Source organism: Hyalangium gracile, assembly GCF_020103725.1.
GTDB lineage: Bacteria > Myxococcota > Myxococcia > Myxococcales > Myxococcaceae > Hyalangium > Hyalangium gracile.
On sequence record NZ_JAHXBG010000007.1, the window covers coordinates 112,527 to 169,866 of the forward strand.

42 protein-coding genes and 1 pseudogene (2 of these 43 only partly in view) are annotated in these 57,340 nt (G+C 69.9%); 18 read left to right on the plus strand and 25 right to left on the minus strand.

What is annotated here, in order from left to right; genetic code table 11:
• A protein-coding gene (gene mltG / locus KY572_RS15760) for an endolytic transglycosylase MltG (protein WP_224243439.1) crosses the window boundary here: on the plus strand, positions 1-94 show its final stretch. 923 nt of this gene lie to the left of the window's left edge; only the last 94 of its 1,017 coding nucleotides appear in the window; the start codon falls outside the window, past its left edge; the stop codon is at positions 92-94.
• A 5-nt stretch (positions 95-99) separates the two neighbouring features.
• Here mltG and KY572_RS15765 read toward each other — a convergent pair whose 3' ends face one another.
• Positions 100-1,524 (minus strand): phytoene desaturase family protein, encoded by a 1,425-nt coding sequence (locus KY572_RS15765; RefSeq protein WP_224243440.1) that lies wholly within the window; start codon positions 1,522-1,524, stop codon positions 100-102.
• Positions 1,525-1,823: 299 nt separating this feature from the next.
• On the opposite strand from KY572_RS15765, the pseudogene ligD reads away from it, so the two are divergent.
• From ligD to KY572_RS15785, 3 genes and pseudogenes are all read left to right on the plus strand, one after another.
• Positions 1,824-2,749 (plus strand): annotated as a pseudogene (gene ligD / locus KY572_RS48115) (non-homologous end-joining DNA ligase).
• Positions 2,746-3,837, plus strand: coding sequence for an ATP-dependent DNA ligase (locus tag KY572_RS15780; protein ID WP_224243443.1), 1,092 nt, complete (start codon positions 2,746-2,748; stop codon positions 3,835-3,837). Before ligD ends, KY572_RS15780 begins: the two are co-directional and overlap by 4 nt.
• Complete coding sequence (locus KY572_RS15785; protein WP_317987853.1) at positions 3,834-5,255, plus strand: Fic family protein; 1,422 nt, start codon at positions 3,834-3,836, stop codon at positions 5,253-5,255. The genes KY572_RS15780 and KY572_RS15785 overlap by 4 nt, the downstream gene beginning before the upstream one ends.
• A gap of 35 nt (positions 5,256-5,290) precedes the next feature.
• Here the strand turns inward: KY572_RS15785 and KY572_RS15790 are convergent, their stop codons facing one another.
• The 3 genes from KY572_RS15790 to KY572_RS15800 form a co-directional block, all read right to left on the minus strand.
• On the minus strand, positions 5,291-6,274 hold the full coding sequence (locus KY572_RS15790; protein ID WP_224243444.1) for a hypothetical protein: 984 nt from the start codon (positions 6,272-6,274) through the stop codon (positions 5,291-5,293).
• A gap of 5 nt (positions 6,275-6,279) precedes the next feature.
• Complete coding sequence (locus KY572_RS15795) at positions 6,280-6,909, minus strand: hypothetical protein (RefSeq protein WP_224243445.1); 630 nt, start codon at positions 6,907-6,909, stop codon at positions 6,280-6,282.
• 66 nt (positions 6,910-6,975) lie between these two features.
• Positions 6,976-7,596, minus strand: coding sequence for a hypothetical protein (locus tag KY572_RS15800; protein ID WP_224243446.1), 621 nt, complete (start codon positions 7,594-7,596; stop codon positions 6,976-6,978).
• A gap of 224 nt (positions 7,597-7,820) precedes the next feature.
• Here KY572_RS15800 and KY572_RS15805 point away from each other — a divergent pair, with 224 nt between their 5' ends.
• Positions 7,821-11,111 carry a bifunctional serine/threonine-protein kinase/formylglycine-generating enzyme family protein gene (locus KY572_RS15805; protein ID WP_224243835.1) on the plus strand — a complete coding sequence of 1,097 codons (3,291 nt, stop codon included), beginning with the start codon at positions 7,821-7,823 and terminating at the stop codon, positions 11,109-11,111.
• Here the strand turns inward: KY572_RS15805 and KY572_RS15810 are convergent.
• The 3 genes from KY572_RS15810 to KY572_RS15820 all read right to left on the minus strand — a co-directional run bounded on the left by KY572_RS15810 (position 11,108) and on the right by KY572_RS15820 (position 14,001).
• Positions 11,108-11,917, minus strand: a complete 810-nt coding sequence (locus KY572_RS15810; RefSeq protein ID WP_224243447.1) for a DUF4347 domain-containing protein — start codon at positions 11,915-11,917, stop codon at positions 11,108-11,110. The two genes, KY572_RS15805 and KY572_RS15810, sit on opposite strands and share 4 nt — an antisense overlap.
• A 12-nt stretch (positions 11,918-11,929) precedes the next feature.
• Positions 11,930-12,328 (minus strand): hypothetical protein, encoded by a 399-nt coding sequence (locus tag KY572_RS15815; protein ID WP_224243448.1) that lies wholly within the window; start codon positions 12,326-12,328, stop codon positions 11,930-11,932.
• Between the two features lie 104 nt (positions 12,329-12,432).
• Positions 12,433-14,001, minus strand: a complete 1,569-nt coding sequence (locus KY572_RS15820; protein ID WP_224243449.1) for a sigma-54-dependent Fis family transcriptional regulator — start codon at positions 13,999-14,001, stop codon at positions 12,433-12,435.
• A gap of 254 nt (positions 14,002-14,255) precedes the next feature.
• Between KY572_RS15820 and KY572_RS15825 the strand changes: the two genes are divergently transcribed.
• Complete coding sequence (locus KY572_RS15825; RefSeq protein ID WP_224243450.1) at positions 14,256-15,713, plus strand: hypothetical protein; 1,458 nt, start codon at positions 14,256-14,258, stop codon at positions 15,711-15,713.
• A gap of 64 nt (positions 15,714-15,777) precedes the next feature.
• On the opposite strand, the gene KY572_RS15830 is transcribed toward KY572_RS15825, so the two are convergent.
• Both KY572_RS15830 and KY572_RS15835 read right to left on the minus strand, forming a co-directional pair.
• The gene (locus KY572_RS15830; RefSeq protein ID WP_224243451.1) at positions 15,778-17,277 is read right to left on the minus strand and encodes a PAN domain-containing protein; all 1,500 of its coding nucleotides are present in this window, start codon (positions 17,275-17,277) and stop codon (positions 15,778-15,780) included.
• Between the two features lie 187 nt (positions 17,278-17,464).
• Positions 17,465-18,097 carry a DUF2378 family protein gene (locus tag KY572_RS15835; protein ID WP_224243452.1) on the minus strand — a complete coding sequence of 211 codons (633 nt, stop codon included), beginning with the start codon at positions 18,095-18,097 and terminating at the stop codon, positions 17,465-17,467.
• 149 nt (positions 18,098-18,246) lie between these two features.
• Between KY572_RS15835 and KY572_RS47205 the strand changes: the two genes are divergently transcribed.
• The 5 genes from KY572_RS47205 (at position 18,247) to KY572_RS15855 (ending at position 23,628) form a co-directional block, all read left to right on the plus strand.
• On the plus strand, positions 18,247-18,381 hold the full coding sequence (locus tag KY572_RS47205) for a hypothetical protein (RefSeq protein WP_263451716.1): 135 nt from the start codon (positions 18,247-18,249) through the stop codon (positions 18,379-18,381).
• A 42-nt stretch (positions 18,382-18,423) separates the two neighbouring features.
• On the plus strand, positions 18,424-19,059 hold the full coding sequence (locus tag KY572_RS15840) for a GNAT family N-acetyltransferase (protein WP_224243453.1): 636 nt from the start codon (positions 18,424-18,426) through the stop codon (positions 19,057-19,059).
• 180 nt (positions 19,060-19,239) lie between these two features.
• Positions 19,240-19,962: a carboxylesterase family protein gene (locus tag KY572_RS15845; protein WP_224243454.1), complete on the plus strand. Its 723-nt coding sequence runs from the start codon at positions 19,240-19,242 to the stop codon at positions 19,960-19,962.
• Between the two features lie 100 nt (positions 19,963-20,062).
• A complete protein-coding gene (locus tag KY572_RS15850; RefSeq protein WP_224243455.1) occupies positions 20,063-22,180 on the plus strand; it encodes a hypothetical protein in 2,118 nt (705 codons plus the stop codon).
• A complete protein-coding gene (locus KY572_RS15855) occupies positions 22,168-23,628 on the plus strand; it encodes a M48 family metallopeptidase (RefSeq protein ID WP_224243456.1) in 1,461 nt (486 codons plus the stop codon). The genes KY572_RS15850 and KY572_RS15855 overlap by 13 nt, the downstream gene beginning before the upstream one ends.
• A gap of 27 nt (positions 23,629-23,655) precedes the next feature.
• On the opposite strand, the gene KY572_RS15860 is transcribed toward KY572_RS15855, so the two are convergent.
• The 8 genes from KY572_RS15860 to KY572_RS15895 all read right to left on the minus strand — a co-directional run bounded on the left by KY572_RS15860 (position 23,656) and on the right by KY572_RS15895 (position 31,778).
• A complete protein-coding gene (locus KY572_RS15860) occupies positions 23,656-23,913 on the minus strand; it encodes a hypothetical protein (RefSeq protein WP_224243457.1) in 258 nt (85 codons plus the stop codon).
• Positions 23,914-23,921: 8 nt separating this feature from the next.
• The gene (locus KY572_RS15865; protein WP_224243458.1) at positions 23,922-24,911 is read right to left on the minus strand and encodes an FAD binding domain-containing protein; all 990 of its coding nucleotides are present in this window, start codon (positions 24,909-24,911) and stop codon (positions 23,922-23,924) included.
• A 17-nt stretch (positions 24,912-24,928) separates the two neighbouring features.
• Entirely contained in the window at positions 24,929-27,409 is a 2,481-nt protein-coding gene (locus KY572_RS15870; RefSeq protein ID WP_224243459.1) for a xanthine dehydrogenase family protein molybdopterin-binding subunit, read from the minus strand.
• Positions 27,409-28,053 (minus strand): (2Fe-2S)-binding protein, encoded by a 645-nt coding sequence (locus tag KY572_RS15875; RefSeq protein ID WP_224243460.1) that lies wholly within the window; start codon positions 28,051-28,053, stop codon positions 27,409-27,411. The genes KY572_RS15870 and KY572_RS15875 overlap by 1 nt, the downstream gene beginning before the upstream one ends.
• Before the next feature lie 489 nt (positions 28,054-28,542).
• On the minus strand, positions 28,543-29,214 hold the full coding sequence (locus KY572_RS15880; protein WP_224243461.1) for a hypothetical protein: 672 nt from the start codon (positions 29,212-29,214) through the stop codon (positions 28,543-28,545).
• Between the two features lie 270 nt (positions 29,215-29,484).
• Entirely contained in the window at positions 29,485-29,835 is a 351-nt protein-coding gene (locus tag KY572_RS15885; protein WP_224243462.1) for a DUF2019 domain-containing protein, read from the minus strand.
• Positions 29,835-31,139, minus strand: coding sequence for a SitA5 family polymorphic toxin (sitA5, locus tag KY572_RS15890; protein ID WP_224243463.1), 1,305 nt, complete (start codon positions 31,137-31,139; stop codon positions 29,835-29,837). Before sitA5 ends, KY572_RS15885 begins: the two co-directional genes overlap by 1 nt.
• 288 nt (positions 31,140-31,427) lie before the next feature.
• Positions 31,428-31,778, minus strand: a complete 351-nt coding sequence (locus KY572_RS15895) for a DUF2019 domain-containing protein (RefSeq protein ID WP_224243464.1) — start codon at positions 31,776-31,778, stop codon at positions 31,428-31,430.
• 168 nt (positions 31,779-31,946) lie between these two features.
• On the opposite strand from KY572_RS15895, the gene KY572_RS15900 reads away from it, so the two are divergent.
• Complete coding sequence (locus KY572_RS15900) at positions 31,947-33,446, plus strand: serine/threonine-protein kinase (RefSeq protein WP_224243465.1); 1,500 nt, start codon at positions 31,947-31,949, stop codon at positions 33,444-33,446.
• A 75-nt stretch (positions 33,447-33,521) separates the two neighbouring features.
• On the opposite strand, the gene KY572_RS15905 is transcribed toward KY572_RS15900, so the two are convergent.
• Both KY572_RS15905 and KY572_RS15910 read right to left on the minus strand, forming a co-directional pair.
• On the minus strand, positions 33,522-33,731 hold the full coding sequence (locus tag KY572_RS15905; protein ID WP_224243466.1) for a helix-hairpin-helix domain-containing protein: 210 nt from the start codon (positions 33,729-33,731) through the stop codon (positions 33,522-33,524).
• A gap of 182 nt (positions 33,732-33,913) precedes the next feature.
• Positions 33,914-37,351, minus strand: coding sequence for a hypothetical protein (locus KY572_RS15910; protein ID WP_224243467.1), 3,438 nt, complete (start codon positions 37,349-37,351; stop codon positions 33,914-33,916).
• A 174-nt stretch (positions 37,352-37,525) separates the two neighbouring features.
• Between KY572_RS15910 and KY572_RS15915 the strand changes: the two genes are divergently transcribed.
• From KY572_RS15915 to KY572_RS15925, 3 genes are read left to right on the plus strand one after another with little or no spacing between them, the layout of a single operon-like run.
• Complete coding sequence (locus KY572_RS15915; RefSeq protein WP_224243468.1) at positions 37,526-41,212, plus strand: AsmA family protein; 3,687 nt, start codon at positions 37,526-37,528, stop codon at positions 41,210-41,212.
• Positions 41,209-41,748, plus strand: a complete 540-nt coding sequence (locus KY572_RS15920; RefSeq protein ID WP_224243469.1) for a DUF1318 domain-containing protein — start codon at positions 41,209-41,211, stop codon at positions 41,746-41,748. Before KY572_RS15915 ends, KY572_RS15920 begins: the two co-directional genes overlap by 4 nt.
• Positions 41,742-45,335, plus strand: a complete 3,594-nt coding sequence (locus tag KY572_RS15925; RefSeq protein WP_224243470.1) for a hypothetical protein — start codon at positions 41,742-41,744, stop codon at positions 45,333-45,335. Before KY572_RS15920 ends, KY572_RS15925 begins: the two co-directional genes overlap by 7 nt.
• Here the strand turns inward: KY572_RS15925 and KY572_RS15930 are convergent.
• Complete coding sequence (locus KY572_RS15930) at positions 45,316-46,281, minus strand: Vgb family protein (protein WP_224243471.1); 966 nt, start codon at positions 46,279-46,281, stop codon at positions 45,316-45,318. The genes KY572_RS15925 and KY572_RS15930 overlap by 20 nt on opposite strands.
• A 126-nt stretch (positions 46,282-46,407) precedes the next feature.
• On the opposite strand from KY572_RS15930, the gene KY572_RS15935 reads away from it, so the two are divergent.
• On the plus strand, positions 46,408-47,364 hold the full coding sequence (locus tag KY572_RS15935; protein WP_224243472.1) for a LysR family transcriptional regulator: 957 nt from the start codon (positions 46,408-46,410) through the stop codon (positions 47,362-47,364).
• Positions 47,365-47,474: 110 nt separating this feature from the next.
• Here KY572_RS15935 and KY572_RS15940 read toward each other — a convergent pair whose 3' ends face one another.
• Positions 47,475-47,687, minus strand: coding sequence for a hypothetical protein (locus tag KY572_RS15940; RefSeq protein WP_224243473.1), 213 nt, complete (start codon positions 47,685-47,687; stop codon positions 47,475-47,477).
• Between the two features lie 49 nt (positions 47,688-47,736).
• Between KY572_RS15940 and KY572_RS15945 the strand changes: the two genes are divergently transcribed.
• Positions 47,737-48,375 carry a peptidoglycan-binding domain-containing protein gene (locus KY572_RS15945; RefSeq protein WP_224243474.1) on the plus strand — a complete coding sequence of 213 codons (639 nt, stop codon included), beginning with the start codon at positions 47,737-47,739 and terminating at the stop codon, positions 48,373-48,375.
• Positions 48,376-48,892: 517 nt separating this feature from the next.
• Here the strand turns inward: KY572_RS15945 and KY572_RS15950 are convergent.
• From KY572_RS15950 to KY572_RS15960, 3 genes are all read right to left on the minus strand, one after another.
• Positions 48,893-52,027, minus strand: coding sequence for a kelch repeat-containing protein (locus KY572_RS15950; protein ID WP_224243475.1), 3,135 nt, complete (start codon positions 52,025-52,027; stop codon positions 48,893-48,895).
• 100 nt (positions 52,028-52,127) lie between these two features.
• A complete protein-coding gene (locus KY572_RS15955; protein WP_224243476.1) occupies positions 52,128-53,051 on the minus strand; it encodes a sigma-70 family RNA polymerase sigma factor in 924 nt (307 codons plus the stop codon).
• A 76-nt stretch (positions 53,052-53,127) separates the two neighbouring features.
• The gene (locus KY572_RS15960; protein WP_224243477.1) at positions 53,128-56,166 is read right to left on the minus strand and encodes a serine/threonine-protein kinase; all 3,039 of its coding nucleotides are present in this window, start codon (positions 56,164-56,166) and stop codon (positions 53,128-53,130) included.
• A gap of 65 nt (positions 56,167-56,231) precedes the next feature.
• On the opposite strand from KY572_RS15960, the gene KY572_RS15965 reads away from it, so the two are divergent.
• Entirely contained in the window at positions 56,232-56,858 is a 627-nt protein-coding gene (locus tag KY572_RS15965) for a DUF3592 domain-containing protein (protein ID WP_224243478.1), read from the plus strand.
• Between the two features lie 7 nt (positions 56,859-56,865).
• Here KY572_RS15965 and KY572_RS15970 read toward each other — a convergent pair whose 3' ends face one another.
• Positions 56,866-57,340, minus strand: partial view of a metallophosphoesterase gene (locus tag KY572_RS15970; protein WP_224243479.1) — the end only. Its footprint extends 1,211 nt past the window's final position; only the last 475 of its 1,686 coding nucleotides appear in the window; its start codon lies beyond the right edge, outside the window; it ends in the stop codon at positions 56,866-56,868.

Consider the following 57,340-nt stretch of genomic DNA (forward strand, 5'->3'; position numbering starts at 1 on the left):
CTGGTACTACCTGCACGACGCGAACAGGAAGCTGCACCCCTCGCGCAACGCCGAGGAGCACGAGGCGCTGCGCGTGAAGTACAACGTCTACTGAGGCGCTCACCTCAGCTCGTGGCGCAGCGCCATGCGCGCGGCGTTGTGGCCGCACATGCCGTGGACTCCTCCTCCCGGCGGGGTGGAGGAGGAGCACAGGTAGAGCCCCTTCACGGGCGTCCTGTAGGGGTTGAGCCCCAGCACCGGCCGGGCGAGGATCTGCGAGAACATGTTCGCCCCGCCGGTGATGTCTCCGCCGATGAGGTTCGCGTTGTGGCGCTCCAGCTCGGACGGCGTCATCACGCCGCGGGCGAGGATGGTGTCCTTGAACCCCGGCGCGAAGCGCTCGAGCTGGCTCTCGATGCGATCGGTGACGTCCAGATCTCCACCGTGAGGCACGTGGCAGTAGGCCCAGGCGGTGTGCTTGCCGGCGGGGGCGCGGCTCGGCTCGAACGGGTACTGCACGAGCAGCACGTACGGCTTGTCGGAGTAGCGGCCCTCCCACGGCGCCCGCTCGGCGCTGGCGATCTCGTCGAAGCTGCCGCCCAGGTGGATGGTGCCGGCATCCCGGCAGCCCGGCGCCTTCCAGGGGATGGGCTCCGAGAGGGCCCAGTCCACCTTGTGCACGCCGGGGCCATAGCGGAACGCCTGTAGCGTCTTCTTGTAGCCCTCCGGCAGCTTGTGGCCCGCGAGCCTCAGCAGCTGCCGGGCCGTGACGTCACAGAGGATGACCCGGGCGGGCGGCAGCTCGTCGATGTTCTCCACGCGCGCCCCGGTCTCGATGCGGCCGCCCAGTGAGCGCAGGATCGACGCCAGCGCGTCCGCCAGCTTCTGCGAGCCCCCTCGCGCCACGGGCCAGCCTCCCGCGTGGCCGCTGGTGCCCAGCACGAGCCCGAACGCGCTGGTGCCCGCCCACTCCAGCGGGACGATGGAGTGCGCCGCCACGCCCGCGAACAGCCCCTTGGCGTGCTCCCCCGAGAACCAGCTCTCCGCGAGGCTCCGGGCGGAGCGCAGGGCCTGCAGCCCGAAGTGGGCCAGCGCGATGGGGTGCCTGGGGACGGGAGGCAGCGGCCCGAGCAGCGCGGGCGCGAGCTTCTTCCAGTCGCGCACCAGCGGGCCGAAGAGCTTCTTCCAGGCCGCGCCATCACGGCCCAGCGTCGCCGCGGTCTCCTCGAGCGATGGATAGACCACGCCCGCCTGGCCGTCATCGAGCGGGTGGGCAAAGGACGCCTTCGGGTGGACGAGCTCCAGCCCGTGCTCCGCCAGCGGCAGGGCGCTCAGGAAGGGCGAGGCGATGGCCAGCGCCTGCACGGTGGAGCAGATGTCGTGGATGAAGCCCGGCAGCGTCAGCTCCGCCGACCGGCACGAGCCCCCCAGCGTGGCGTTCGCCTCGCGTACCAGCACCGAGCGCCCCGCCTGGGCCAGCGTGATGGCCGCCGCCAGGCCGTTGGGACCCGCTCCAATCACGATCGCGTCGTAGGACTCGCCCAAGGTAGGAGGAATCTATACCTCCGTGGGTACGCGTGACGGGTGTTCGAACGGGACGCGGCCCAGGCGCCCAGTCGCACGCTCCGCATGAGCGGTTCGTAGCTCGAGGCCCGAGACGCCCGAGGAGCCATCTTGCCCTACCTGAGAGGTGAGAGGCATGAACTCTCTCTGACGGGTTGAGCCGCGCTCTCATCCAAGGGCTGGAGATGCACTTTCTCCGCGCGCGTTCGTCCGCCCGCCTGCTGGCCGGAGCCTCGTTCGCGGCTGTGCCGCGCGGGTGAGCACGTTCCTACCTTCAGGGCATGAACGCGGAGGCCTTGTCCATCCTCGATGAGGGCGCGAGCGGCGAGCGCCATGTGACGATCGGCGATCGGGAGATCCGGCTGACCCATCTGGAGAAGCCGTTCTGGCCCGAGCTCGGCATCACCAAGGGAGATCTGCTTCGCTACTACGTCCAGGTGGCGCCGGTGCTCCTAGCGCACCTGAGCGACCGGGCCATGGTGATGAAGCGCTACCCGAATGGCGCCTCCGGCCCGTTTTTCTTCATGAAGCGCGCGCCCGAGCCGCGCCCCGCCTGGCTGCGTACCTGCTCCATCTCCCACGCCTCGGGCAACGTCATCGACTTCCCGGTGGTGGATGATCTCGCGGCGCTGCTGTGGACGGTGGCATCGACCTGAATCCCTGGTACGCGCGCTGCGACGACGTGCAGCGGCCGGACTATCTGCACTTCGATCTGGACCCGTGCAAGGCCAGCTGGGAGCAGGTGGTGGAGACCGGGCTCGTGCTGCGGGAGGTGCTCGAGGGCCTGAAGATGCCCACGCTGGTGAAGACCTCGGGCTCCAAGGGGCTGCACGTCTACGTGCCCATCCGCCGGGGACCGACGCAGAAGCAGGTATGGACCATCGCCAAGGCGCTGGCGCAGGAGCTGGCCGGGCAGTACCCGGAGCTCATCACCGCCGAGTACCGCATCGCCAAGCGTCCGCGAGGGCGCGTGCTCGTGGACTACAACCAGAACGCCTGGGGGCGCACGCTGGCGTCCATCTACTCGGTGCGCCCCACGGCCTACGCCAGCGTGTCCACCCCCGTCACCTGGGAGGAGCTCGAGTCGGGGGCGCGCATCGAGGACTTCACCCTGAAGAACGTGCCCGCGCGCATCAAGCGTCGGGGCGACCTCTGGAAGCCGCTGCTGGCGGCCAAGGGGAGGGTGGAGCTGGAGAGGTTCCTATGAGACCGCCTCGCACCGCCGCGCCCGCGTCCTGGAGCCCGCTGGACCTGTCGCTCACGCCGCCCTATCCGCCCATGGAGGCGGAGCTCGTGCGGGAGATTCCGGCCGGAGACACCTGGCAGTACGAGCCCAAGTGGGACGGCTTCCGGTGCGTCGTCTACCGCGATGGGGACCATGTGGAGCTGCAGTCCAAGGCCGGGCAGCCGCTGGGCCGCTACTTCCCCGAGCTCGTGGAGGCGGTGCGGGAGCTGTCGCCCAGGCGCTTCGTCATCGACGGGGAGATCGTCATCCCGGAGGACGGAGGGCTGTCGTTCGATGCGCTGTTGATGCGCATCCACCCGGCGGCCAGCCGCGTGGCGAAGCTGGCGGCACAGAGCCCCTCGCGCCTCTATGTCTTCGACATGCTGGTGGACACCCGAGGGCAGCGCCTCACCGAGAAGCCGCTGGTGGACCGGAGGCAGAAGCTGGAGTCCTTCGCCTCGCGCTACCTGGATGCGAAGGGGCAGATCCGTCTGTCTCCCGCGACGTACTCGGAGAAGGTGGCGCGGGCGTGGCTGGGCTCGCCCGGGATGGATGGGGTGATCGCCAAGCGCCTGGCCGCGAAGTACGCGTCGGGCGAGCGCACGGGGATGGTGAAGGTGAAGCCTCAGCGCACGGCCGACTGCGTGGTGGGCGGCTTCCGGTGGGCGGAGAACCGCAAGAGCGGGGTGGGCTCGCTGCTGCTCGGGCTCTACGACAAGGATGGGCTGCTGCACCACGTGGGCTTCTGCTCGAGCTTCTCCGCGAAGGACAAGAAGGAGCTGGTCGAGCCGCTCGAGTCGCTCCGGGGAGGGCCGGGCTTCACGGGCAAGACGCCGGGCGGCCCCAGCCGCTGGAGCAAGCGGGATGGAGCCTGGGAGCCGCTGCAGACGCGGCTCGTGGTGGAGGTGGGGTACGACCACTTCAGCCAGGGGCGGTTCCGGCACGGCACCCAGTTCCTGCGGTGGCGACCCGACAAGGCCCCCGAGCAGTGCCGCATGGAGCAGGTGACGCGGCGGCGCTCGCGGGCCGAGGTTCCGCTCGTGGAGTACGGCGACGCCACGGCCCCGTGAAGCGGCTACAGTGGGCGCGGGAGGTGTCGAGCGTGCACAAGTACCAGTGGAGCGCGAGCCTCGATGCGCGACTCCAGCAGGCGACCGAGCGGATGCGCCAGCTGCGGCAGGCCACGCTGCCGCCCGCGGCCGTGCAGAGCCTGCGGCACTGGTTTCGCGTCCACCACACGTACCATTCGAACGCCATCGAGGGAAACCGACTCACTCTCCCGGAGACCCGGGCTGTGCTGGAGGATGGCATCACCATCCAGGGGAGGTCGCTCAAGGACCACCTGGAGGCGGTCAACCTCGCCCAGGCGCTCGACTTCGTCGAGTCACTCGCGCGGGCCGAGACTCCGCTGGGGGAGCGGGATGTGCGTGAGATTCACACGATCGTCCTGCGTGGCATCGAGCCCGAGAATGCGGGCGTCTATCGACGCATCAACGTACGCATCAGCGGCACCGAGCACGTGCCGCCAGAGGCCCTCCATGTCCCCGAGCGCATGCGGGAGTTCGGGCAGTGGCTCCAGAGTGAGAAGCCCGAACATCCCATCATCGTCTCGGCCATCGCGCATGCGTGGTTCGAGACCATCCATCCCTTCGTGGATGGCAATGGCCGGACGGGGCGGCTGCTCGCCAATCTCCTGCTCCTGCGCCAGGGGTATCCGGCCATCGTGCTGCGAGTGCAGGAGCGGGCGCGGTACTACGCGGCGCTCGATGCGTCCCATTCGGGCGAGCTCACGCCCATGCTGGAGCTGACGCTGGACGGCGTGGAGCAGAGCCTCGCGGAGTACGAGCGGGCCTCCCGAGAGGCCCTGGAGGTGCAGGAGCCTGCCATCGAGTACCTGGCCGGACGGCTCAGCACGGCGAAGGAGAAGGAGGCTTCGCCCCAGCTCCTCGCGTGGAAATACTCCATCGAGGCATTGCAGGAGGCGCTTCGCTACACAGCGGAGCGCATCGGCCAGCAGCTCTCCCAGCGCCAGGGCGAAGTGGAGCTCACGGTGACTGGGATGTCTGGCCTCTCCTTCGATGACGCCCTGTGGCGGAGGGCGAGCCAGGAAATCGTCCCGCTGATCACCCTCCGGGGACGGACTTCGCGTTCCAGCGTCGTTGGATGGCTCGAGTCTCTCCCGGGTCTGGAGCCGTGGTGGAAGGCCAGGCTGCCCTACGTGAGGTTCAACGTGGAGGCTGAGCTGGAGGATGCGCCGGAGCGCTTCTTCGCAGCCATGCCGGACGAGCACCTCTTCACGGCGCTCTACGCCGACAGTGTCCGCCGAGAAAAACTCGAGGAACAGACCTACTGGGCGAAGTTCGGGAGAAACCCCTTGTCCTCCAAGCCGCTCCGGCTTCCCAAGGGCGTCAAGGTGCGGGAGAAGGTGTCCGCTCAGCAGATTGCCGTCGATATCTGGACACACCTCATCGAGAACTACCTGGCCTGAGCGGGATTGCATGGAGCCGCTGCACGAGCGTGGCGCTACTCCGCCTTCTCGATCCCGAAGCTGTGCGAGAACGCCAACCCCAGGAATGGCTTGAAAGGTTCGTCGCCGGAGCCCTTCCAGTTCACGCTGGCGGCCAGGACACTGTCCTTCGTCACCGGGACGCCAATCCGAGGGCCAAACTCGACCGATGACGAGTCTTCGTCACACTCGGACAGGCAGGCCGTCCACTTGCCCGCCACGCTCACGTCCAGCACGACCTTCTTGCGGAAGGGAAGCGTCGGCTTCCAGGTCAGGGCCAGCGCCGGCCCGGCGGAGGTGCGCCGCCGGCCCTCGGAGACCTCGGCGTTCTCCAGATTCCCGTTCAAGACGATTGATGCGGTGGAGAACGGCACCTCGACCGCGAGGTTCGCCGCGGTCTTGGCCAGGGCATGGCTGTTGAATCCGTAGCCGGTGGACAGTCCCAGGCTGAAGGAAGGAAGGAAGTCCATCGCGTCGCTGACCTCCTTGTCGAGGGCGTCCCAGGCGAGGGAACTGCAGTGCTCCATATAGGCCTCGATGGCCTCCCCCTCTCCCTGAGGGCGGCACTTCCCGAGCTCGGCTTTGTATGTGGCATCCAGCCGATCAACGAATGTCTGGCTCCACCCGCGGGGGTCTCGGAAGCTGTAGTTCGCCTTGATGCCCGCGGTCAGTTCTTTGGCCTCCGTCGAGTACGCCCCCACGAGCTGAAGGCCGCTCAGGAACTGGCTCTTCATCGCGGTATCCACCAGCAGCCCCGGGGATGCGGTGAGCGAGAAGGCCGCGCCCTCTTCCTTGGCCTCGGTGGCGACCTTGAATACCTCGCCCAGGGTTGGCCGGGAGAACAGCTGCGTGGGTGCCGCGACCGTCCAGGGATCCGCGCCAGGCTCACTGCCGCGCTCCGCCGCCGTGTCCGTCTCCTTCGCGAGAAAGTCCTCGGCGGACGGCGCTTGCGCCGAGGCTGCCGACGACAGCAGGAGGACCATCCATGCCAGTCGAGTCATGGGTATCACGCTCCCTCACCGGCGTTGCCAACCATCGCGGGCGGCAACTCGTAGTGCTTGATGAACTTGTCGTCGCTCGGGCTCGTCGGGCTGGCGTCCATTCCGCTCTCGAGCTGTCGGCTGACGATGGCCCCGCTGCTGTCGCGCCACCGTCCCCACAGCTGGTACTTCCAGCCACCGCCCTGGAACTTGTAGGCGACGTGCAGCTTCACCTTCTGGCCGGGCTGGTACAGCGAGGCGGGCACCCGGAAGTGCGCCTTCCCCCCGCGGAAGACGCCCTGACCGCCCGGCACGGTCGTGTTGCCGATCACCAGCCAGAGCGCCACGGGGAGCTGCTGGGGAATCCAGACGAGGGCGAGCTCCAGGAAGTGCTCCTGCTCCGTCACCGCGACGTTCGCGTTGGCGAACGCCGTCGCCGCCCTCGTGAAGGGGTCGAGCGCGTCCAGGCGCTCGAAGAGCGGCCAGTCCCTGGCGTCCACGAGCAGCGCGTGCGTCACCAGCCGCTCGAACTCCGCGTGCTCCTCGGGCAAGGGGAAGGCCGTGCCCGCATCGGCCAGCCCGGCCAGCCCGGAGGGGAGCGCCCCTCGGGCGTTTCGGGCCCCCGAGCTCTTCGTGGAAGATTTCTTCGCTGTCATGGCATGCATCCTTTCGGTGAAGGGCTCCTGGAGTGGCTGCTGGAGCTGCTCGTGTGGCGCTCGGTGCTAGGAGGGGCGGGGCTCGATGGCCTTGTTCGCCGCGTTCTTGAGCGCTCGCGCCGTGTCGGCCAGCACCTGCGCGGGGTTCGTGGCCTTGGAGTCGCCCAGCTCTCCGGCCGCGGACTCGAGGGCCTGCTTCAGCTCCGTCGCCGTCAGCTTGCGCGCCTCGGACTCGGCGTCCTTCAGCCGCTTGCGGAGATCCATCAGCCCGCTCAGCATGTCGTGCCAGAACTTCGAGCCCGCGGTGGTGGAGAACCCCATCAGCACGCAGCCGAGGAGGTGGAGCAGCTGGGCGTCTCGCGTCGCCGGATCGAACAGTCGGTCCCAGCTCCGCTCGTCGGTCATGTAGAACTTGAAGAAGTTGGACGATTCGGGCTTCGAGCTCAGCAGCGCGAGCAGGTCCGCGTGCGTGAGCAGCGCGAGGATGACGGCGCTCACCCAGTTGAAGGAGCCGATCGTCAGGCCGTCCACCACCGTCCTGGGGTGGGTGGGCGGCAGCGGCGCTTCCGGCGCCTGGCTGGCGGGCTTCGCGATGAACCGCAGCGGCACGCGGAGCAGCTCCAGCACCCGCTCATGGATCATCGCGAAGACGGCAAGAACAGAGACCACGAAGATGAGAGAGTCCACGACAGCCTCCAGAACGATGGGCGCTGGAGGCTTGAGCAAGCGGTGTGCCGGAGCACCCCATGGCGCGAGGTCCCTGTTCCCGCCAGGAGAGTCGCGAGGTTTTCCGGGCTCGCACGCATTGGGCTGTCAAACCGATTGGACAACCGCCCTCCGGCGTGTCCAAAGGAGCTGACAAGCCCTCGATCTGGAGCTGAGGCTTGGAGTTAGATCCAGGGGTGCTCAAAATGCTGGCACCGGACCCGCTGCCCTCCAAGGATGAGCCCCTGGCCGCGGGCTCGCTGGTGGATGGCTTTCGCGTGGTGCAGCTCCTGGGTGAGGGCGCCTCCGGGAGGGTGTACCTGGCCCAGGATCTGGCGCTGGGCCGCCGGGTGGCGCTCAAGTTCCTGCGGCCCGAGCTGCTCGGCCCGGAGAGCGCGGCGCAGCTCCTGGAGGAGGCCCGCACCACCGCCCGGTTCAGCCACCCTCACATCGTCACCGTGCACGCGGCCGGTACGTTCCGCGAGCAGCCCTACCTGGCGCTGGAGTACCTGGAGGGGCAGACGCTGCGCGAGCGGATGGCGCGCGAGCGCCTCCCCCCGGCGGAGGTCCTCCGCGTAGGGCGGGCCATCGCGGATGCGCTCGCGGAGGCGCACCGCCACGGCATCATCCATGCGGACCTCAAGCCGGAGAATGTCCTCCTGCCTCGGGATGGGCGGCTGCGCGTCGTGGACTTCGGCCTGGCGCGGCACGCGGGCGCGTCCGCTGGCGCCGCTTCTGGCACCCCGGCGTACATGTCTCCCGAGCGCTGGCAGGGAGCGCTGCCCTCTCCCGCGATGGACATCTGGGCGCTGGGGGTGATGCTCCACGAGCTGCTCGAGGGCCGACGTCCCGTGGACGATGCCAGCCTGGCCTCGTTTGCCTTCGCGCCTCGCCCGCTGCCGGGCCCGTCCCCCGAGCGCGCGGGAGCAGCCCTCATCAAGTCCTGCCTGGAGCTGGCTCCGGCGGCACGCCCCTCCGCGGAGGCGCTGACGGCAGCCCTCTCCGCGCTGCTCGACCCCTCAGGAGGAGCCAAGGAGGACGACACCGCCCGGACTCCGTTCCGTGGGCTGCGGGCATTCACCGAGGCCGAGGCCGCGCTCTTCTCCGGGCGTGAGGCGGAGGTGGACGCGCTGGTGGAGCGCCTGCGGCATGATGGGCCCGTGGCGCTCGTCGGCCCTTCGGGCATCGGCAAGAGCTCGCTGCTGCAGGCGGGGCTGTTCTCGCGCCTGCGACAGATGGCGCCCTGGACGGTGGTGTCCCTCCGGCCCGGCGCGCACCCACTCCAGCGGTTGGTGGAAGCGCTGGCGCTGGAGCCGAGCGCGGCGGAGCGGCTGGCGCGGACGCCCGGAGCCATCGTCGAGCTACTGCAGGCGCTGGCGCCCGCTCCCGCGCTGCTGGCCGTGGACGCCTTCGAGGAGGCCTTCACGCTGGCGACCTCGGAGGAGACGCTGGCGCTGGCACGGTGCCTGGCGGCGGTGGCCACGGCGGGCATCGGATGGCGGGTGATGGTGGTGCTCCGGGACGACTACCTGGGGCACTTTGCTCGCCTGTCGGTCCTGAGCGCGTTCCTGGGCAATGCCTTCGTGGTGGGGCCGCTGTCTCCGTCCGCCCTGGGCGAGGCCATCGCGGGCCCGCTGCGTCGGGCCGGCTACGCCACCGATGACGCGGGGCTGGTGGGGCGCATCGTCTCGGACGTGCAGGCCCAGCCGGCGGGGCTGCCGCTGCTGCAGGCCACCTGCGCGGCGCTCTGGGAGCGGCGTGACAAGGAGCGGCGGCTGCTGCGCGCGTCGGTGTACGAGGAGCTGGGGGGCGTGGCGGGAGCGCTGGCGGCGCAGGGCCGGCAGCTGCTGGGCCAGCTGCCCGCGCAGGAGGTTCGCACCGTGCGAGCGCTGCTGCTCCAGATGCTCACCCCAGAGGGCACCCGGCGCCCTCGGACGCGCGAGGAGCTGCTGGAAGAGCTGGGGCAGGGGGCCGGGCGGGTGCTGGATGCACTGCTCTCGCACCGGCTGGTCGTGGCCTCGCGCGATCTCCGCACGGATGGGGCCGTGGTCGAGCTGGCGCACGAGGCCCTGGCCACCGCGTGGCCGGAGCTGGCGCGCTGGCGCCAGGAGTCTCGCGAGGAGCACCTGCTCGTCACCGAGATCGATCAAGCCGCCGAGCTCTGGGATCGACGCGGACGGAGGGACGAGGAGACGTGGGGAGGCGACGCGCTGTCGCAGGCGCTGCGCCGGGTGGAGCACTGGAAGGTGCCGCTGGCCAGCCGCTCTCGAGCATTCCTGGAGGCGGCGCGGCGGCGCGAGCAGGGGCTGGCTCGCAGGCGGAGGGTAGGGCTCACGGGCGCGGTGTCGTTGCTGGTCGTCACGGCCGTGGTGGTCACGGCGGCGGTGCTCGCGTTCCGGCAGAAGCAGCAGGAGACGGCACGGCAGCAGGTGGAGATGCGGCTGATGGCCGTGGACCTGGGAGACTTCGACCTGGTCCTGGAGCTGTACGACTTCGACCCGGGAACCCAGGCGTGGACGCGCGTTCCCGCGACGGGCCCCCTGGAGTGGTCACTGGCGCCTCAAGAGGCGGCAGGGGCGGGCGCCGCGTACGACGGCTCCGTCTTGAAACGCGGCGAAGGGCGCGTGGACGAGCAAGGCGCATGGCGCGAGCGCGTGGAGGCACCCTCGCGGGCGGCGTGGCTGAGCGTGAAGCGCGGCGCCTGTCCGCCCTCGCGGGTCCGGCTGCAGCGGCTGCCAGGATATGCGCAGCGCAAACAGCACGGGGAGCTGAGGCTGCCCATCCCCACGTGCGCCGCCTCACGGGCCGGGTTGATCGAGGTTCCCGCTGGAACCTACTGGCGGCCCTTGGAGCGTCGCGGCAGAGATGCACGGGTGGAAGTGGCCGCGTTCGCCATGGACAGGACGGAGGTCACCAACGGCCAGTTCCGCCTCTTCCAGGAGCGGGTGCTCCCGCTCTCGGGAGGACAGCGAGAGACTGCCCCGGCCCATGAGCGCTACAAGCTGGCGCACGCGCTGGAGAGCCCCGCGACAGGGATCGACGCGTTCACCGCCGAGGACTTCTGCCGCTTCCTGGGCAAGGAACTGCCGACGATCGATGAATGGAAGAAGGCGGCCAGAGGGGGCGAGTTCCTGGACGCGGACGGTGCGGTGGCCAATCCGAACCCGCTGCGGGTGACGGTCTGGGGCGACGATCGCCCGGAGCCACCCGCCAACCTGGGGGGAAAGGACCCGTTTCCGACCACTGCGCCCGTGGGCTCCTTCCCCGAGGATCGCAGCCCCTACGGCATCCTGGACATGGCGGGGAACGTGGCGGAGTGGACCGCGACCACGGCCACGGAAGGGGACTTTCCGGGCCTGCGCATGGTGGCGGGCGGCAGGTGGGACGCACCGGTGGAGACAGAGCAGCACCAGATGTCCTGGACGAACCACCTGCCCGCTCGCCGGTTCGAGTTCGGGGTGGGAGCGCGCTGCGTGGAGCGCTCCCGTCCTCATTAGAGCGAGCCCAGCTGCTGCTTGAGCTGCTCGAGGCTGGGCGCCGGCTCATGGCCCAGCCAGCGGAACACGTGGTGGCGGTCCGGTGCCGAGCTCACGGCGATGACACGCCGTGCACCCCGGACGGTCACCGTGAGGCCGTCGGTGCTCCAGCGGTCATCGACGATGGCGGCCGGCACGGCGGAGCATGTGTGGGGCACGTAGCCCTTCGGCAGGTTCTGGAGAAAGCGCGGGTGCGTCAGGGCGGGCATCGGGATGCCCTGACAGATGCGCTTCACGCCGATGGTGGTCGTGTGCATCTCCTCGGAGGAGGTGAGGTACTTCGAGGCCACCGCGTCGCTGAAGCCCTCGGGGCCAAAGTCGCACCAGTCGATCGTCGCCGTGGTCCCCCACACCTTCCGCTTCTGCCCGGGCTTCCGGGAGAGCGCCGCCGAGAGGCCCTGGAGGACCTTCATCCCTTCCTCGCCGATCGCCGTCTCACAGCCGAGCAGCCGTACGTCCGCCGTGTCCGCGAGGAACTCGCCCAGGTTGATGAGGTGGCTCCACGTCGACTCGTCCGGAGTGACGATCTCCTGCCCCTTGTCTCCGAGCGTGAGCGTCCCGGGGCTTCCGTGTCCGAAGAGATCCAACCGCTGCAGTCGCGCGCCTGCTCGATCCACCACGTCCTTCACGATCGAGTCGAGCCACTCGGGGTCCTGGCAGCGTGTGAACCGCCGGCGCTTCGGATCGCCCGGGCCGTTCACCTGAAACACCGCGGGCTCGAGCTCCGGATCCAGCTCTCTGGGATAGGAGAAGACTGTCAGCTGCATGGCCGTGCCCTCCTACTTGTCCATCTCTTGCAGGGCCGCCACCGAGCGCAGGAGATCCGAGACGGAGCGGAGGATGTCATTGCGAGCATCCGTCCGGGCCTGCTGCATCTTGTCCGCGCCGAACGGCCACTTGCCGGGCCCCTCCGAATAGTTCGCGTAGAGGGTGACCCTGGGCTCCATGTACTCCTTCGAGAGGAGGAGGAAGCCATACTGGTTCTTCTGCGCGTGCACGGCCGTGGAGGGGACACCGGGCCAGACGTGCTGGGTATTGGTGAGGTCGACCTCCAACCCGGTGACCGGGGTGGTGGGCGCAATCCCTCCCGCCAGATCGAAGATGAACCTCCTTGGATCGGGGTCGATGACCCGGACCTTGTAGGCGTGGTACCCGGGGATGGCCCCCAGAAGGGGCATCCACCAGTGTTTCAGCGCCTCGGGGGTGCTTTGAGGCAAGGCAGTAGACTCACCATAGTATGGTGTACCGGGCATCGTGCTCTCCTTGGGACTACGGGTGGACATCAACCGCCAGCGGACTGGGGATCTCGCGACAGGCCGAATGCCTTCATCAGGTTGTAGACGTGCTGCCGGGTGAGATCGAGCCGCTGCGCCACATCCGCCACGCACCAGTCGGTGGCATCCAGCTCTCGGCGCAGCAGATCTCTCTGGAACAGGCGCGTGGCCTCGTGGAAGGAGAGGGGGCCCGTGGCATGGGGCCCTGCCTCCTCGAACACGTGGCGCGGCTCCACGAACGAGGCCGCCTCCGCGCTCGCGTGGATGAGCGCGGCCTCCAGCTTGTGGCGGAGCTGCCTCACGTTGCCGGGCCAGTCCGCCGCCTCGCATGCGGCGAGGCAGGCGGGTGAGGCGCGCAGGCGCGGCAGTCCGTTCTCGTCCGACAGGCGCTCCAGCAGCGCCTCGACCAGGGGGCCCACGTCCTCGCGGCGCTCGGCGAGCGGCGGGATGCGCACCGTCAGGACGTTGATGCGGAAGAAGAGGTCCTCCCGGAAGCGGCGCTCGCGCATCTGCTGCTCGAGGTTCGCGTTCGTCGCGGTGATGAGCCGGATGTTCGCCTTGGAAGGCTTCGGGCTGGCCAGGGGGAAGTACTGCCGCGACTGCAGCAGTTGCAGCAGCTTGGCCTGGGCGGCCAGGGGAATCTCGGCGATCTCATCCAGGAAGAGCGTGCCGCCCTCGGCGGCCTCCACCTTGCCCACCGTGCGCCGTGCCCCGGGGAAGGCGCCCGGCTTGGCGCCGAACAGCTCGCTCTCGAAGAGGCCCTCTGGAATGGCCGCGCAGTTGAGCTCCACGAAGGGGCCCGCCCGGCGCTTGCTGTTGGCGTGCAGCGCCTGCGCCAGCTGCGTCTTCCCCGTCCCCGACGGGCCGCTGATCATCACCGTCACATCCAGCGGGGCCGCCACCGCGAGCTGGGCAAAGACATTCGCCAGCGCCGTGCTCCGTCCGATGATGCCCTCGAGCTGGAAGCGCTGGCGGAAGGGACGGGTCGGATCCTCCGCGTCCAGCTCCTGGCGGACCAGGGCCCGCTCGGCGGCGGTCCCCAGGTAGCGCGCCACCGACTCCGTGAAGGCCACCAGCTCCTGCGAGAAGGGCCCCGCGCCGCGCCTGCCTTCCAGATAGAGCACGCCCGGCAGCCGGCCCGAGAGCGGAACGCAGAGCACGGCCTCCAGCCGCTGTCCCTTGACGCTGGGAGAGCTGGAGAAGCGCGCATCCAGGAGCGCGTGCGGCGTGTGGATCGTCTTTCCCGCCGCGATCGCGGAAGTCACGATTCCTCGGGACGTGAGCGCCCGGATCTCCTCGCGATCCGCGTCCGAGCAGCCGTGGAAGAGCGCCCACTCCCTGCGCCCCGCGGACGCTTCTCCATACAGCTCCAGGCCGGCGCGCTGCGCGTCCGCCAGCTCGACCAGGCCCGCCAGCACGTCCTGCAGCGGTTGGAGCGGGTCCGGGGCATCCAGGACACGGAGCACCGCGAGGTAGAGGTCTCGCTCGCGGGCGACACGTGCCTCGGGAGTGGCCATGTCGTTCAACATAGCACCCGTCGGGAGCACGGCAACGCTGATGAGCCAGAGGTAGCGCATTCGCTCACGTCGCATTTGCACGGCGTGAGCCAACGCTTGCGACAGAGGCAAGCCTGGAAGGGAGCCCGGGGTCCGCGTCAATTCGATTGGACACCCGGCGAGGCGCGTGTCCACCGGCGTGGACATGCGCCCGTCCCGCTCGGGCCAGCCATCGAGGCACAGGGACTCGAGGCACAGGGATTGCTCGGCACGGGGGGAACACTCGATCTGAGTTCCTCATTCACAGACGAGTGCCCTTCAGCCCGGAGGAATCCATGTCACGTCCCAGCAAAGTCGCCCCTCTTCGTCGCGCCGTTGCTCCAGCCGCTCATCCCGCGGCGGAAGAGAGCCCTTCCATCTTCTCCCCTGCCAGCGGTGCACACCACCTGGCCGCGCTCACCGAGGATGCCCGCGAGGCCGCGCTGGAGGGCAACCCAGGACCGGCCGAGCCCTCCGACTACCGTGGGCTGCTCGGACGTCTGGTCGCGGCGCGTGACTCGCTGCCTCCCATGTACCGCGAGTCCTTCTACGAGCCCTTCGTGAGCATGCTGGAGACGATGGGGCCGGTGGGGTTCGAGCAGGTGCTGCGACAGGATCCGCACCGGCAGGGGGGCGCGGCGCTCCTCTTCGACGTGGCTCACGCCATCCTGCAGAACGCGGAGGGGTACGAGCGCGTCGCGACGGATGCCTTCCAGGAGGTGGTCAGCGATCTCTACGATGGGTTCCTCAGCGCCGGGGATCGCCGCGGCGTGGAGCCTCCGGACCTCGGCGTCCTGCCTCCCCTGGTGAAGTGGGGCAATCCTGACTTTGGTCCCTACACCTGGCCCGTGGATGTCACCTCGGGGGTGTTCGGGCTGAAGGCGGCGGTGGTCAGTCTTCCGCCGGCGAACGCGCATCGGGGACTGCTGGCCTGGTCCGCGCTCCCTCACGAGACGGCGGGGCACGACATCCTCCACGCGGATACCGGGCTGGCGCCCGAGCTCTCCGCCGCGGTGTATGAGCGGCTGAAGCGCGACAACCTCGGGTCGCTCGCCGACTACTGGGCCGAGCGCATCGACGAGACCGCCTCGGACGTGCTCGGCATCCTCAACATGGGGCCCACCGCCGGCATCGGCCTGGTCGGCTACTTCCGCGGGCTGAACGCGGCCTGGGGCGGGGGGGCTCGGCTGCGCAGTGAGGGCCCAGCGGGCGATTCCCATCCCGCGGACGTGCTGCGGGGCTATCTCGCGATGGCAACGGTCGAGCAGCTCCAGTTCTCGAGGAAGGTCGAATGGGCCCGGTTCATCGAGCGGGAGGTGGACGCGGATCGGACCGACATCGTGCTGGCCGGCTCTCGCGTGGGGGCCGAGGCCGCGAAGGTGTCCGCGGCGGCCGTCGCGGAGGTCATCGTCCACCACCGCGCCGCCGCGCTGGAGGGCCATGCGCTGGGGCAGATCCAGAACTGGCGCGATGCGGACGAGGAGCGGGTCATCGAGCTCGGTCAGCGGTTGCTGTCCGGCTCCGTGGAGCTGCCCGGTGCGATGGTCGAGGGCACCTATGCCGCGCACCTCGTCGCTGCCGCGGTGATGGCCTGCCTGACTCCGAGAGCGGTGGTCCGCCAGGTTCACGCGCGCATGCTCCGCCAGCTCAAGCAGATGCATGACGCCAACCCCGCGTGGGGCCCCCTGTTCGTCAGGTACCGCGGGAACATCGTCCCGCACCGCGCCTACCGTTCCTCGCGCGGCTCGGTGTGAGCCGGGCTGGCTAGGACTCGGGAGTGCGCAGGCCCCGGCCGTATCTTCTGGGCCGAGAGCAGCTTCAGTAGTACTCCTGCCACTTCACTCCGGAGACGAGGCCCTTGCCGAAGCTGGGCCCGGGGACGGCGCTCTTCAGCCAGCAGGTGGCCCGGTTCGCGTTGTTCGGCGGGACGTAGGTCCAGGCGCGGCAGCGGTTGTCGCGGGCGCACTCGGCCTGGCAGTACTCGGGCGTCGGGTGGTCATACTGGAAGCTGAGGTAGTCGGAGCCCCCGCGGTTGGTGTCCATCTCCAGGCCGCGGCGCGCTCCCGAGGAGATGCCGGGGCGGTTGTTGACGGGCATGGGCGTCTGGTTCTTGAGCCAGCACACGTTCGGCGTGCTCGTGGTGTTGACGGCGAAGGCGCGGCACTGCCAGTCCTGCGCGCAGTACGCCATGCACTCGGAGGTGTTGTTCACGTTGAAGCTCTTGTAGTCCCCGCCGGGCCGATCGACGCTCGCCTCGGCCGTGGAGTAGGGGCGCTTGGGGCTGAGCCCCGAGACGACGCCGGGAAGCGGCTGGAAGTCGCCCACCGTGTCCTTGAGGAAGCAGTGGCCGTTGCCGTCCCAGAACCCCGGCTTCACCAGCGTGTAGGCCCGGCAGCGGACGTCGTTGATGCACTCCTGACGGCAGCGAGAGGCCGTGGCGTCCGCCTGCGCCAGGATGAGGGTGCGGTAGTTGTTGCCCGGGCGGTCCAGGTCCTCCTCGAACTCACCGCTCCAGGCGTGCATGAGCCCTTCGATCTGCAGCTTGGCCCACGTGGCGTCGGCATCCACGTCGAACCACCCGCCGCGGAAGAGATCCCACGCGTAGCCGCTCTGGATGCCCCAGATGGCGCCATTGGCGCCCACGGAGCCGTAGGTGGCGGGGCCGCCGGAGTCTCCCGGGCAGGTGACGTTGCTGGTGGTGCCCGTGAAGGAGTAGTAGCGCTTGCTCCACGTGCCCGCCTCCGTCGAGCGGTCCGTGCAGCCATAGCCGAAGCGGGTGGAGTACGTGCTCGCCGTCGGGAGCAGTCCGCTGATGGCCGCGGGGCGCGCCACCGTCGAGGGTACCGGCGTGGCCAGCCGCATCAGCGCCATGTCCGCGCTGTAGCCGCTCGGGGCCTTGGCGTCGAAGCGATGGGAGAAGCTGTGGATGCTGTCGATGGGGATGACCGGAATCCCGGCGATCTGGAAGTAGTCGAAGCGGCCGTCCATGTACGAGCGGACGGCGGTGTCCTGGTAGTCGTACTCGTTGAGGCAGTGGGCGGCGGTGAGGATGTAGCGGGGCGCGATGAGCGTCGCCGTGCAGCCGTTATAGGTCCCATCCGGGTTGGGACGGACGAACAAGCCGATCTCCGGCCGAAGGGACGTCACCGTCCCCCCTACCAGCGGCGCGCCGAGCGTGGAGGGCGCCTCGGGGGGCGGCTCCAGGGCGGGCTCGCTCTCGAGCTCCGTGCCACCGCAGCCCACGGCGAGCATCGCGGTGAGGGTGGTGGCCAGCAGGGAGAAGGCACGGCGGTACGGCGAGGTCAGCGAGCGTTTCATGTCGCCTCGGTGGGCAGGAGGTGGGTGGACACACCTCGGGCCTGCCCGCGACGGCGGCTCCTGGTGGGAGCGGAGCAGTCGCGGGGTGTCCCGCTTCAGGCCATGGGGTGTGAGGACTGGCCGTGCTGCTCGCCAGTCACCCTGAAGACGGGACCCGCCGGATTTCTTTTGAGGGGGATTTTCGGCGCTATTCCCAGGACACGTCGTACTCGCTGTCGAGCGTCCCCAGGGAGCGGGAGCGCACCTGGGGGTTGCGCGCGTGCGAGGCCTGCAGCACCGCCAGGAGGACGCCCTCGGTGTGGGCCAGCGGCATGAAGTCGTGCTTGAAGGTGACCACGGCGCTCTTCTCGCCCTTGGCGACCACCGTCCGCTCACCGAAGCTCGACGCGGCGCGGTAGGCCGAGGGGATGTTGGCCAGCATCTTCTGCGGCTCGCCGCCCGACAGCAGCATCAGCGTCTTGCCCGCCATGGAGTCCAGGAAGTCCCGCACGGTGGCCGCCCCCAGGTGGCGGGCCGTCGCATCCGGGCTGCCGAACTGGGGCGAGAGGACCTGGGAGGCGGCCACCAGCACCCGCACGAAGTCCGCGGTGGGGTAGCTGGAGAAGCTGACGAAGCTGCGCTCGAACCGCTTGTCGCCCAGCAGCTGGAAGCACTCCTTGAGGGCCGCGTCGCCCCCATGGTGCCTCACCACCGCCAGCACGCCGTTGATGAACAACCCGCGCACCGTGTCCGAGGGAGTGGGCAGCGTGAGGTACCGCGCATAGGCGGACGGCCGCTCCGCGGCACCTGAGGACGTTCCGGGGGGCTTCGACGAACTCATGAAGGGCAGGGCTCCTTTGAGACAGAGTATATGCGCCCGCTTCCCCGGAGGAGCCCCGGTTGCCTGCTCGGCTTCCTCGGAGGGGGCTCCAGAGCCTCCGGCCCGCTTCGGAGGAGGGCCCTGGAGCAGGGGCCGCGTGGAATGTGGGCATGATGCCTCTGCCGCCGCTCCTTGTCTTGTTCGTTGGCGCTGCCCCGGCGGAGCTCCCACCGGTGCTGAAGGCGGACGCCTCGCTGCTGGAGGGCCTGAAGCTGGACGTGGCGAAGCCCCCCGCGAAGCGCTGAGCGGCCGCGTCAGCGCCGCGCCTTTCCGGTAGAACTCCCTGCATGAGCCTGCCCTCCACGCCCCTCTCGACCACCCCCTACCTCATCCGCACCGCGCGGCTCGTCGTGCGCTGCATGCAGCCGGAGGACGCTGCGCGCCGGAAGGAGGCGGTGGACTCCAGCGGCGCACACCTGGATGAGCTGTTTCCGCTCAAGGAAGGGCCCCTGTCGCTGGAGGTCCATGCCGCGCACCTCCGCAGGTTCCGGGGAAGCTTCGATCTGGACCAGGATCGCGGCTACGGAGCCTTCGAGCCGGACACGGGACGGATGCTGGGGGAGACCGGGCTGCTCAAGCGGGCCGGTATCGGCGCGCTCGAGCTCTCCTACTGGTTCCGCGGTGGCGCGGTCGGCAAGGGGCTGGCCACGGAGATGGCCTCGGCGATGGTAAAGACCGCCTTCGAGTTCGACAAGGTGAAGCGCCTGGATGTGTACTGCCTGCCGGAGAACGAGCGGAGCGCGGCGATGGCGCGCCGGCTGGGGTTCACGTTCGAGGGCAGGCTGCGCGACCGGCAGCTGGCGCCGCACCACGAGCGGGCGGATCTGCTCTGCTTCACCCTGCTGGACTCCGAGTATCCGCGCACCCCGGCGAGCCAGCTTCCCTTCGAGGCCTTCGACTTCCTGGGACGGCGGCTCGGCTGAGCGCCCGCGGCTCCCAGTTTCGCGCGGAGGACCTTCGGCCGCCACACTCGCGTGCGAGCTCGTCCTGAGCCTCATCCTGGGCGCGGCGCAGGCCGCTTGCGGCGGCACGGAGGCTGACCTACGCGAAGCCTCCCGACGCGCGGTAGTCTCCTCCTCCCGTCGGGGAGAGGACTCAGACGCATGGTAGCGGTGGTGTTGGTGGCATGGGCGCTGGCGGTGGCTCCGGAGGCAGGAGCACCCGCCGGCACCTTCGTACCGAAGACGATCGAGCTGCACGGCAGGACGTGGCGCTATTCGGTGTATCTGCCTCCCGGCCATCAGCCAGGGCAGGAACTGCCGGTCATCCTCGCGCTGCACGGCGCGGGCGCGCGTGGCACGGACGGGCTGAGGCCCCAGATTCAGGGGGTGGTCACCGCCGCCCAGGCCTTCCCTGAGCGCTACCGCGCCGTGCTCGTGCTGCCGCACTGTCCGCCGGACCAGAGCTGGAGCGGAGACGTCGCGGACGTCGCCCTGGCCGCGCTCGAGCGCACGCTCCAGGAGTATGGAGGGGACCGGCGCCGGCTCTACCTGGTGGGCCAGTCCCTGGGAGCGCGAGGAGCGGTCGACATCGCGACGCTCCATCCCCACCAGTTCGCGGCCGTGGTGGCCGTGGCCGGGAGGCACCTGGCGCCCGAGCAGGCGGCTCGGAGGCTGAAGAGCATGCCCCTCTGGGCGTGGCACGGAGACGCCGACGCGGAGGTCCCCGTGGCGCGGAGCCGGGCCCTGGTGGAGGCCCTCAGGGCCGCCGGGAGCCAGGGGGTGCGCTACACGGAGCTGCCCGGCCGCGGGCACTACATCTTCGACACCGCGTTTCGCGATGAGGAGCTGAGCCGCTGGCTCTTCGCGCAGCGGCGGGAGGGGTGAGGCAGCCCCGTGGCCCCTGGCCTGGAAGGGGCCCCCCCTTGGCAGAGTGTGCTCCGCGCGACGAAGATCACCCGCTCGTGACACCTCTGATGGAGAAGGAATGATCCAGGACCCGGCGGGCCTCCTCCGACGCATCCCCGAGCTGAAGCCTCTCTGCGAGGACCCCGGGGTACGTGTCGCGGTGGAGCGGGGAGATCCGTTCCGGCTCTACCGGGCCCTGCGCTGGGCGCGGTGGCTGGGGCGCCTGCGCTCCCACCGGGAGCTGATCGACTCGCTGCTGGCCCAGCGGCGCCTCTTCGTGCGGCCCATCAAGAGCAACCCATGGCTGGGGACGGTGAATGGCTTCGGCGCCACGCTGCTCGGCAGCGCGGAGCCGGACAGCCATGACGGCACGCACATCGCCACCCACTACGTCGTCGCGCTCTTCGCCATCCCGCTGCTGCCCCTGGGCGCCTACGTGGTGCGCCCCGCCGAGGGCGGCAACATGATGAGCCGCGGGTGGTCCCTGTTCGCGCGCGTGCCGCTGGGCCTGCTGCCCTGGCTGTATAGCCGGACCCTGGCGCTCGGGGTGATGGCCCTGGTGGTGCTGGGCGCGGCAAGGTCCTTCCATGCCTCGCGCAACCAGGACGTGCGCCTCATCAACGGCTTTCCGAAGCCCCTGAACGTGGAGCTGGCGGGTCGCACCCAGCGCGTGCCTGCCCGTGGGATGATCATCCTCCCGGCCGTCCCCGTGGGGCGCCAGCAGGGGCGCGCGGTGACCGACGACGGCATCGAGGTGGACGCGCTGGAACTCGAGGTGAGCTCGGGCCTGGAGGTGTTCGCCTGGAACATCGCCGGGGCTGCCCCGGTCTACCGGGAGACCGTCGCCTATGGCCCCCGGTCGAGCGCGCCGGAGCCACCAGACAAGCCCGAGATCGACTGCGGCCGCAAGGTCATCAGCCTGCGCAGCGTGGACTACGCCTTCCGGGAGCCTCCCGCCTCGATGCAGCTCTCGAAGGCCGACGGCCGCATCACCCGGACCCGTATCGACGTCGCTCCTCAGGAGGAGGGCTCCAATCCTCTGTGCCTGGTCGTGCTCCTCGAGGAGAACCGGACCGCCGAGGCGGCGGCGTTCCTCGAGGTGTCCGCCCGCATGTCGGGCTGGGAGCCAGAAGCGACGGCCCGCGCGCTCCGCATCGTGCTGATGACGGATCCGGGCGCGGCGCTCCGGATGGGACGCGCGGCCATCCAGTCCCGCCCGGAGGAGGTGGAGCTGCACCGGCTCTACCAATGGGTGGCCGAGCGGACGGGGCAGCAGGAGGCGCTGGTGGAAGAGTATCGGGCGCGTGCCGAGGCACAGCCGGACTCCGCCACCGCTCAGTACCTCCATGCTCGGCTGATGCCCTGGCGTGAGGGAGCCCGCGCGATGGAGCAGCTCGCCCAGCGATTTCCGACGGATCGGTATGTCCTCAGGTCCGTCACCTACAATCGCTGGCTCGCCGGCGACTGGAGAGGGACGTTGGAGGCCTGGGAGCGGCTGCGGAGTCTGGACGCCTCGGATGCCTCCGGGCTGGTCGAGGCGGAGGCCACGGCGCTCGTGGCGCTGGGGCGCCGGGGCGAGGCGCTCGCGCTGCTCAAGAAGCTCTTCGAGGAGGCAGGCCCGATGAATCGGTCGAGGACCGCCGAGCTCTACGCCCGCGTTGCCCGCACCGAGAAGGGCGTGGCGCCGGATGAGCTCATCGCGGCGCTGGAGGGTGGCGGCTCGGAGGAAGGCTCGAAGCAGTGGTTGCTTCGCTCCCGGGCGGAGCTGCCGACCCAGGGGGCGCCGGATTGGCCTGGCCTGCGCCTCATGTCCGCGGTGGGCCGGGATCCCCAGGCGGTCGTGGAACTGGCCGCGCGGTTGGAGTCTCCCGACCTCCAGCAGCTGAGCGATGCGGGCTGGGCGCTGGCTTATGGGGAGGCGGTGCGCACCGGCGCGACGGCCTCGGAGAAGGTGCTGGCTCAGGCGTATGTGGTGGACGATGCCAGCCTGGAGCTCTTCCGCCGCTTCGTGCGGGGAGAGGCGGTCTCGCTCCAGGATGCGGAGCTGGAGCCGGAGCTGCGGGCCGCGGCCTGCTTCGTGCGCTCACGCAACAAGGCGCTCCCCGCCGAAGAGCGGCGGCGGCTCTTGGAGCAGGCCCGCAAGGAGGATTGGTTCCACGGTTCCGTCAGCGAGGCCATTGCGTCATGGGCACCGTGAGTCAGCGAAGCCCCGCTCGTCGCGCGCTCCTGGCCCTCATCCTGTGGGCGGGCTTCTGGGTGCTGGGGGCGGGGGTGATCGCCGCGCTGGCCTGGGTGCCGGTCGCCGAGAGCCTCTACGCCGGTGGAATCGGCTGGGCCGGCGTCTTCTCCGCCGCCGGCGCGCTCACCGTGCTGTGGGCGCTGCGGCCGCGCTGGTCCTTCCGCAGGCGGAAGGAGGACATCGAGACGCTGTCGCAGGAGCGCTTCCCCGCGCTGGCCGCCCTGGTGGAGGACGTGGCCCGCCAGGTGGGCACGCGCGTGCCTCGCAAGGTGTACCTGGCGGACCAGGCCACCGCTTTCATCACCATCCAGCGGCGCTGGTGGGGGCTGCGGCGAGAGGCCATCGTCGGAGTGGGCTTCCCGCTGTTCGCTCTCCTCTCGCGCGAGGAGCTGGCGTCGGTGCTCGCGCACGAGTTCGGCCACCACGTGGGGGGAGACCTGGCGCTGGGCCCCTGGGTGTACCGCACCCGCTCCGCCATCGCCTCGGCCGTGGAGAGCCTGGAGGACTCGGCCTTCTTCCTGGACGTGCCCTTCCGCCTCTATGGCCAGCTGTTCCTCCGGGTGTCGGGGGCGGTGTCTCGCCAGCAGGAGCTGGCCGCGGATGCGCTGGCGGCTAGGACTTGCGGCCCCGAGGCGACCGCTCGGGCCCTGCACAAGGTGCACCTGCTGGCGCCCCTGTGGGGCGCCTACCTGGGGCACGACGTCATCCCCATCATCGAGAAGGGCGTGCGCATCCCGATTCTGGAGGGGTTCCGCTCCTTCCTCGCGGAGAAGACCCTGCGCTCGGAGATCTCCCAGGACGTCGAGGAGGAGCTCCGCCGTCCGCCCTCGCCCTGGGACTCGCACCCGCCGTTCGAGGAGCGGCTGCACTCGCTGGGGCATGAGGGCCCGCGCGAGGGTGCGCCCCTGCCGTTGACGGAGCTGAAGGCGGGAGGCTGCCTCGAGCTGCTCGGCGGCGAGGCGAGCGCGGAGGAAGTGTTCTACGAGCAGAAGACCCGAGGGGCGCTGGTCTCCCTGAAGTGGGAGGAGCTCGGCGAGAAGATCGTCCTGCCGGAGATTGCCCGGCACCTCACGGGCGGGGCGCTGGATCCGCGCCGGACGCCGCTCGGCTCGCTGCCGGAGCTGCTGCGCGAGGGGGATCGGCTCTGGGATCGGGTGCGGCCCGCGGGGCTCTCCATCCTCTCGCCCGAGGCGAAGCGCCAGCATGCCCGGCAGGTGCTGGTGCATTGGATGGCCGCGGTGCTCGTCGAGCGCGGCTTCGAGCCGGAGCTCCGCCCGGGAATGAACCTGAGGGTGCAGCGGGAGGGGCACTTCGTGGAGCCGGCCGCCATCGTGGACTGGCTGGTGAAGGGCGTGTGGTCCGAGGAGCAGTACCGCACCTGGAGCAACCTGATCGAGCAGCTCTGAGCCGCCCGGGAGCGGCATCACCTCCGCTCACTCCAGGATGGGCGAGCCCTCCTCCGGCTCCTGGATGGGGGCGCGGAAGCAGACGCGAGCCTCCCCACAGGCATGGGGGTGCACCAGATCGTCGTCGGGCCCCACGCTCTCGCCGGTCGCGACGCACCAGAACGTCGCCGTCGAGACGAAGCCCGTGTCCCACGCCACCGCCGCGTCATACCGGACGCCCGGCTCTCCCCGCGAACGCACCCGCCGGCAGACGCACGGCGGTTTCTGCTCGGTGCTCGAGTCCATGCGCGCCCTCAGGCCGCTGCGGCGGCCAGCACCGTCCTGCGGACCACGGTCTCGAGGATGGGGACCTTGTAGGCGTTCTTCGACAGTGGGGTGGCTCCTTGGACGGCCGCCTGCGCCACCTGCCGCGCGAGCCCCTCATCGAGCCTCTTTCCCACCAGGAGCTTCTCCGCCTCCGTCGCGCGCCGAGGCGTGGGCGCCACCCAGCCCATGGCGATCGCCGCCTGGCGGATGACCTGGCCGTCCATCTGCAACACCACGGCGACATCGCAGATGGGCCAGTCGTAGCTCTCCCGCTCGCCCTGCTTGTGGTACGCCGCCTTCGTTCCCGCCGCCGGCGCAGGGATGCGCACCCGCGTCAACAGCTCGTTCGGCGCGATGACCGTGTCGCTCGGGCGCTTCGCGTCCGGCGGCAGCAGGAAGTCGGACAGGGGCACCACCCGCGACTTGCCTCCGGGGCCGCTCAGCTCCACCGAGGCGCCATAGGCCACCAGGGCCGTCGCGGGCGTGGAGGCGTGCACCATCACCGTGCGCTGGTTGTCGAAGATGGCGTGATACTGGTTCTGCCCCGAGCGGACCCGCGCCACATCGTCACCCCCGGCCTGGTGGAAGTGATCGTAGCGGAAGTACCAGCAGCGGGGCCGCTGGAGCAGGTTGCCGCCCAGCGTGGCGGCATTGCGGACCTGGGGCGTGGCGGCATGCTCCGCCGCATCCGCCAGCGCCACGAAGCGACGGCGCACCTCCGGCTCGCGCGACAGCCGGGCCAGCGTCACCAGGGCGCCCAGCTCCATGCCCTGCCGGGCGTCGAAGCGCACCCCGTCCAGGCCCTTGATGGTCTTGAGGTTGACCACCCGGTGGGGGGCCACCACGCCCCCCTTCATCAAGTCCAACAGGTCCATCCCGCCGGCCTTGGCGAGGACAGGCTTCTGCGCGCTGCCTTCCCCCAGCAGCGTGACGGCCTGCTCCACGGATTCAGCGTCCACCCATTCGAAGCTCTGCATGAATCCTCCGGTGCGGCTCAGGTTCTCAGCGCCGCGAGCACGTTCGCGGGCGTCATGGGAAGCGTGCGGATGCGCTTGCCCGTCGCGTTGTAGAAGGCATTGGCCACCGCCGCCGCCGTCGCCACGTTGGCGGGCTCGGCCACTCCGCGCGCGTCCGTGGAGGACTGCGCCCCGAGCTGCTCGAGCAGGATGACCTCGATGCGCGGCACCTCGCGCGAGCCGACGATCTTGTACTGATCGACGTTGGCGTTGAGCTGGTGGCCGCTCGCGGCGTCCAGGTGCCGCTCCTCGTAGAGGGCGTAGCTCACGCCTTGAATCACCCCGCCGTAGATCTGGCTCTCGGTGAGCTTGGGGTTGATGGGGCGCCCGCAGTCATGCACGGCGACCATGCGCTCCACCTTGACGATGCCCGTCTCCGTGTCGACCGCCACCTCGGCGAACTGCACGCCCCCAATCCCATGCCGGCTGATGCTCATGTCGGGGGTTGCCGCCGCGAACCCCTCGTAGTCGTCCCGGCGCTCGGCCCGATGGGAGATCTCCTCGAACCCGGCCTTCTTGACGGCCTCGCGGAAGGGCAGGGCCGACGCAGGCTTGCCCTTCACCATCACCTTGCCGTCGACGAAGACGATGTCGTCCGCGTTCGCCTGGAAGTGGGGGGCCAGCCGCGCGGCGATGTCCCGGACGCAGCGGTACGCGGCATTCCGGGCGGCGGGTGTGAGGGAGCTGGTGACGCGGCTACCGCCGGAGGCAGGCCCCATCGGGTAGCGGGAGTCTCCGACGTAGGCGCCGATCTGCTCCGGGCGCAGGCCGAACTCCTCGGCCACCACCTGCGCCAGGATGGTGCGCGTCCCCGTGCCGATGTCCTGCGTGCTGCTGAAGGCCTCGACAGAGCCGTCATCCGTCACGCGGACTTCACACGCGGTGTTCCGGTGGACCAGGTAGAGCCACTGGGACTGGGCGACCCCCATGCCTCGCTTGATGGGACCCTTGTCCGAGCCAGCGGGCCGCCGCTTGCTCCAGCCGAACCGGTCGGCTCCCACCTTGCGCTCATAGGCGCGAGCCACGCAGTCATCCGTCCCGGAGACGTCGATCTTGCTCCGGAGGACGAGCGGATCCATGCCGATCCGCTCCGCCACCTCGTCGATGGCCTGCTCCAGGGCGAAGATGCCCTGGACCTGACCGGGCCCCCGGAACGCGGCGCAGGGCCCGGCGTTGGTGAAGACGTCGTGCTGCTCCACGCGCACGTTCGGGCAGGCGTAGAGCGTGGAGTGGCAGAAGCCGACCCCGGCGCCGCCCGCCACGCCTCCGCTGCCGAAGGACTGGAGCTGGATGGCCGTGAGGGAGCCATCCCGCTTCGCGCCCACCTTGAGCCGCTGGATGCTGTTCGGACGGTTGCCGCCCGACACGTGCTCTTCCCGGCGATCCAGCACCATCCGCACCGGCAGCCGCGCCTTGCGCGACAGGTGGATGGCGAGCAGCCCGAAGTTGCCAATCCCGTACTTCGCGCCGAAGCCGCCACCGGTGAAGTCACTGAGGACGCGAACCTTGTTCTTCGGCAGATCGAAGTGCTCGGCCGCTTCTTCCCGGACGCTCGCGACGTGCTGCGTGGAGGCGTAGAGCGTCAGCCCGTCCTCCTTCCAATCCGCGACGAGCCCGTGCGGCTCCATGGGGACGTGGGTCTGCACCTGGGTGCGGAACTCCGCCTCGACCACCACCTCGGCCTCGCGAAACCCCTGCTCGACGTCTCCGCGTGGGCCCACGCCGCGTGGCTTCGTGTCGGGACCTCGGACGTTGCCTCTCTGGGGGAGGCCTGGGGGAGCTCCGCCTCCGCCCGCGGTCGCCGGCTGCTCGGTGGGGCCGGGGAAGACGCGAGGCGCGTTCTCCTTCATGGCCTCCTCGAGCTCGGTGACGTGGGGTAGGGGCTCGTACTCCACTTTGATGAGCTTCAGCGCCGCCTCGGCGGCGCGAGGGTTCTCGGCGGCCACCGCCGCGATGGGCTGGCCCGCGTAGCGGATGGTCGGGTAGCGCTGGCTCTGCTCCGCCTTCGGGTCGCGCAGCTTCGCGGTCGCCAGCAGGCGCTCCATGACGTGAACGGCGCGGACGCCTGGGTAGCGCTCGGCCGCGGAGGTGTCGATGGACTTGATGCGCGCGTGGGGCAGCGGCGAGACGAGCCACTTGCCCCAGAGCATCCCGGGGAGCTGGATGTCGAAGGTATAGCGGGCCTTGCCGGTGACCTTCTCGATTCCATCCAGGCGCGAGATGGGCTTGCCGATGGACTTGAGCTTCGCGTTCTCGGGCAGGGGCGGTGGCTCGTCCAGCGGCACCCGCCGGGTGACCTCCTTCAGCCCGTCCCCGACAATCCCTTGCAGGATGGCTTGCTGCCGGGCGGGCCCCGGGTTCGGAGGTGGAGGCGGCTTGGGGCCTCCGGCCTGCTCCTTCTGTCCGTCGGAGGGCTTGTTGGAAGCGCGGCTATCCGTGGTGTCCTTGACGCCTTGCATCAGCTCTTCCCCTTGATCTTTCCGCCTGCCTGGGCCGCCGCCAGGGTCGCCTTGAAGACGTTGGGATAGGTGCCGCACCGGCACAGGTGGCCGCTGACGGCCTGCTTCACGTCATCGAGCGTGCACTTCGGGTTGCGCTCGACCAGCGCGGCGCAGCTCATCACCATGCCGGGCGTGCAGAAGCCGCACTGCAGCGCATCGTTCTCCACGAAGGCGCGCTGGACGGGGTGGAGCTCGTCGCCCTGGGCGAGCCCCTCGATGGTGGTGACCTTGCGGCCCCGGGCGTCGAAGGCCAGCGTCATGCAGCTGGCGGCGACTTCGCCGTCGAGCCACACCGTGCAGGCCGAGCAGGCGCCACGGTCGCAGCCGATCTTCGTCCCCGTCATGCCGAGGTTGTTGCGGAGGACTTCGGCCAGCGTGGTGGCGGGGTCCACCTGGACGGCGACGGGGCGCCCGTTGATGGAGAGGGACAGCGAGGCGGGCTCGGGGCCCTGGACCGCCGGAGAGGCGGCCGCCGCCGCTTCCGCGACGGACTGGGACAGCGTGGCGGTCAGCGCCGAGGCACCCGCGCCGGTGAAGAAGGCGCGGCGGCTGAGCTTGGGAAGCAGGGGCTTGGAATCGGAGTCATCATCGGGTGGGGCCAAATGTCGAACGCTCCTCTCGCGGATGAAGGTACCGGAGCCGCAGCTGAGAAGCCCAGACAGAGTGTGAAGCCTGTGTCACCAGCTTCGATTGGTGAACAAAGGCTCAATGCGTTCTCCCAGCTCTTCAACAGCTGGGCGGCTTCGAATGCAGCGAGCCCCTCTCCCCTCAGCGCCATCTCTGCGTCAGCAGCGCTGCGAGCGCATCTCCAGCGGACCGCAATCTCCGGAACGCAGCGATGTACCGCTCGGCGTGCTCGTCTCCGTAGCTATCTTCCTCCCGGAAGGTCGCTCCCTTCTGGATGTTCTCCATGGCCTGCACCCCGAACTGACGTTGCGCCTCGAAAGACTGTGTACTCAAGCGTGGAAGAGGACGGCTCGGTCGTGTTCTCCAGCCCGCCCCTCGTGTGGAGCCTGCGCGCATCCACACGAAGGGAGGAAGGGCCGGGAGTCTGGCCAGGTGTTCGTGACGAAGTCCTGTCCAGAGCAGCCCTACGCCGCGGAGCGGACGGTGGTGAGGCCGTCCATCAGCGCCTCGGTCAGCAGCTCCAGATCATCCAGGAGCACGTCCTTGACGGTGACGTACGTCTTTTCGTCGATGACGCGCATGTTGAAGCGCGTGTGAGAGGTCTCCTCCGGGAAGCGGAAGGTGATGCTGTCACGCAGGGTCTGGATGCGCGCCAGCACCTCTTCCGGCAGGCTCGGCTGAGTCTTGGGGCGCTTGTGCCGCGTGGCCTCCTTCAGCTCCTCCACCGTGCACTCGGAGAAGGGCTTCTGCTCGAGCGTCCCGTCCGCCTTCGGTACGTCGATGAGGGTGGGACCGGGATCGTCCGCCGAGAGCTTGAGGCTGGCCGCCTTGCCGTAGGTGATCAGCGCGTACAGGTGGTACACGCTGTGGCGCGCCGCGGCCTGTTCGCTGAAGGCCCGCGCCACGGTGCCGCACGTGCTGAGCACCGACTGGGAGATCTCCTTCACCTCCTTGCTGAAGAACTCCTGGGCGTTCTTGAACCCGCCCATGGCCGCCATCTTCTTGTCCACGACGAGGTTGTAGTACTGGCCGATGCGATAGTGATTCTTGTTCACGTCCGTCCCAAGCTGGCGCAGCGTGTCGCGCACCTGGGTGAGAGTCACGTCGGTGATGCTCTTGTCTTGTTTCGCTTCCATGGTTCCGCCGTTCACTTCGAAGGGTTGATGCCGCCAGCACCAGCGCACCATCTGCTGCCGCCAGCGACGGATGGGCCACTTGCAGCACGCGGGCCAAGGACTGTGCCCTCTGAGAACGGGGGGCTTCGAGGGAGAGGAGTCCGGTTTCGTGGACGGACCGTCTCATTGCGGAGACTGGGTCGCTTCAGGTCACTTTGGGATATCCCAAAGTGACCCATGGGCGGCTGAGGACGTGGGGCCAGCGCACTCCCCATTGGAAGCCGGAGGTATCTACGCCGGGTCCAGGGCCCAGGTGCCTTCCTCCCACCGAAGCAAGGCCTGCGCCGCTTTGAATGGAACCAGCCCCTCGCCCTTGGCAGCTTCCTCCAAGACCGCCTTGGCCTCTGCCGTTCGATGGCGGAGCAGTACTGCGGCAGCCGCTACCCGGACGTCCATACGGGGATGCGTGAACAGTGCCGCTAGTGCATCTCGTCCCGCATCGCCATGCTCTCGGAGCTTGTCGAACGCGGCGCCGTATTTCCGGGCATGCTTGTTCCCGGTCCTGGCATCTCCCCGCCAGATGGCATCGGTCTGGGCGGCGACGTTCTCAGCGAACTGCGCCACGAGCTCCTCCAGCCTCATCACCAGATCCCTTTCTGGACGTTCTCCATGGCGAGCAATCCGAACTTGCGCTGAGCCTCATACGACTGCGTACTCAACCACTGACGCACGGTCAGGCTCTTTGAGCCGGTAAGATCCCATTGGATGGACGAATAGAACGCGCTAACGCGAGTGTGTAGCCCTTTCTCCAGGGGGATGACGTTCCGGGTGTTGTGGAGGGCATGAGGACCGAAGCGCGCCACGTTGCCTGGAGTCTGTTCGACGATGTGGTGCCACTGCTTGCCCTCGCCTGCTGAGCCCAGAGCGCTTCTGAGGCCACTGAAAGAGCCCCAGGATCTGACTCCAGCAGGAGGGCTGCCGGCTGAGGAGTCTCCGCCACCCAGGCTCTGGGCGGCCATGGCGACGGCGGTAGCTGGCAGGGAGATGACGATGGTGGTGCCGACGACGGCTACCGCGCGCACCTGTCCGACGTTTGCCAGGTGGAGCCCCATTCGTGAGGCACTCAGTGCCGCCGTCTCGGAGAAGCCAGGGAGCATCGGCAGCCGGGAGGCCAGCAGTGCGGCGCCCCCGGTCATGCCCTGGCTCACCACCACCGTGACCGCGAGGACGAGGACACGTGCCACGTTGGGGCCGATCCGGCTCGCGAAGCGCTGGCCTGCCTGTTCCAGCTCCTCGGCAGTGGTGGCTTTGTCGGTGGCGCGCTTGAGCTTCCGGCTTGCGTCCACAACGGCGAAGAACGTCTCGACGCCCAGGGAGAGCAGCAGGAGGGCGGAGACGATGGCAGCGGCCTTGGTGAACACCGGCTCGGGGTTGGCGGCCATGACGGCCCAGGTAATGAGGCCGGTGGCGATGACGGTGTAGAAGAGCTGGGGTGCCAGGGTGTCCTCCACGGCCCCGGCGATGCTCTCGCGCATGGGCTCGAGCGATAGGCCCAGGGCGATTCCCAGCTTGTCCCACGGGCCCAGGCCCATGACGTCATCGAGCAGAGAGAGGCAGTCTTCCCTGTGCTGGCCGGGCTTGCAGAGGCCGCCGAAGCCCTTGCTCATCAATCGCTGCCAGCGAGAGTCCACCTCGTCGCCAGGGTAGGAGGCCCGCACCAGCCAGCCCTGGTGGGGGGAGCGCAAGGCCAAGGGCATGTGCAGCACCCACTGCGTCAGAGCGTGCTCGAAGGCGGCTGCGCTCAAGTTCACGGCTGGGGCCGAGGAGAGCTGCCGATACTCCAAAGGCTCATCCCCACCTGTGTCCAGGCGCACCACGCGCGAGGTGCCGCACGCGGTGGACAGCGCTAGCAGGAGGACGAAGACGCGCAAGAAACGAGGAGGCATGGGGGCCCTCCAGAACGAGGGGGCCTTCAGCCTACGCGAACTCGTTATCCGCCAGCCGTTGCGCTAGAGACCGCGTCCCGGATCGAACTCTGGACGCATGAGGACGTTGGGCCTCCCAAGCCCTGCCAGAGGCTTGACCACCTGAAACGGGCTGAGGGCCCGAATCCGCCTCCGCGTCGTGTCCGGCCTCCTGCCGGGCGAACCTTGTGCGTACTGGTCTGCTTGTCGTACCAGTTGGGGAGCGGTTCGCTCATGGGCCGCCTCCATGGTCAGGCAGTTCCCCGGGCTCTACGCCGGGTCAAGGGCCCAGGTGCCTTCCTCCCACCGCAGCAAGGCTTGCTGCGCCTCGAAGGGGACCATGCCCTCGCCCTTGGCGGCTTCTTGCAGGACCGCCTTGGCCTCCGCCGTGCGATGGCGGAGCAGGAATGCTGCCGCAGCGACCCGGACATCCATGCGCGGGTGTTTCAGAAGAACAGCCAGTGCATCTCGCCCTGCATCGCCCTGGGCCCGGAGCTTGTCGAACGCGGCACCGCACTTCCGGGCATGCTTGTTTCCGGTCCTGGCGTCTCCCCTCCAGATGGCATCGGTCTGGGCAGCGACGTTCTCTGCGAATTGTTCGACGAGTTCCTCCAGCTTCATGACCAGATCCCCTTCGAGAGGTTCTTCAAGTCCGACGCGAGCATCGACCGGCTCCGGCAAGGTGCTCACTCGTCTCGAAGACATATCGGAACGCGCGCACAGCTGGCGACCCATGAGGTAGGGTAGGGCGGGGGCGGAGGTGAGCGCCTCAAGCCAGGGAGAAGCGCCATGGGGAAGAAGCGCCCCGAGCTGGAGGTGGACCCGCTCTTCCTGCCCGTGGGAACACGGGTGGGGCCGTGGCGGGTGCAAGGCTGGAGAGGTCGAGGCGCCTACGGCACCCTCTACCGCGTGGAGCGGGTGGGCCAGCAAGCAGCTGGCTCGTTCGCGCTCAAGCTGGCCACCCATGCTCGGGATGAACGCTTCGAGCGCGAGGCCTGGCTGCTGTCTCGCATCCAGAGCCCTTACGTGCCACGGCTTCACGAACAGGGCGTATGGGCACACCCCAGCGGAGCCTTTCCGTACGTGGTGATGGGCTGGGTGGAGGGCGAGTCGCTGTACGAGTGGGCCGAGAGGCGCAACCCGACGTGGCGTCAGGCGGCGAGGCTGTTGGCCCAGGTGGCGCGGGCGCTGGAGGCCACGCATGCGGTGGGGGGCCTGCACCGGGATGTGAAGGGTGAAAACGTCCTGGTGCGGCCCGCGGATGGGCGGGCCTTCCTCACGGACTTTGGTGCGGGGCACTACCGAGGTGCGGCCACGCTCACCACGAAGTTGCTGCCTCCAGGCACGCCCGCCTACCGCAGCCCCGAGGCGCGGGGCTTTCTCCGCGTCTTCCTGCGCCACCCCACCGCGCACTATCCGGCGAGCACGTGTGATGACTTGTTCGCCCTGGGAGTCATGGCCCACCGGCTGGTGACGGACGAGTACCCGCCGTCCACCCATCCCGAGGAGAGCGGCTCCGAGGTGTGGAGCGCGAGTGGGTCAGGGCCGCGTCCGCCGCGCGAGCTCAACCCGCGCGTCAGCCCCGCGCTGGACGCGCTCATCCTGAGGTTGCTGGCCATCGCCCCCGAGGAGCGATTTGGGGGCAGAGCGGGGGAGGCCGCAGAGGCGCTGGAGCTGGTGGCGGAGAGTGCGGAGGCGGAGGCGGCGGGCCCGCTGTTCTCCTGGGGGAATGGGCACCTCCCACGCTGGCGGGCTCCCGAGAGTGTGCGGCGAGCCGAGGCACTGGACGCCGCTGCGAGGGAGCAGGCGCTTCGCGAGGAGGAGGCGCGGAGTGGCGCCAGGGCTCACCGTGAACAGGCTCCGCCATGGGCTTGGGGACCGGTATGGGGAGTGGAGATGGCGGTAGCCCTTCTGGGGTTGCTGCTCGCGGGGGGCTCCGGGGCCTGGCTGTACCGCGGGCAGGAGCTGGCCGGGACCGCTTCAACCCGTGCGGCCCCGAGGGGAGAGCGTGTGGCAGTGGCCGACAGCGTGATACCCGCCGCGACGCTCGCCCCCATGCTCAGTCACGACATGCCATCGGTCATCGGGTTGCCGCTGCCCGAGAAGCCCTTTCCCGGTCAGCGCACGCCTCCGTGCAACAGGCATGGTGAGGTGGAGCTTCGTGGCGGGTGCTGGTACCTGCTGGGCAACGCCCCTGCGCCGTGCAAGGAGGACGCGTACGACTGGAAGGGAGCTTGTTACCTCCCTTCTTATCCTCCCCGGCGCCCGTCTGCGTCGCAGCTCCCGTGATGCTCCGCCGCGAGAGCCTGGCGCCTCCGCTCCGGTAGGCCCGCCGTCCGCGCAAGGCGCTCCAGCGCAGGTGCTCTACCTGGAGCCAGCGAAGGCCTTGCCACGAGCCGCGAGGGCCTTCTCGAGAATGCCTATCGCCTTCGGCCCCACTCCGTGGAGCTCGCCCAGCTCTGCCTTGCTCAGTCGGGCCACCTGGCTCAACCGCGTGATGCCGATGTTTGCCAGGGCTCGGGTCGCTGGCTTGCCGATACTGGGGAGGCTGTCCTCGGTCTCTGGGTTCGGCATGTCATTCCTTTCCTGACTGTTCCGCGTGAGCTTCGAGGCCTTGCCGCACCTGATGCAAGCGGCGGTGCTCAGCCTGCCACCGGGTGTTGCCTCGCAGCTGGAGACGCTCGTCGAGGCGCTCTCCGCCGTGGATGGGGCGGGAGACGTCCCCACCGCCCTCCAGGATCGCTCGCGCCGGAGGACTAGACTCCTTGCCGCTGGAGCACCCCGGCGCCGATATCCCCGGCGAGATCGATCACCACCTTGGCCGCCAGGCTGAAGCCCTCCGTGCTTTCCACGACGTCATTCAGGCGGAGGAACTGCATCATGTTGGGCAGGGGCGCCAGGACGGCGGCACCGATATCCGCGCCATTGGCCGTCGGCGGATCATCCGAGGTCCCGATGACGGCCCCGTTGAGCCCGACGGCGAACATGCCCGCCCCCCAGATCGTGAGGAACATCTTGCCCGCCGTATCGATGGACTCCGCCACCTGCTTGTCGTCAGGGGAGCGCAGCAGGTAGCCATTGAGCCCGAGCGGTACCCACCCCATGAACCAGTTGACGAGGGAGAACACCTGGGCCGTCGTGAAGCCGGAGAAGTCGAAGCTCAGGATGTTGCCCGTGGGCCAGGAGAGCACCTGCATGGCGAGGTTGACCACCAGGTCGAACACCCCCAGGACCACCGTGCTGGTGCTCGCCTTCTCGAGCATCTGCGCCGAATCGTTCGACGAGGAGATGTCGAGCGCCGCGTCGACCAGCCCCTGGATGACGGAGATGATCTCGACGAGGCTCGCGCGCAGGTTCCCCTCCAGGGAGAAGCCCTGGAACGCCAGGGGCGCCGCCAGCGTGGCCTGCTGCGGCGCCTGGAAGCTCGTGCCGAGGATCTGCTGCGTGGTGGCGTCGTCGAAGGGCGGTGTCTGACTGTTGGCCAGCTTGAAGAGGATTGTCAGCGGGAAGGCCAGCACCAGGCTCGCCAGCCCGAGGGCCGTCATCGGCTCGCCCGAGCTGGAGATGACGTTGTTCCACAGCCAGGTGATGATGGGGATGTCCGGCAGCGTCTGGGTCAGCATCTCCCAGATGGCATCCACCCCGTTGGAGAAGATGTCCAGCAGCGCCGTGACGAGGTCGTCGAGGAGCTCGAGGAAGAGGTCCACTACCGCCTTCGCCGCGCTGAGCAGGTCGGCGACGCCGAGCGTGGGCAGGCTGCTCGGATCACTGGAGACCTGCTTGACGAAGTCCATGAGCGAGGAGATCGCCGTCTTGAAGCTCGTGACGACGTCGGAGCTGCTGACGACATCCCAGAGGCCGCTCAGCAGATCGTCCGAGAGGCTCCCCCCGCTCAGCGCGCTCGTGATGCCCGCAGGCAGGTTCTCCGACACCTTCGAGGTGAGCCAGCTGTTCTGCGCGGAGCTGCTCCCCGTCGGTTGCGCCGAGGTGGTGAGGGCACCGCCGGAGCTTGCCTGCGAGGGATCCGAGGGGTTGATGGTCGCCGCGATGGACTGGCCCGAGAAGCGGGAGATGGCGCTGTCGAATGCCGCGTCCACCTTGTCCTGGATGCCGGTGAACGCCTTCTGCACGGCGGGCAGCACCTCCTGCTGAAGCACCCAGGTGATGGCCGGCTGCACCTGCAGGATGAAGTGCTCGAGCACCTGCTTCGTGTTCCAGATGTCCTCCCAGGAGAAGAGATCCTTCAGCCAGTCCACGGCCTTCTGGATGTCGGCGCCCAGGACGGTGAAGAACGCGTGGACGGCCGAGACGGCATCCTCCACGCCATTGACGACGAGATCGGCCAGCTGGACGACCTGCTCTCCCACGCTGACCCAGAAGGTGGCGACGCTGTCGGCCGCGCTCACCACCCACTGGACGACGCTCATGGCCCCCGTCTTGAGGGCATTCCAGACGTCTCCGAAGAAGTCCCCGATGTCGGACCAGACGCTGTCGAGCGAGGCCGACGCGGAGAGGCGGGCGCGATAGGCCTTGAGCTCGGCGGTGGACTGGAACGTCGTGAGGCGGGGGTTCTTCGGGTCGCGCAGGTCGGCCGCGAAGCCCACGGCGCGCGGTCCCTCCCGCAGGGCGGAGGCGCTGCTCCCGGTGACGGTCGGCATCGTCATGACGGTTTGAATGGCCGAGACCACGGAGTCCACCGTGGCCTGGGGCACCGAGCTCGAGACGAGGGGCTGCCCATCCACCTGGGCGTTGACGAGCACGTCCGTGCTCAGCGGGCTGAGGGCGGCGGAGCCCGTGTTGAGGGAGGCCGTTCCGCGCAGGAAGTCATGCAGGTACTGGTGCGGGGTGACCGTCACCGACAGCGACCTGCCGGGGGCCGTCACCGTGAAGATGGGCGCGCTCAACCCCGTGGCGGGGTACGAGAAGGTGATCTTCCCCTGGGCATCGGCCGTCAGCGTGGCGGCCTGGGTTGGCGCCGGCCCGACGAAGGAGGTCACCCCCTGCGCCTGGATGGCCACCTCCACGGCGGCGGTGAGCGTCACCTGGGCGCCCGGCATCATATTGCCGTTGGTGTCCGTGAGGCTCAGCTCCGTGCGGTAGCGCACCAGCTCGAGTGGGGTATCCGGAGTCGGGGACAGGATGAGGTTGCGCGTCCACTGCTGCGTGGTGGCGTCCTGGGTCAACACGTGCAGCGTCTGATCGACGCCGATGGCGAACAGCGTGGCGTCGTCCTGGATGTCGGGCGGCGTGGACAGGAACGAGACGTTGACATCCAGGGGGAAGAAGGTGGCCCAGTCCGGCGTCCCGGAGGCTGACCAGTCCACCTGATTGAGGACCCACATCGTCCCTTGCGGATCCACGCCGAAGAAGCGGATCAGCGTGTCACTGCCGACCAGCCCCACTCCCTGCTCCACCGTCGCGCCCGTGACGGAGGTGCGCGTGAAGGAGCCCTGCGCCCCCGGCATGGGGAAGGTGGCGAACCACAGGGCGCTCTGAGTGTCCGAGTACAGGGCCGTCACGGTGGTGCCCGTCAGGTTGATGTAGTGGATGCGCGAGACGCCGCTCTCGGTCACGTCCACGGGGGTCCACGTGGCGGGGTCCAGGAAGGACTGGAAGAAGACGGTGAGGCGCTTGCTGCTGACGACGGCCAGCACGTAGATGCCGGAGTCCTGGGCGATGGCCGGCAGGAGCTGCGCGCCGCTCAGCGACCCCTTGAAGAAGTCCTGTGTGTCGGGCGAGGAGCCGGGGACGAAGACGAGCAGGTCTCCACCAGCGGAGGCGCCCATCACGTTCAGCGCTCCCCCGCCCGTGTTCACCGCCGCCAGGTTGTTGGCCAGGGTGAGCTCCTCGGGGGTGGACCAGACGCCATCCTGGAGGACGGAGTGGAGCGTCTGGGTCGTGTTCCGGTAGTACGCGTGCGCCAGGTTGTCCGAGTGGACTCCGGCGGCGACCTCCTGGACGCCAGTTCCATTGGGCATCGGGGTCAGCTTCCAGCCCGAGGCCGAGCTGCTGTCCGGGGTGATGTGGGTGAGCCCCACGTCCGGCAGGATGGCGAGCGCGGTCGCCGTGCCATCTGGCAGGACGAGCGTCGCCAGCGGGTTGGCGACAGTGCCATCCACGAGGATGTTGTTGGCCAGCAGGTAGTCGGTGCTCAGGCGGCTGTCGGCCGTTACGGCGGCGAGCGTGGCAGTCATGGCGGGGCCCCCTCGAGCCCACCAGCATGTGGGCTCGTCACGGTTTGACACAGATTACATGCAATCACGTTGTCATCAGTGGAAGAGTGCGCCGCTCGTGGCCGGCCCCGCGATTGAAACCGGATTCCGTCGCATGGTAGGACCGTCGGGACCGCCCGCTCCCGACCGCACACCATGGATTCCCCCGGAGCTGGACGATCTCGCAGGCGGTTGGTTCGAATCACCGCGGGCGTGCTCCTGGTCCCCGTGGCGCTCCTCGTGCTGGTGTGGGGCGCGGCGGTCATCGCCCTGCACAACCTCGGTCGCCCCTGGCTGAAACAGCGCATCGTCTCCGAGGTGGAGGCGGCCACGGGCATCCAGCTGGACTACCAGGAGGCCCGGGTCGCCGTGCTCTCGGGGCTGCGGCTGGAAGGGCTCGTGGTGCATACCCCGGCGCCGTTTCGAAGCGCCGCGCCCGAACTGCTGCGCGTCGGCTCGCTGGAGGTGCAGTGGTCGCTCGGCGCTCTCCTGAGCAAGCAGCCAAGGGTGGAGCGGGTGTCGGTGCGGGAGGTGGCCCTCGCCCTGGTCGCCGACGATGCAGGGCCGACGTCCCTCACGGGACTGACGGGGCCGGAAGCGCCGGAGCCTCAGCCTGTCGAAGCGCCGCTCGGAGCCTCCCGGCAGCTCGCGACCTTCCTGGCCTCCGCGCCGCCCTTCGGGCAGGTCGAGGTGTCCGGCGTGTCGTTGACCTATGTCCGCGTCCGGAGCGCTGAAGTCGTCGAGCGCTGGTCCTTGCGTGGGCTCGCGGCCACGGTCGAGGCGAAGCGGCACGATGATGGATGGAGAATCTCCGCGAGCATCGGCCAGCCGGGTACGCCGCTTCCCCTGGAGCTGAGCCGGGAAGGCGCGGCCATTCCGGCGGCCCAGGCCGGGCTGGAGCTGGCCCTCTCCGCGGAGGCAGGGGCATCGGCTGCGCATGCGCGGGTGGACCTGGACGTCTCGCGACAGACGTTCGATCCACGGTTCACCGCTCGCACCCTGCTGCACGGCGCGGCCGCAGCGAAGTTCGATGGCGAGAAGCGGCACATCACCCTCGAGCTGGACCGCACCCGGGTGACCGACAGCGCCGAGCTGCAAGCCCAGATAGTGCTTCCGGATGCGGCGGAGGTTCCTCCCGTCGTGACGAAGGCCTCGGCGGAGCTGGATCTCGGACGGCTGCTGCAGCTGCTCCCCGCCGACATGCGGCCCTTCTCCATCGAGCGAGGCAAGGTGCGGCTGGAAGCCCAGGCGCTCACGCTCAGCGCCATGCCGCGGCTGGGCGCCCAGGGCCGGCTCGGGCTGGACGCCGATGTCGCGGCGCTCCAGCGGATTCAAGGCGCTCTTCGGGTGGCACTCGGGAGTGGACGCGTCTCCTGGGTGGCGACCCCGGACTCCCAGCAGGGACTGGCCGCTCGGCTCACCTTCGCGCTCCAGGGGCTCGACGTCAGGGGGCCCACCACGCTTCGTGTCCCCCAGGCCTCCGGAGAGCTGAAGGGGCAGCAGCTGCGGCCAGCGCTCTCCTCGCCCATCCAGGTGGCCGGGGATGTGTCTCTGTCCGGAGTGGTGGAGGCGTTGGACGTCCATGCCTCCGGCATTCATGCGACAGCGGAGCGCCTGGGGTTTCAGCTCAAGGCGCCCCTGGCGGGAGAGCCGCCCTTCGCCCTGAGCGCGGATGTGCCCGTGGGGGCGCTCCAGGTGGTGATGGCGGATGGCCGAGAGGTGCTGAAGGGCCCCGTGCGCGTGAAGCTCGATGCGTCGGAGACATTCCCCCGGTGGGATGAGCCGAAGCTCAGTCGGGGGCGCGCCCGTCTGGAGCTCGACGTGGGAACGATGCACGCGTCGCTGGATGCCAACAAAGGGAACGACGCCGTGGCGTACACCCTGGCCGTCGAGACTCCGGACCTCGCGGTGGCGCGGCCCTTCCTCCCCGAGTCGGTCGCCGCGCGCATCCCCTGGAAGCAGCTGGCCGTGAGCCTGGCCTCCACGGGCAAGCTGGCGTCGCTCTTCTCCCCCTCGCCACGGCTGGAGCACCGGACGGAGCTGCGCCTGCAGCGGCCGGGATGGGACGACGTGTCGGCCAGCAACGTCGCCGTCGTGGTGAGCTCGAAGGGAGATGCCTGGCGGCATACGGGCGACGTGGACCTTCGAGTCGAAGGGCTGCGCGCCGGTGAGAAGGACGTGGGGGCTCAGCACCAGACGCTGGCGCTGGACCTCGACCGTGGAAAGCCGTCGCTGCGGGTGGTGCTCGCCAGCCACGCAGGGCTGAAGGTCGCTCTCGACGCCGCGCTGGCGTTCGACCGGAAAGCCAGCGCGCTGCGCGTGGATGTGAAGGGCGACCTTCCGCCCGACGGTGCCGTGTTGCCTCTCCTGGCCAGGGCGCAGGTGCCCGGGGAGCTGGACCTCCCGCGGCTCGGGCTGGGCGTCGAGCTGCATGGCACGCTGCTCGGTGTCATCACGGACATCACCGCGGATGGAGCCGTGCGGCTGGCCTCGGAGCCGCTTCGGACCGCCGGCTTCGAGGGGACGGCGGTGGTGGATGCGAGCGGCATCCGCTGGAGGCAGGAGGCCTTGTTCATCAACCTGCCCAAGCTGCACTGGCAGGTCGATTCGCACGTCGATGGGCCACGGCGAACCGTCCGCAGCGTGGTGACGGCCGAGAAGCTCGGTGTGGGCCTGGACGATCGCCGGCTGTCCTTCGCCGACCTGTCCAGCGACACCACCGCCACCTTCTCCGAGAAGTGGGAAGCGGACGACATCGAGCTGAAGCAGACCGTGAAGGTCCGCTCCCTCGAGCAGAAGCCGGCGCTGCCCTATCCGGTGCAGGACCTGGAAGGCTCGTTCTCCGCTCGCTGGAAGCCCCATGGCGTCATCCACGTCCCGGATCTGCACCTGGCCAACGCGGGCACCAGCACCCGGCTGAGAGCCGAAGGCCGGCTCGACCTCAGCGACCACCGGCGCCGCCTGGCCGTCCGAGGCGAGCTGGAGCAGGACCTGTCCAGGCTCGCGCAGCCCGGCGTCATCGAGAGCAGCGGCAAGGTCTCGGTCGACTTCCGGGTGGCCTCGCCCGATCTGGTGGTCTTCCGGACCCTCTCCAACCTGCTCCTCCATGATGTGAACCTGCGGCTGCCCGAGTCGGGGATCGCCATCGAGGCGCTCGACGGCAACGTGCCGCTGACCGAGAACGTGGAGCTCACCGAAGGCGGGGTGCGGCTGCTGAGCGACATCGAAGTGAACCCGTACGCGATGCTGCGCTTCGCCGACCAGCACCCCTTGCTCTCTCGCAGTGGATTCATGTCGGTGAGCCGCATCACCACGCCGTACATCTCGATCGCGCCCCTGGCCGGCAACCTGTCCATCAACCAGAACGTGTTCTCCATGAGCCAGCTGGAGATGGGCGTCCGGGGTGGGCGCATCACCGGGCAGTGCGTGCTGGATTGGCAGGGACGTCACTCCACCCTGGAGGCGCACGTGCGGGCGACCGGTGTGAAGTCGTCCCGGGGCGAGCCCTTCGACGGCAACGCCGCCGTGGTCATCTCCGGCAAGGATCGCAGCGTCAACGGGCGCGCGGAGATCCTGCGCATCGGCAACCGACACCTGCTCGATCTGCTCGAGCTCGAGGATCCGCACCACGCCGATCCCGCCACCAACCGCGTCCGCTACGCGCTGCGGGTGGGCTACCCGGAGAACGTGCGGGTGAGCTTCAACCACGGCTTCGGCAGCCTGCGCATCACCATGGGAGGCATGGCCCGGCTGCTCAGCGTCGACGAGATCCGGGGCATCCCCATGGGCCCCATTATCGACCGCGTCATCAGCTCCTTGCCCCCCCTGGAGGCCACGCCATGAAACACCCCGGGTTGCTGCTGCTCGCCGCCCTCGTCTCCGCCGGGTGCATCCGCGCCCCGGAGATCGTCATGGTCGATCGCGCGACGGCGCTCGAGGAGCAGGCCGCCGGCTCGTTCAAGGACGTGGAGCAGCGGCTCGCTCGCGCGGCCATGAGCCCGACGCCGGTGCCGTTCACGCCCAACCAATTGGAGGAGCTGGGCCTGCAGCCCACGGCGCTGGTCGAGAACATGGGCAAGACCCAGGCGGACCGCGTCGACGAGCTGCTGCGGCGCCACTGCGTGGGCGAGGGGAGGGACGGGCTGCTGGTGGACACCCGGCGCCGCTGCCAGGCTGGGCGCCTGACGGCCGATGACGTCGCCCTGATGGAGCGGGTGAACCGGGCCCGGCTGCAGCTGTGGCAGTGGATGCGGACGGTCCGCCCCCATGTGCCCGAGGAGTCGCTGCGCCGCGGCTGGCAGCAGGTCCACGCGGAAGGGGTGGTGTGCGGCGGCTGGGTGGAGGCCGAGGACGGCACCTGGGGAGAGAAGAAGTGCTGACGCCCGGTGGACGATTCCTGCTGGCCCTGGCGGTGCTCGTCGCGGGCGCCACCTGGGCGCAGGACGATGAGAACGACGGAGGCCTGCGCACGCCCTCGCGGCTCACCGTGGGCGTGGGGGACCAGTTCCTGGGGCAGCTGGAGCCCGGCGGGAACCGGCTGATCTTCGTCTCCAACCGCAACATCGCGACGGAGATCTACGCCCAGGAGCTAGAGGGGGGCCGCGAGCGCCGCCTCTTCGACGAGGGCGCCGACGTGACGTGGCCGCGCGTCAGTCCCGACGGCAAGCACCTGCTCTACATCTCGTTCCGGGACCAGGCCAGCGGCCAGCTGTGTGTGCGGGAACTGCCGGCCGCGGAGGTCCGCCGCTGCCTCGAGGAGGAGACCAGCGCGCTGCAGGCGGAATGGATCGATGCCTCGCACATCGCGCTGGTGAGCCGCGCGACCATCCAGGGCGACCTGCACCTGTCGCGGGTCACGGTGGGGCCCACGCTGTCCGTGCGCCCGCTGCTCGATCGCAACCTGACCAGCCCCACCCTCTCACCCGATGGGCGCTGGCTGGTGTACGTCCCGGTCGAGCGCTCCGTGCGGCAGGTGGGCCCTGGCTTCGCGGCTCGCGCTTCGTCCCACCTGGAGGCCCTTCGCCTGGATCGCCCCGGCGCCGCCCCCATCCCGCTGGAGCTCGATCTTCCGGGGCAGACCGGACAGCCTGTGTTCTCGCGTGATGGGCGCTTCCTGTACGTGGTGCAGTTCTTCACCGACTCCAACGCGGACGGGGTGATCGACGCTGGCGACCGAGGGGTGCTGTTCCGGGTGCCCTTCGCGGCCGAGCGCGAGGATGCGCCCGAGCGGGCCGCCGCCTCCAGTCCGGAGCAGCTCACCAGTGAGTCGTGGAACTGCGAGTACCCGGCGCCCACGGCCGAGTCCCTCATCGCGACGTGCTCGCGCGCTCAGTCGCTGGATGTGTACCAGCTGCCGCTGGATGGCCAGGTTCCCAGCCACTGGGATGTGGCTCGCCTCAACGAGGAGCTGAACATGGTCGGCCGGCGCGCGGACCTGCTCCTGCTCTATCGCCACCGCCTGCTGCGCGAGGAGCGCCCGAAGATCCGCCGGCTGCTGATGATGCGACTGAGCCGGATGCACCTGGCCTTCGAGGACTTCGACGCGGCGGAGTTCTACGCCCGTCACATGGGCAGGGTGGATGATCCCGCCACCGCCGGACTGTCGGAGCCGCTGCGGATCCTCATCGAGCACCGGCGCGCGATGAAGGAGCGCGAGAACGGGCGCATGGTGGACGAGCTGAGCGTCGCCGAGCGGCAGCGCATGGCCGCGCTGGAGCCCGCCACGGCTCCCAGCCCGCCCTCCGCCGTCTTCCAACACGTGGTGCGCAGCGAGCTGGCGGACGACGCAGGCGACTTCACGCTGGCGCGTCAGGAACTGGAGGCGGCCCAGGTGACCGACACCACTCCGCGCGGGGTGCTGGAGGCCTGGTTCGAGCGAGCGGACGCGCTGTACCGCAAGCTCGAGGACCGCAACGCCCTGGTCGAGGCCGCCCGCCGGCTCTCCACGAACAAGGTCTTCCCGGCCGACGACCAGCTCGACTTCGCTCGCGCCGCCGTCCGCGCGCTCTACCGGGGGCGCCCCTATGCGGAGGCGGATGCCGCCATGGCCCAGGAGCTCGCCTCGGCACCCGCCGGCTCGGCCTATGCGTTCGCCCTGGAGATGGGCCGGCACGTCAACGCGGTGCACGAGGAGCGTCCCCCGCGTCCCGTCCGGGATGCCCTCATCGCTTTCTACCGCCGGCAGGAGGAGCCCCTCCGCCGTCGCGCGCTGGTGCAGGACGCCGTCGAGCGAGCGGCGGGCCTCGGAGCCGACGGCGTGCTGGAGGCGCTGGCGACGGTCTACGTGGACGACACTCCGCCCGGCACCGAGGAGCGTCGCCGGGCCGAGCGGCTGTTCCGCCGCGCGATGACGGGGCGCGGCTACCGCCGGCTCGGCAGGCAGCGCCTGGAAGAGGCCCGGGCCGACTTCGATACCGTGACGCAGCGGACAGGCTCCCTGGAGAGCGCGGTCGAGTCCATGAACCTGCGGCTGCTGGCCGGCGTCAGCCCCGAGGTGGTGCGGAAGGAAGTCACCACCACCTCGCCGAAGATGGCCCAGCCGCTCGCGCACTTCGTGAAGGCCTACGTCCTGGCGCGCCAGCTGCCCTCGCTGGATGACCGCGCCCACGCCGAGGCGGTGGCGGCGGCCGTGAAGGAGCTTCGCGCCGGGTGGAAGGACCTCAAGAATCAGCGCGCGGCACATGCCCTCTACGGCGCCATCCACCACGAGGACTTCCTCCGCCGCCGCGAGCCCGCCGCCGCCGAGCGCGCCAACCGGCACTACATGATTGCCCTGGACCTGGTGCGCAACAACCTCCGCTACCGGGCGATGCTGCTCGGCGCGCTGGGGCTGCTGCACACCCAGGTGGGCAACTTCCACATCGCCCTGGGCTACCTGGATCAGCGGGACAAGCTGCCCTACGTGGACAACGCGGCGGGGCTGGCGGTGTCCCTGGCTCGCGCCCGGGCGCTCCTGCACGTCGGCCGCGAGAAGGAGGCGGCGCAGGCGGCGGATCAGTCCCTGGCCATGGTGGAGGCCTCACCAAAGCTGGCCGGGTTCGTCACCCCGGCGTTGGATCGCGCGGCGCTCTACAACCTCGCCGCGGGCCAGTTCGAGCGTGCGCTGGCGCTCTATGAGCGCGAGCTGCCCGCCGTGGAAGCGGGCACCGGCGACACGGAGGGGCTGCGCAACCGGCTGGTGGTGCGCCTGGCTCGCTGCGCCGCGGCGCTGGGGGCAGGGCAGCCCCAGCGGGCGCTGGAGGACCTGGCCGTCGTGGAGCGCGAGCTGAGCACTCCCGCCGTGCGGGACTCGCTGCGCTGGGCCCACTCCACCCCCGAGCACGTTCAGCGCTCCTATCGCATCATCGCCGCCGGCCTGCGCGCCAATGCGGAGGCCCGGCTCGGGCACCTGGACGCCGCCGCCCGGGCGCTCGAGCAGCGGCGCGCCTTGTTCCTGGAGCGGTTCGACGAGTTGGAGCGCGACGAGGACCTCGGCGCGGTGATGCTGGCGGAGATGCGGCTGGCCGAGAACGCCGTGGACCGCCAGGACTCGGCGCAGGCGGCCCGCTGGTTGGGCAAGGCCCTCGCGCACGCCGACGCCCTGGTCGAGCGCACCCACGCCCCGGTGGATGCCGGTCAGCTGGATGTGCTCTGGTTCGCGGCGCAGCTGCACTCGGGGGGGAACACGCAGATGCCGTTCGACGTGCCCAAGCGCTTGGGCCAGGCCCACCGCTCCCTCCTGGACCAGAGCCATCCGTCCTGGCGTTCCTATCGGGCGTGGTTCGAGATCTACCTGGCGCTCGGCGCGAGCCCGCCGGCGGAGGTCCGGGACGCCCTGCTGCTGCCCGCACGGCCCCCGGTCGACAAGGTGTATGTGTTCGACGTCAACCGCGCGCTCGAGCGGCCCGAGACCCTGGATGACGGCGGGGACCTGGCGACGGGGGTGGGCACGCCGAAGGACATCGAAGTCATCCGCTTCGAACGGTGACCCAGAACTCGCCAGGCTCCTTGGCCTCCTGCCCGCGAAGGAGCCGCTCGCGAAGCCGCGCCTCGGTGAGCCAGATGCGGCCGTCCTTCGCGACGGTGAGGTTGACGGGAGACTCGAGGCCCGAGGCGAGCACCTCCAGCTTCTTCGGGCCGGGGGATGGCCCGAGGACGTCGATGCGCAGCAGCCGTCCGTCTCCGCTGTCCACCGCGCCCTCCAGCACCAGCAGCCGCCCGTCGGGAGCGAAGCGCATCCCATCCGGGTTCTCCAGCCGGCGCGGCAGCTCCACCTCCGTCACCGTGGGTGGGGCTCCGCTCCCGAGCCGGATGAGGAAGAGGCGCCCGGGGCCGAAGGTGTTGATGGCCAGCGTCCTGCCATCCTTCGCCAGCGCGATGCCCGCCGGCCCCACGTTGGCCATTCCCGTCCCCTGGGCCTGGAAGCGCGTGTCGGACACGAGTGTCTCCAGCCGCTCGCCTCCGGGGCGCAGGTACAGGACGGACGCCCGCGAGCTGTCCGTCACGTACACGCCGCCGTCTGGCGCGACGGCGATGTCATTGCCCATGCCGCCTTCCGGGACGACGACGAGCCGCGACACCTTGCCGGTGCGGACCTCCAGCGCGAAGAGCCTCGGCGGCCGCCGGCCCAGCGAGCCATCCGGGCGCAGCAGGCCCATGACGTCGGGAGACGTCCCCCACAGCAGCCCGCGCGGCGCATCCAGCCGAAGGCTCGTCACCGAGAACACCTCGTCGGAGCCCGGGAACAGCTCCTGCCACGCTCCACCCGGCTTCCGCTGGAGGACGCGTCCGCTCGACACCGAGCCGACGAAGAGCGTTCCGTCCTCCGCGTGGGCGATGCCGTTGGGGTACGTGAAGCCCTCTGGAAGGGGTATGCGTGGAGCCGTGGCGAGCAGGCTCGCGCTCAGGAGGGCAAGGCAGCACAGAGGACTCATGAGGGCACGTCCTTCGAGGCGGGAGGGGGGCGGCGCAGGACCCGAGTACCTCACGCTTCGCCCGGCATCATCGGGGATGGGCGCACTAGACTCGTGCACCGCGTGCAACAGTCGCGGGAGGGCGGCATGCAGCGTGCGGCGATGCGGGACCGGCTCGAGGAGATGCTCAGCTTCGTGGCGGTGGCTCGGGCCCTGAGCTTCGCGGACGCGGCGCGGGAGCTGGGCATCAGCTCCTCGACGCTGAGCCGGCGCATCTCCCGGCTGGAGGGGGCGCTGGGCACCGCGCTGCTGCGACGCACCACCCGCACCGTCTCGCTGACGGAGGCCGGCACGCTGTACCTGGAGCGCTGCCTGGATGTGCTCGCCCGCGTCGAGGACGCCGAGGCCCTCGTCTCCGGGCTGGCGGGCGAGCCGAGGGGCCGGCTGCGCGTGTCCGTCCCCAACCTCTTCGGACAGCTTCAGATCGCCCCGGTGCTGCCGGACTTCCTGCGGCGCCATCCCCGCATCGCGCTGGAAGTCTCCTTCATGGATCGCTACGTGGATCTCATCCAGGAGCGCTTCGACGTCGCCATCCGCATCGGCGCCCTGGAGGACTCCAGTCTCGTGGTGCGCCGGCTCGCCTCCAACCGGCGCATCCTCTGCGCTTCCCCGCGCTACCTCCAGGGCCGCCGGCCGCTCTCGAGGCCCGAGGAGCTCACCCAGCACTCCTGCCTCCACTTCAGCTTCCTGACGGAGGGCCCCACGTGGACCCTGCTGCGAGGGGAGGAGCGCGTGACGGTGCGGGTGCGCCCGACGCTGAGCGCGGACAATGCCGAGGCGCTGCGGCTGGCGGCGGTGGAGGGCAGCGGCATCACCGTGCTGGCTACGTTCCTCGCGGGAGAGGACTTGCGGGCCGGGCGGCTCGTCCGCGTCCTCGAGGGCTGGTCCATCCCCGACACCGGCATCTTCGCGGTGCATCCACCGGGACGCCTGGTGCCCTCGAAGGTCCAGGCCTTCGTCTCCTTCCTGAGGGAGCGGCTCGAAGGCACGCCTCCCTGGGAGCGGGAGGTGCTCTCCGCGCCTGGGATTCGTCTAAGAAAATGAGAATCTTTCGTGTCTGTTTCTGAGAGTGGAGGTGGTTGAGAGAAAACGAATGTGGTCGGCGAAACGACTTCTGCCTTCCTTCGATAATCAAATTAAAGCGCCTGAGCCTCTCACCAGGTGCCACACATAGGGGAATCCAGAATGAGCGTTTCCGGAACGTCGCGGTCTTCTAGCAGCAGGTCGAGCGGTTCCTCGCGGTCCTCGAGCAGCTCCAGCTCGTCGCGCACCGGAACGAGCTCACGCTCAGGAACGACTTCGCGCACGGGAACGACTTCGCGGACCAGCACCCGCGCTACCGGCCACTCCAACCGCAGCAGCTTCACCCCCGCCAGCCGTAACCAGCCGGGAGCGACGGGCTCGCTGCGCAACGGGATGAGCGGTCAGTCGGTGCGCCAGCTCCAGGACAGCCTGCGCGCCGCGGGTTTCGATCCGGGCGCCAGCGACGGCAAGTTCGGCCCGCGCACCGAGCGCGCGGTGCGGGACTACCAGCGCTCGAAGGGCCTGCAGGTGGACGGCATCGCCGGTCGCCGCACGATGGGCGCGCTCGGCGGCGCCAGCGACTTCTCCGGCTCTCAGCCCAACGCCGCCAACGGCACCGCGCGCCTCAACGGGGTGCCCAACGGCCCCGGCATGACCACCGGCAGCATCACGGTGAACGGCCGCACGTACCAGTTCAACTCCGGCTCGGGCTCGCGCTACTCCGTGCCGCCGGGCGAATACCGGGTGATGGCGCACCGCCAGAACCGCAGCGATGCCGGCTTCGTGCGGGACGGCGTCGGCTACAGCTTCGCCCTGGAGGATGCGAACCGCCGCCGCGGCTCTGACTCGATGTATGACGCGCGCGCGGGCCGCGACCGCACGGCGCTGCGCATCCACCCGGATGGTGGCGCGACCGGCACCGCGGGCTGCATCGGCATCGTCGGAGACGCGGCGACCCAGCGGCAGTTCCGCGCCGACATGAACGCGGAGCTCGCCCGTAACGGCGGCACGTACACGCTCAACGTGCGGTGATTCCCGCGAGCTGGCCGCGCGGCGCGATGGCTCGGCCCGGGAGCGTCCTGCTCCCAGGGCCGTGTGAAGGGGCGCTGCAGCTGGCCGGTCGCAGGCCTTGGTGATGACTCGGGGAGGCGCTCACATCACTTCGTGGCGCCGACCTGGGACACCGGGAGCAGGAAGGGGTGGGTGTACTCGAGCCCGCGGACGGTCGTCGTGCGCCTGTCCTTGCCGGAGTTGCTCGTCACCCGCGCCGCAGCATGGTGCTCACTGAATCGTTCCGAAGAAGCTCCCGCGCCCTGGAGGCGCCCTGTGCGCGGACCGGTACCCAACTGGTATGACAAGCAGACCAGTTCGCACAGTTTGCGACCGGCAGCAGGGCGCAATGGCCGCGGGGTCGGACTCGGGCTTTGTGCCCGTTTCACAGTGTGAGCCGGGGAGGTCGCGACTGAGCTCGCTGCCTGCCCCGTCGCCGGGACGTGCCAGGCGGGATGCCACCCGGTCCGTGCTCCGGGTGGCACCCACGGCCTCCGCGTCAGTACAGCTCGACGGTGGCGAGAGAGGTGTTGGCCGGATACTCGCCGCCCACCACCAGCACCCTGCCGCCAGGCAGCAGCGTCGCCGTATGCCAGCGCCGGGCCTGGGCCAGCGAGCCCGTCGCGGTCGAGGTGTTCGTGACCGGGTTGTACAGCTCGGCGCTGGAGTGCCAGGTGGTGGTGTTGCTCCCGCCGCCCGCGATGAGCACCAGGCCGCTGGGCAGCACCGTCGCCGACTGCAGATAGCGGGCCTGCACCATCGTGCCGCCAACGGACCAGACGCCCGTGGCCGGGTCACGCTGCTGGGTCGTGTTGTAGAAGGCGGTCCCGTTGGTGCCGCCCAGCACGAACACCTTGCCATCAGGCAGCAAGGCCGCCGCGTGAGCGTAGCGGGTCAGCATGGTCACGGCCGTCCAGGTCCCCGTGGCCGGGTTGTACAGCTCGGCGGTGTTCGGCAGCGTGGTGGTGCCATTGGTCCCTCCCGCCACGAGCACCTTGCCATCCGGCAGCAAGGTCGCCGTGTGGTAGTAGCGGGCCTTGGCCAGCGAGCCGGTGGCGGTCCAGGTGCCGGTCGCCGGGGTGTAGAGCTGCGCCGTGGCCAGGGCCCCGCTGGCGCCGGAGCCGCCGACGAGCAGCACCCGGCCGTCCTGCAGCAGGGTGGCCGTGTGGAGGTGGCGGGGCCCGACGAAGGCGCCGGTCGCGGACCAGGCGTTGGTGGCCGGGTCATACACCTGGGCGCTGTTGAGCCGGGCCGAGCCAGTCGACAGGCCCCCCGCGAGGAGCACCTTGCCAGTGGGGAGCAGTGTCGCCGTGTGGTAGGCGCGCGCCTGAGTGAAGGCGCCGGTGGCCATCCAGGCGTTGGTGGCCGGGTCATACACCTCGCCGCTGGTGAGGTAGACGGTCGCGTTCAGTCCGCCCGCCACGAGCACCTTGCCGTTGGCCAGCAGCGTCGCCGTGTGAGCGCGGCGGGGCTCGAGCATCGACGTCGCGGACGTCCAGGAGCCCACGCCCGTGCCATACAGCTCGGAGCTGGAGAGCAGGTCCGGGGCGTGAGTGCCGCCCGTCGCGAGCACCCGGCCATCCGCCAGCAGCGTGGCCGTATGGGCGGAGCGCCCCTGCGCGAGCGACTTCGTCACGCTCCAGGTGCCAGCGGCCGGATCATACTCCTCGACGCTGGCCTGGAAGGCGCCCGAGACGTTGTCGGCTCCACCGGCCACCTGCACCTTGCCGCTGGGCAGCAGCGTCGCCGTGTGGAGCTCACGGCGCTCGTTCATCGCGCCGGTGACGCTCCACGCGCCCGTGGCCGGATCATACAGCTCGGCCATGGCCATGGAGCTGCCGCTGCTGCCGTTGCCGCCCGCCACGAGCACCTTGCCGTTGGGCAGCAGCGTCGCCGTGTGGTCGCGGCGGGCCAGCAGGAGGGGACCGGTGGTGGACCAGACGCCGGTGGCCGGATCGTACAGCTCGGCCTGGTTCAGAGGGCTGGTGGAGGCCCCTCCCACCACGAGCACCTTGCCATTGCTCAGCACGGTGGCCGTGTGGCCGGAGCGCGCGTGGGAGAGCGCGCCGGTGGCCGCCCAGGTACCGGTGGCCGGGTTGTACAGCTCGGCGCTGGCCAGCGCGCCGCTGGGGCCGGTTCCGCCCGTCACCAGCACCTTGCCATTGGTCAGCACCGTGGCCACATGGCCCTGGCGCGCCTGGAGGAGCGCACCGGTGGCCGCCCAGGTGCCGGTGGAAGGCGTGTAGAGCTCCGCGTGCGTCATGGCGCCGCTGGCGCCGGCCCCGCCCGCCACGAGCACCTTGCCCGTGCTCAGCATCGTCGCCGTGTGGTGGGAGCGCGCCTGGATGAGGGTGCCCGTCGCGGTCCAGGCGCCGGTGGCCGGATCATACGTCTCGGCATGGTTGAGGAGTCCGCTGGTGCCGATGCCACCCGCCACGAACACCTTGCCCCCGGGCAGCAGCGTCGCCGTGTGGCCCTCCCTCGCCTTGAGGAGCGGTGCCCCCTGGCTCCAGAGCTGGCTGCCGCACTGGCTCGCGGCGACCACCTGCCAGCCGCCCGAGGTGCACTGGTACACGCGCTGATCCGTGCCGCACATGGTGGAGCCGCACGTGGTGCGGCTCGGGTCCACCGCGATGCCGCCCAGGGCGACGCCCCCCGCGCACTGGCAGCTCGTGTCGTTGCCACACTGGCCCCCGAGCGACTGCCAGTCGCCCAGGGTGGGGTTGCACTCGTAGTTCTGCTTGTCCGCCCCGCACACGTGGGCGTAGGGGTAGCGCTCGTTCTTGGTGACGCCGCTGCCATCCCACCAGACGCCGTTCGAGCAGGACCAGCCCTCCATCACGTCTTCGATCTGCGGCGCCAGCCTCCACACCTCGCCGAACCAGGTCGCCGCGCCATTGCCACCGGCAATCAGCCAGAAGATGTTCCGATCGGGTCCAGTGAAGACGGGGCCTCCGCCGTCACCGCCACAGGCCGAGCCAGTGATGGGGGTATAGGAGTCGCGAAGGTTCTCCCAGATGAGGCTGTCGATCTCGATGGAGACGGAGCCCTTCTTCAGGTCCGAGGCGGAGATGGCACAGCTCGCGGTGTCGCGTCCCCCATGGCCGATGATGGTGGCCGGGGTGCCCAGGGGCGGCATGGCGCCGGAGTAGAGGTTCATCGGTGACGCCAGCTGCGAGGGAATGGGGCGCACCAGCTGGGCGACGGCGATATTGTCCTTCAAGCCGGTGCTGTCGTTCTCCGCGGCCGAGCCGACGAAGGAGCGGATGCGCTTGACCTGGTAGTACTCGGCCGAGGTGCCGCACGTCTCCCCGTAGGAGTTGATCCGGAAGGAGTAGGGCGTCGAGCCGTCCTCATCCGTCACGAAGCCGACGCAGCCCGCGTTGGTGAGGATCATGTCCGGAGCGATCAGCTCCGCGGTGCACTTCATGTAGCCGTTGGTGATGACCCCGACTTCGGGGTGGCTACAGATGATGTTGCCGTTGAGCAGCGAGTCGCTCGTGGTCGCGAGCTCCTGGGCCTCTGGGGACTCGGCCGTGTCGCCCGCGGGTCCACAGGCCGTGCCTTGGAGGACCGCGACACCTAGCAGCACCGCGGTGGTTACTTCCGCCCACATCACCCTGAACTTCCTCATGCCTGTCATCCCCGACGTGAAAGGCTCCAGGAACGTTTCCTGGGAGCCGTCAGGGAAGACACAAAATCCCGGCGAACAGTCGCATCGGGAATTTCTGGGCCTAGCGGAGCGCTCGGGTCAGGGTGATGGCGAGCTGGCTGCGCACCAGCTCGAGGATCTGGTTCAGCTCGTGGGCGTCCACGGTCAGCCGGGAGTGCAGCTCGCGCTGGGTGGTGTGCATCAGCTGGTGCCGCGCTCGCGACAGCCAGCGCGCGATGGTGGCACGGTGCACCTGGTACATCTCCCCCAGCCGATCCAGGCTCAGCCCGCTCACGAAGTGCAGGCGCAGCAGGTTGAGCTCCTGCTCGGTGAGCGTGGCGAGCGCGGCGCGGAAGGACTGCTGGAACGCCTCGCGGTACTGGCTCTTGAGCAGGGACAGCTCCGGCCCGGGCTCCTGCGCCGACAGCCCCGTCGCCAGCCGCTCGTCCAGGGGCACCTCGTGAGCGATGGCGCGGCGGTGGTTGAGGGCCAGCCTCAGCGCCACCGCGCGCACCCAGCTCGACAGCGAGCCGGTGCCCGCGTAGGTGGCGATCCTCGGGGCGCTCCCGTCCTGGCGCAGGAAGAGGCGCTCTCGCACGGCCTGGTGCGCCTCGTCGATGAAGCCCGGCGACGGATCCACCCGCTTCAGGGCCGATCTCAGGTCGGCGCCGAAGCGCTGGTCGAACTCGGCCAGCGCCACCGGGTGGCCCGTGGCGCACCCCAGGGTGAGCGCGAGCTCCTCGGCATGCACCGCCTGCAGCGTCTCGAGCTGCTCGCCGCCTGGAGGCACCTGGCGCAGCAGCGCCCTCAGGAAGTCCTCGTCCGGCACCTCGAAGGTGGCCCGGGAGCGGGCGCTCGCCTCGAAGTGCGCGTGGAGCAGCGGCCCGAGCCTGGCGTCCGTCTCCAGCACGCGCGCGGCCTGCGCCGGCAGCAGCCCCAGGGCCCTGGCATGGAGCTGCTCCGGAGAGGGGCATTGCTCGGCGGAGGAGTCAGGGGGCGACGCCATGGACGAAGCACAGGCTAGCACCGGGCACCCACAGGGAGGGATGTGCGCTTGCGTGCCCCGGGTGTCGGCAGCCCGCTCACGGCGGCGCAGGGTGGGTGGCGAGCCAGCCATCGATCTCGGCGCGCACGGCTTTCTCCGCCTGCTCGCGCAGCTCCAGCACCTGCTGCCGCGCGAGCTTGCGCCCCGAGCCGCCTTCCTCCCACTGCACCTGCGCCAGGAGCACCTTCGCCTTCAGCCGCTCCTGGTCTTTCTCGGGGCGACCCTCGAAGAGCGTCAGTGCACGGCCAAGCAGGGTGCGCGCCTGCGCGAGCCGGCCGAGCAGCAGCTGCGTGTGGCCGATGTCGGTCCAGCAGGTGCCCTGGTAGGGGTGATCCGCGGGGAGAGAGGCCGCGATGATGTCACACGCCTGCTGGAGGTGCTCCAGCGCCTGGGGGAGCTGGCCCTGCTTGCGGAGCGTCACGCCCAGCACGTACAGCGTCACCCCTACCTCCAGGTGGCGCGGCCCCAGCATCGCGGTGCGGATGGAGAGCGCCTCGCGGCCGGCCTCTATGGCCTCGGGATAGCGTCCCGCCTCCACGTATGCGTCCGCCTGGTTCGTCAGGAGCAGGGCGAGCGTATCGGACTGGCGCCCCTTGACTTCGCGCTGGAGGGCCACGGCGCGCTGGTAGGCGGCGATCGCGGCCTCGTGCTCGCCCTGGGACGACAGCAGGAGGGCCAGGTTGCCCAGGGTCAGGCTGTAGGTCGACGAGTGCTCTCCCAGCACGCGGCCATAGACGTCCAGCGCCCGCTCGTAGGCGGCGCGAGCCTCGGGGTAGCGCTTGCGGTGGCGCTCAATCACGGCGAGCGTGGCCTGGATCTTGGCGAACTCCACGGAGTCGGTCTTCCACAGGCGCTCCGTCATGACCAGGGAGCGCTGAAGCGCCTCATGGGCCTCTTCCGCGCGGCCCTCGGCCTGGATGAGCGAGAGGGCCAGGTTGTGCAGCGCCCCGGCGAGCTCGGGCGAGTCCTGGCCCAGCGCCTTCTCCAGGAGCTGGACCCGCTCCTGATCCAGCGCGAGCGACTCGGCCCAGTGCCCTTCCCCGTACGCCAGGCCCGCGCGCGCTCCCATCAGCATCGCCGAGAGGATCAGCTCCTGGCGGCCGAGCCGCTCGAGCCCTGCCTGAGCGTGCTCCACGCAGCGGTGCGCCTCGGCGAACTCCGTCTGGTAGGTGCCTTCGAGCAGCGCCAGGGTCGTCCAGGCCTCCACGGCGGCCGCGTCCTCGCGCCCCGCCTCCGCCCGGAGCACGGCTCGGCGCAGCAGCTCCCGGGCCTTCGGGTACTGCTCGGCCTGGACCCGGAGATCTCCCTCCAGCAACAGGGCCTCGGCCTGCACGGGCCGGTAGGGCAGCGCCTCCGCGGTCCGGGTCAGCGCCTCGGCGCTCGCCAGCGCCTCCTGCACCCGGCCCAGCTGGCCCTGCGTCTTCACCTTCGCCATCTGCTCGCGCAGGGCGAGCACCTGCTGGCGGACCGCCGCATCCTCCGGCAGCCCCGGGGCGCCCAGCAGCGCCTCCGCGTCGGCGCACTTGCGCAGCGGGGGCAGCGCCAGCGCGGCGTCCACCGCCTTGCCCGCGGAGGTGGCGTCGGCCTGCTCCAGCTGGTGCGCCAGCGCCGTCACACGCTGCAGCGCGCGATCCAGGCACAGCATGCGTCGCCCGAGCAGCTCATCGGACTGCTCTCCGCGCACGCGGGTGGCCTCGCAGGCCTCGCGGTGCATGGAGGCCCAGTCCGCCGTATAGGTGTCCATGCGCTGGGCGAGCGCCTCCCAGATGGACTCCGCCGTCGGGGCCTTGCTGGCCAGCAGCCCGAGGCGAACGCCCTCCCGGGCCGAGCTTCCCCACACCTCCAGGACGCGCGCGCGGCCTCCGGTGCACAGCTCCGCCGGGCGCTCGGCTCGCCACACCGCCACGCCCGGCAGCGCCACGCAGAGCGCTCCTACGGCCAGCAGCGCCAGGACACGGCGGCGGCGGCGCGCCGGGTGGGACTCCAGCGCGTCCAGCAGCGCCTCCATCGAGGGGTGACGTGCCGCGGGCTCCTTCTGGAGTCCTCGGAGGAGCGCCGCGTGGATCGAGGCCGGCACGCCCTGGCGCCTGGCGGGAGCGGCGCCCACGCGCCCGATGATTACTCCCTGGGCGAGCGCCGCGGGGGTGGTGCCGGCAAACGGTGGCTCGCCGTAGAGGGCCTCCCAGAGCGCCACGCAGAAGCTGAACTGATCCGTCCAGGGGCCCGTCGCCGCGCCGAGCCACTGCTCGGGCGCCATGTAGCGTGGGGTGCCGGCCTGGGCTCCGGTGAGGCTCGTGCCGTGGAGGCCCGGGGGCTGCCGTGGCGCGGACTCGCTCGGGGCCGAGGCCTCCTGGGGGCTCGGGGGCGTGCCCGGCATGGGCTGCGCGGCGCGGGCGAGGCCGAAGTCGGTGACGCGCACCTTGCCGTCGCGTCCGACGAGCACGTTGTCCGGCTTGAAGTCCCGGTGCACCAGGCCCACCGCGTGGGCCGCGGCCAGCCCCCGGCCCGCCTCGGTGAAGCAGTGCACCACCTGCCGCCAGGTGCGAGGCTCGGCGGTCAGCCAGGCCCCCAGGGTCTGGCCGTCCACCAGCTCCATGGCCACGAACACCTGCCCCGCGGCGGTGCCCACGTCGTACACGGTGACGACGTTGGGGTGGGACAGGCGAGCCATCGCGCGGGCCTCGCGCTGGAGCCGCTGCCCCTCGGGGGAGGAGTCGCCGTGAGAGACATGCGGGGCCAGCAGCTTGAGCGCGAGCTTGCGGTCGAGCTCCGGATCATACGCCGCGTACACCACGCCCATGCCACCCGCGCCGATGCGATCGAGCACGAGGTAGCGCCCCACGGCGGTGCCACGCGACAGCACGGGCGGAGGCAGCTCGGGCCGTGCCCCGGGGGTGGCCAGTCCGGGGCGCGATCCTCCGGCGAGCGCTGACACCACCTCGAAGCACATGCTGCACCGGGCCAGGTGCGCGTCCAGGGCCTCTCGCTGCCTGGGCTGCAGGGTGCCCTCGACGAGGCCTACCAGCACCTCTTCGGAGGGACAGGCCGCGAGCTCTGAGGGCGAGGGAGGCTGCATGGAAGGCACCGAAGTTTCCCCCATGAGCCGTGGGGCGGACAAGCCGCTGAGGTAGGCTCCCGCGCATGGCGAAGTCAGAGTCAAATCCCACGCTGACGGGGGGCATCCTGACCATCGTCTTCTTCGTCTTCCTCGTCATCTTCGTCGACTCGGCCTGGGTGCTGGGACAGCACCTCTGGCTGAAGGCCTTCGGAGCGCAGGCCGAGGGCCGGGTGATCGGCGCTGATTCCTTCCGGAAGAAGGATCGCAAGGGCAAGGCGTACAAGGTCTCCGTCTACAGGTACGCCTTCGAGGACGCCCAGGGGTACACCCACGAGGGCGTGACGGGACAGAAGTCCTTCTTGTTCGGCGACAGGCGCTCGGTCTCCGCGTGGGAGCCGGGGACCTACGCGAGCGCGCCCCGGGTGACCGTGCTCTACCTGCCTGGCAACCCGCGGCTCTCCTGGGTCCCCGCGTACGAGCGGGAGCTGGGCGGCAGCATCTTCCTCACCGTCCTCCTGCTCTTCTTCCTGACACTGACGGGCGGGGGGGCGCTCGCCATCCTGAGGAAGGACCTCCTCGCGACAGCGAGCAGCAATCCGGGGAAGGCAGGGGGCGCCGTGCCCCCGCCCCACGCTCCCCAGGGTGCCTCCGCATCGCGGTCCTCCCCGGGGAAGAAGAAGAAGAAGGGCGGGAAGCGAAGGAGGAAGTGAGGTGGGCTCAGCGCATGTCGTAGACGTACTGGTAGTAGCGCGTGCCGCTCACGTTGAAGATCGCGTCGAGGTTCGTGGCGTCGTGGAGGGCCCCATTGTAGTGCACGCGCAGCTTCCTCCCCTGGTTGAACTGGTCGACGCTCATCAACCAGACGTACATCTTTCCGTTCAAGAAGCGAGCGACCATGAAGGTGCCGTAGTGGGCGGCGCCGCTGCGGAAGACAGGGAGCATCTTGCCGCCGGCGTACGGCCCGAGCTCCTGGATCCTCCCGAAGTGGGAGTGCTCGTGGCCTGAGTAGATCGCCGACACCGGATAAGCCGCGAGGATGTCCTTGAACTCGGCATTGCCCGCGTCCGTGTCGAAGTCATGCAGGTTCAGGATGATCTTCTTCCCCCGGCTGGTCGCCAGCGTCAGATCGAACCGCAGCCAGCTCAGGGCGGACCGGATCGTGAAGTAGTCCCTTCGCGCCTCGCTGAAGTTC

What these genes read in the sequence shown, in the direction of transcription:
- KY572_RS15835 (WP_224243452.1), bottom strand. Translation starts at nt 18,097, where the DNA reads ATGAGTTCGTCGAAGCCCCCCGGAACGTCCTCAGGTGCCGCGGAGCGG.
- KY572_RS47205 (WP_263451716.1), top strand. Translation starts at nt 18,247, where the DNA reads ATGATGCCTCTGCCGCCGCTCCTTGTCTTGTTCGTTGGCGCTGCCCCG.
- KY572_RS15840 (WP_224243453.1), top strand. Translation starts at nt 18,424, where the DNA reads ATGAGCCTGCCCTCCACGCCCCTCTCGACCACCCCCTACCTCATCCGC.
- KY572_RS15945 (WP_224243474.1), top strand. Translation starts at nt 47,737, where the DNA reads ATGAGCGGTCAGTCGGTGCGCCAGCTCCAGGACAGCCTGCGCGCCGCG.
- KY572_RS15930 (WP_224243471.1), bottom strand. Translation starts at nt 46,281, where the DNA reads ATGAGTCCTCTGTGCTGCCTTGCCCTCCTGAGCGCGAGCCTGCTCGCC.
- KY572_RS15885 (WP_224243462.1), bottom strand. Translation starts at nt 29,835, where the DNA reads ATGAGGCTGGAGGAGCTCGTGGCGCAGTTCGCTGAGAACGTCGCCGCC.
- KY572_RS15825 (WP_224243450.1), top strand. Translation starts at nt 14,256, where the DNA reads ATGTCACGTCCCAGCAAAGTCGCCCCTCTTCGTCGCGCCGTTGCTCCA.
- KY572_RS15845 (WP_224243454.1), top strand. Translation starts at nt 19,240, where the DNA reads ATGGTAGCGGTGGTGTTGGTGGCATGGGCGCTGGCGGTGGCTCCGGAG.
- KY572_RS15910 (WP_224243467.1), bottom strand. Translation starts at nt 37,351, where the DNA reads ATGACTGCCACGCTCGCCGCCGTAACGGCCGACAGCCGCCTGAGCACC.
- KY572_RS15780 (WP_224243443.1), top strand. Translation starts at nt 2,746, where the DNA reads ATGAGACCGCCTCGCACCGCCGCGCCCGCGTCCTGGAGCCCGCTGGAC.
- KY572_RS15895 (WP_224243464.1), bottom strand. Translation starts at nt 31,778, where the DNA reads ATGAAGCTGGAGGAACTCGTCGAACAATTCGCAGAGAACGTCGCTGCC.
- KY572_RS15870 (WP_224243459.1), bottom strand. Translation starts at nt 27,409, where the DNA reads ATGCAAGGCGTCAAGGACACCACGGATAGCCGCGCTTCCAACAAGCCC.
- KY572_RS15810 (WP_224243447.1), bottom strand. Translation starts at nt 11,917, where the DNA reads ATGCAGCTGACAGTCTTCTCCTATCCCAGAGAGCTGGATCCGGAGCTC.
- KY572_RS15830 (WP_224243451.1), bottom strand. Translation starts at nt 17,277, where the DNA reads ATGAAACGCTCGCTGACCTCGCCGTACCGCCGTGCCTTCTCCCTGCTG.
- KY572_RS15935 (WP_224243472.1), top strand. Translation starts at nt 46,408, where the DNA reads ATGCAGCGTGCGGCGATGCGGGACCGGCTCGAGGAGATGCTCAGCTTC.
- KY572_RS15880 (WP_224243461.1), bottom strand. Translation starts at nt 29,214, where the DNA reads ATGGAAGCGAAACAAGACAAGAGCATCACCGACGTGACTCTCACCCAG.
- KY572_RS15820 (WP_224243449.1), bottom strand. Translation starts at nt 14,001, where the DNA reads ATGCGCTACCTCTGGCTCATCAGCGTTGCCGTGCTCCCGACGGGTGCT.
- KY572_RS15865 (WP_224243458.1), bottom strand. Translation starts at nt 24,911, where the DNA reads ATGCAGAGCTTCGAATGGGTGGACGCTGAATCCGTGGAGCAGGCCGTC.
- KY572_RS15805 (WP_224243835.1), top strand. Translation starts at nt 7,821, where the DNA reads ATGCTGGCACCGGACCCGCTGCCCTCCAAGGATGAGCCCCTGGCCGCG.
- KY572_RS15955 (WP_224243476.1), bottom strand. Translation starts at nt 53,051, where the DNA reads ATGGCGTCGCCCCCTGACTCCTCCGCCGAGCAATGCCCCTCTCCGGAG.
- KY572_RS15790 (WP_224243444.1), bottom strand. Translation starts at nt 6,274, where the DNA reads ATGACTCGACTGGCATGGATGGTCCTCCTGCTGTCGTCGGCAGCCTCG.
- KY572_RS15960 (WP_224243477.1), bottom strand. Translation starts at nt 56,166, where the DNA reads ATGCAGCCTCCCTCGCCCTCAGAGCTCGCGGCCTGTCCCTCCGAAGAG.
- KY572_RS15900 (WP_224243465.1), top strand. Translation starts at nt 31,947, where the DNA reads ATGGGGAAGAAGCGCCCCGAGCTGGAGGTGGACCCGCTCTTCCTGCCC.
- KY572_RS15860 (WP_224243457.1), bottom strand. Translation starts at nt 23,913, where the DNA reads ATGGACTCGAGCACCGAGCAGAAACCGCCGTGCGTCTGCCGGCGGGTG.
- KY572_RS15815 (WP_224243448.1), bottom strand. Translation starts at nt 12,328, where the DNA reads ATGCCCCTTCTGGGGGCCATCCCCGGGTACCACGCCTACAAGGTCCGG.
- KY572_RS15965 (WP_224243478.1), top strand. Translation starts at nt 56,232, where the DNA reads ATGGCGAAGTCAGAGTCAAATCCCACGCTGACGGGGGGCATCCTGACC.
- KY572_RS15855 (WP_224243456.1), top strand. Translation starts at nt 22,168, where the DNA reads ATGGGCACCGTGAGTCAGCGAAGCCCCGCTCGTCGCGCGCTCCTGGCC.
- KY572_RS15905 (WP_224243466.1), bottom strand. Translation starts at nt 33,731, where the DNA reads ATGCCGAACCCAGAGACCGAGGACAGCCTCCCCAGTATCGGCAAGCCA.
- sitA5 (WP_224243463.1), bottom strand. Translation starts at nt 31,139, where the DNA reads ATGCCTCCTCGTTTCTTGCGCGTCTTCGTCCTCCTGCTAGCGCTGTCC.
- KY572_RS15850 (WP_224243455.1), top strand. Translation starts at nt 20,063, where the DNA reads ATGATCCAGGACCCGGCGGGCCTCCTCCGACGCATCCCCGAGCTGAAG.
- KY572_RS15950 (WP_224243475.1), bottom strand. Translation starts at nt 52,027, where the DNA reads ATGAGGAAGTTCAGGGTGATGTGGGCGGAAGTAACCACCGCGGTGCTG.
- KY572_RS15795 (WP_224243445.1), bottom strand. Translation starts at nt 6,909, where the DNA reads ATGACAGCGAAGAAATCTTCCACGAAGAGCTCGGGGGCCCGAAACGCC.
- KY572_RS15920 (WP_224243469.1), top strand. Translation starts at nt 41,209, where the DNA reads ATGAAACACCCCGGGTTGCTGCTGCTCGCCGCCCTCGTCTCCGCCGGG.
- KY572_RS15915 (WP_224243468.1), top strand. Translation starts at nt 37,526, where the DNA reads ATGGATTCCCCCGGAGCTGGACGATCTCGCAGGCGGTTGGTTCGAATC.